The sequence below is a fragment of the Bartonella sp. P0282 genome (genome assembly GCF_048452985.1).
In the GTDB taxonomy this organism is placed as follows: Bacteria; Pseudomonadota; Alphaproteobacteria; order Rhizobiales; family Rhizobiaceae; genus Bartonella; species Bartonella choladocola.
This window is the reverse complement of sequence record NZ_WTFO01000002.1, coordinates 1-57,671: the sequence shown is the minus strand read 5'-3', so window position 1 is coordinate 57,671 and position 57,671 is coordinate 1. Positions and strand designations below refer to the sequence as shown.

General features: G+C 46.2%; 54 protein-coding genes. 21 read left to right on the top strand and 33 right to left on the bottom strand.

What is annotated here, in order from left to right; genetic code table 11:
• Positions 1-363: 363 nt before the first annotated feature.
• The 6 genes from mltG to GQS64_RS05575 all read right to left on the bottom strand — a co-directional run bounded on the left by mltG (position 364) and on the right by GQS64_RS05575 (position 6,278).
• The gene (gene mltG, locus GQS64_RS05600) at positions 364-1,596 is read right to left on the bottom strand and encodes an endolytic transglycosylase MltG (protein WP_418656717.1); all 1,233 of its coding nucleotides are present in this window, start codon (positions 1,594-1,596) and stop codon (positions 364-366) included.
• 351 nt (positions 1,597-1,947) lie between these two features.
• The gene (fabF, locus tag GQS64_RS05595) at positions 1,948-3,210 is read right to left on the bottom strand and encodes a beta-ketoacyl-ACP synthase II (protein WP_077991721.1); all 1,263 of its coding nucleotides are present in this window, start codon (positions 3,208-3,210) and stop codon (positions 1,948-1,950) included.
• Positions 3,211-3,329: 119 nt separating this feature from the next.
• Positions 3,330-3,566: an acyl carrier protein gene (locus tag GQS64_RS05590; protein WP_077991719.1), complete on the bottom strand. Its 237-nt coding sequence runs from the start codon at positions 3,564-3,566 to the stop codon at positions 3,330-3,332.
• Positions 3,567-3,912: 346 nt separating this feature from the next.
• Positions 3,913-4,650: a 3-oxoacyl-[acyl-carrier-protein] reductase gene (gene fabG / locus GQS64_RS05585; protein WP_198230938.1), complete on the bottom strand. Its 738-nt coding sequence runs from the start codon at positions 4,648-4,650 to the stop codon at positions 3,913-3,915.
• Between the two features lie 15 nt (positions 4,651-4,665).
• Positions 4,666-5,610 carry an ACP S-malonyltransferase gene (fabD, locus tag GQS64_RS05580; protein ID WP_198230937.1) on the bottom strand — a complete coding sequence of 315 codons (945 nt, stop codon included), beginning with the start codon at positions 5,608-5,610 and terminating at the stop codon, positions 4,666-4,668.
• Positions 5,611-5,693: 83 nt separating this feature from the next.
• Positions 5,694-6,278 carry an undecaprenyl-diphosphatase gene (locus GQS64_RS05575; RefSeq protein ID WP_198230936.1) on the bottom strand — a complete coding sequence of 195 codons (585 nt, stop codon included), beginning with the start codon at positions 6,276-6,278 and terminating at the stop codon, positions 5,694-5,696.
• A 337-nt stretch (positions 6,279-6,615) separates the two neighbouring features.
• Between GQS64_RS05575 and rpsF the strand changes: the two genes are divergently transcribed.
• From rpsF to GQS64_RS05525, 10 genes are all read left to right on the top strand, one after another.
• Positions 6,616-7,026: a 30S ribosomal protein S6 gene (gene rpsF / locus GQS64_RS05570; protein ID WP_077991711.1), complete on the top strand. Its 411-nt coding sequence runs from the start codon at positions 6,616-6,618 to the stop codon at positions 7,024-7,026.
• Positions 7,026-7,274: a 30S ribosomal protein S18 gene (gene rpsR, locus GQS64_RS05565; RefSeq protein ID WP_075870048.1), complete on the top strand. Its 249-nt coding sequence runs from the start codon at positions 7,026-7,028 to the stop codon at positions 7,272-7,274. Before rpsF ends, rpsR begins: the two co-directional genes overlap by 1 nt.
• A gap of 117 nt (positions 7,275-7,391) precedes the next feature.
• Entirely contained in the window at positions 7,392-8,372 is a 981-nt protein-coding gene (locus GQS64_RS05560; RefSeq protein WP_077991709.1) for a hypothetical protein, read from the top strand.
• Between the two features lie 22 nt (positions 8,373-8,394).
• Complete coding sequence (rplI, locus tag GQS64_RS05555; RefSeq protein ID WP_077991708.1) at positions 8,395-9,003, top strand: 50S ribosomal protein L9; 609 nt, start codon at positions 8,395-8,397, stop codon at positions 9,001-9,003.
• A 243-nt stretch (positions 9,004-9,246) separates the two neighbouring features.
• Positions 9,247-10,512 (top strand): SAM-dependent methyltransferase, encoded by a 1,266-nt coding sequence (locus GQS64_RS05550; RefSeq protein ID WP_198230935.1) that lies wholly within the window; start codon positions 9,247-9,249, stop codon positions 10,510-10,512.
• Between the two features lie 487 nt (positions 10,513-10,999).
• Complete coding sequence (locus tag GQS64_RS05545; RefSeq protein WP_077991705.1) at positions 11,000-12,502, top strand: replicative DNA helicase; 1,503 nt, start codon at positions 11,000-11,002, stop codon at positions 12,500-12,502.
• A gap of 5 nt (positions 12,503-12,507) precedes the next feature.
• Complete coding sequence (gene radA, locus GQS64_RS05540; RefSeq protein WP_198230934.1) at positions 12,508-13,908, top strand: DNA repair protein RadA; 1,401 nt, start codon at positions 12,508-12,510, stop codon at positions 13,906-13,908.
• 139 nt (positions 13,909-14,047) lie between these two features.
• Positions 14,048-14,626, top strand: a complete 579-nt coding sequence (locus tag GQS64_RS05535; RefSeq protein ID WP_198230933.1) for a CvpA family protein — start codon at positions 14,048-14,050, stop codon at positions 14,624-14,626.
• 91 nt (positions 14,627-14,717) lie between these two features.
• Positions 14,718-16,205, top strand: a complete 1,488-nt coding sequence (gene purF, locus GQS64_RS05530) for an amidophosphoribosyltransferase (RefSeq protein ID WP_369805227.1) — start codon at positions 14,718-14,720, stop codon at positions 16,203-16,205.
• Positions 16,206-16,207: 2 nt separating this feature from the next.
• A complete protein-coding gene (locus GQS64_RS05525; protein WP_198230932.1) occupies positions 16,208-16,960 on the top strand; it encodes an SDR family NAD(P)-dependent oxidoreductase in 753 nt (250 codons plus the stop codon).
• A 462-nt stretch (positions 16,961-17,422) separates the two neighbouring features.
• On the opposite strand, the gene pssA is transcribed toward GQS64_RS05525, so the two are convergent.
• From pssA to GQS64_RS05505, 4 genes are all read right to left on the bottom strand, one after another.
• Positions 17,423-18,283: a CDP-diacylglycerol--serine O-phosphatidyltransferase gene (gene pssA / locus GQS64_RS05520; protein ID WP_077991697.1), complete on the bottom strand. Its 861-nt coding sequence runs from the start codon at positions 18,281-18,283 to the stop codon at positions 17,423-17,425.
• A 6-nt stretch (positions 18,284-18,289) separates the two neighbouring features.
• Entirely contained in the window at positions 18,290-18,988 is a 699-nt protein-coding gene (locus GQS64_RS05515; protein ID WP_077991696.1) for a phosphatidylserine decarboxylase, read from the bottom strand.
• 120 nt (positions 18,989-19,108) lie between these two features.
• Positions 19,109-20,989 carry an ABCB family ABC transporter ATP-binding protein/permease gene (locus GQS64_RS05510; RefSeq protein ID WP_198230931.1) on the bottom strand — a complete coding sequence of 627 codons (1,881 nt, stop codon included), beginning with the start codon at positions 20,987-20,989 and terminating at the stop codon, positions 19,109-19,111.
• A complete protein-coding gene (locus tag GQS64_RS05505) occupies positions 20,986-21,993 on the bottom strand; it encodes an Ig-like domain-containing protein (RefSeq protein WP_198230930.1) in 1,008 nt (335 codons plus the stop codon). Before GQS64_RS05505 ends, GQS64_RS05510 begins: the two co-directional genes overlap by 4 nt.
• A 153-nt stretch (positions 21,994-22,146) precedes the next feature.
• Between GQS64_RS05505 and GQS64_RS05500 the strand changes: the two genes are divergently transcribed.
• On the top strand, positions 22,147-22,722 hold the full coding sequence (locus GQS64_RS05500) for a TIGR00730 family Rossman fold protein (protein WP_198230929.1): 576 nt from the start codon (positions 22,147-22,149) through the stop codon (positions 22,720-22,722).
• Positions 22,723-22,829: 107 nt separating this feature from the next.
• Here the strand turns inward: GQS64_RS05500 and rarD are convergent, their stop codons facing one another.
• The 4 genes from rarD to GQS64_RS05480 all read right to left on the bottom strand — a co-directional run bounded on the left by rarD (position 22,830) and on the right by GQS64_RS05480 (position 26,963).
• The gene (gene rarD, locus GQS64_RS05495; protein ID WP_369805226.1) at positions 22,830-23,780 is read right to left on the bottom strand and encodes an EamA family transporter RarD; all 951 of its coding nucleotides are present in this window, start codon (positions 23,778-23,780) and stop codon (positions 22,830-22,832) included.
• Between the two features lie 40 nt (positions 23,781-23,820).
• Complete coding sequence (locus GQS64_RS05490; RefSeq protein WP_198230928.1) at positions 23,821-24,489, bottom strand: DUF421 domain-containing protein; 669 nt, start codon at positions 24,487-24,489, stop codon at positions 23,821-23,823.
• Between the two features lie 45 nt (positions 24,490-24,534).
• Positions 24,535-26,040, bottom strand: a complete 1,506-nt coding sequence (gene cysS, locus GQS64_RS05485) for a cysteine--tRNA ligase (protein ID WP_198230927.1) — start codon at positions 26,038-26,040, stop codon at positions 24,535-24,537.
• 101 nt (positions 26,041-26,141) lie between these two features.
• On the bottom strand, positions 26,142-26,963 hold the full coding sequence (locus GQS64_RS05480) for an SOS response-associated peptidase (protein ID WP_198230926.1): 822 nt from the start codon (positions 26,961-26,963) through the stop codon (positions 26,142-26,144).
• Positions 26,964-27,316: 353 nt separating this feature from the next.
• Here GQS64_RS05480 and GQS64_RS05475 point away from each other — a divergent pair, with 353 nt between their 5' ends.
• The 3 genes from GQS64_RS05475 (at position 27,317) to GQS64_RS05465 (ending at position 28,712) form a co-directional block, all read left to right on the top strand.
• Positions 27,317-27,688 (top strand): TIGR02301 family protein, encoded by a 372-nt coding sequence (locus GQS64_RS05475; protein WP_198230925.1) that lies wholly within the window; start codon positions 27,317-27,319, stop codon positions 27,686-27,688.
• Positions 27,689-27,771: 83 nt separating this feature from the next.
• Positions 27,772-28,029, top strand: coding sequence for a hypothetical protein (locus GQS64_RS05470; protein ID WP_077991680.1), 258 nt, complete (start codon positions 27,772-27,774; stop codon positions 28,027-28,029).
• A 14-nt stretch (positions 28,030-28,043) separates the two neighbouring features.
• Positions 28,044-28,712, top strand: coding sequence for a hypothetical protein (locus GQS64_RS05465; RefSeq protein ID WP_246798513.1), 669 nt, complete (start codon positions 28,044-28,046; stop codon positions 28,710-28,712).
• Positions 28,713-28,847: 135 nt separating this feature from the next.
• On the opposite strand, the gene GQS64_RS05460 is transcribed toward GQS64_RS05465, so the two are convergent.
• Together GQS64_RS05460 and GQS64_RS05455 are read right to left on the bottom strand one after the other, a co-directional pair.
• Positions 28,848-29,564, bottom strand: coding sequence for an HAD family hydrolase (locus GQS64_RS05460; RefSeq protein WP_198230924.1), 717 nt, complete (start codon positions 29,562-29,564; stop codon positions 28,848-28,850).
• 6 nt (positions 29,565-29,570) lie between these two features.
• Positions 29,571-30,908, bottom strand: a complete 1,338-nt coding sequence (locus tag GQS64_RS05455; RefSeq protein ID WP_198230923.1) for a dihydroorotase — start codon at positions 30,906-30,908, stop codon at positions 29,571-29,573.
• A gap of 65 nt (positions 30,909-30,973) precedes the next feature.
• Between GQS64_RS05455 and GQS64_RS05450 the strand changes: the two genes are divergently transcribed.
• The 3 genes from GQS64_RS05450 to GQS64_RS05440 are packed head-to-tail and all read left to right on the top strand — an operon-like array spanning position 30,974 to position 32,994.
• Positions 30,974-31,849 (top strand): YgfZ/GcvT domain-containing protein, encoded by an 876-nt coding sequence (locus tag GQS64_RS05450; protein ID WP_198230922.1) that lies wholly within the window; start codon positions 30,974-30,976, stop codon positions 31,847-31,849.
• Positions 31,850-32,470 (top strand): YfbR-like 5'-deoxynucleotidase, encoded by a 621-nt coding sequence (locus GQS64_RS05445; protein ID WP_198230921.1) that lies wholly within the window; start codon positions 31,850-31,852, stop codon positions 32,468-32,470.
• Positions 32,467-32,994, top strand: a complete 528-nt coding sequence (locus GQS64_RS05440) for a tyrosine phosphatase family protein (RefSeq protein ID WP_335617820.1) — start codon at positions 32,467-32,469, stop codon at positions 32,992-32,994. The genes GQS64_RS05445 and GQS64_RS05440 overlap by 4 nt, the downstream gene beginning before the upstream one ends.
• A 57-nt stretch (positions 32,995-33,051) precedes the next feature.
• On the opposite strand, the gene panB is transcribed toward GQS64_RS05440, so the two are convergent.
• From panB to GQS64_RS05395, 9 genes are all read right to left on the bottom strand, one after another.
• On the bottom strand, positions 33,052-33,873 hold the full coding sequence (gene panB / locus GQS64_RS05435; RefSeq protein ID WP_077991671.1) for a 3-methyl-2-oxobutanoate hydroxymethyltransferase: 822 nt from the start codon (positions 33,871-33,873) through the stop codon (positions 33,052-33,054).
• Positions 33,870-34,730, bottom strand: a complete 861-nt coding sequence (panC, locus tag GQS64_RS05430) for a pantoate--beta-alanine ligase (RefSeq protein ID WP_198230920.1) — start codon at positions 34,728-34,730, stop codon at positions 33,870-33,872. The genes panB and panC overlap by 4 nt, the downstream gene beginning before the upstream one ends.
• A gap of 60 nt (positions 34,731-34,790) precedes the next feature.
• Positions 34,791-35,279: a GlcG/HbpS family heme-binding protein gene (locus tag GQS64_RS05425; RefSeq protein WP_077991666.1), complete on the bottom strand. Its 489-nt coding sequence runs from the start codon at positions 35,277-35,279 to the stop codon at positions 34,791-34,793.
• Between the two features lie 647 nt (positions 35,280-35,926).
• On the bottom strand, positions 35,927-36,661 hold the full coding sequence (recO, locus tag GQS64_RS05420; RefSeq protein WP_077991662.1) for a DNA repair protein RecO: 735 nt from the start codon (positions 36,659-36,661) through the stop codon (positions 35,927-35,929).
• Between the two features lie 2 nt (positions 36,662-36,663).
• Positions 36,664-37,569 (bottom strand): GTPase Era, encoded by a 906-nt coding sequence (gene era, locus GQS64_RS05415; protein ID WP_198231328.1) that lies wholly within the window; start codon positions 37,567-37,569, stop codon positions 36,664-36,666.
• Positions 37,562-38,269 (bottom strand): ribonuclease III, encoded by a 708-nt coding sequence (rnc, locus tag GQS64_RS05410; RefSeq protein ID WP_077991657.1) that lies wholly within the window; start codon positions 38,267-38,269, stop codon positions 37,562-37,564. The genes era and rnc overlap by 8 nt, the downstream gene beginning before the upstream one ends.
• Before the next feature lie 8 nt (positions 38,270-38,277).
• On the bottom strand, positions 38,278-39,069 hold the full coding sequence (gene lepB / locus GQS64_RS05405; protein ID WP_198230919.1) for a signal peptidase I: 792 nt from the start codon (positions 39,067-39,069) through the stop codon (positions 38,278-38,280).
• A 67-nt stretch (positions 39,070-39,136) separates the two neighbouring features.
• Positions 39,137-39,547 carry a holo-ACP synthase gene (acpS, locus tag GQS64_RS05400; protein WP_198230918.1) on the bottom strand — a complete coding sequence of 137 codons (411 nt, stop codon included), beginning with the start codon at positions 39,545-39,547 and terminating at the stop codon, positions 39,137-39,139.
• Between the two features lie 2 nt (positions 39,548-39,549).
• Complete coding sequence (locus GQS64_RS05395) at positions 39,550-40,155, bottom strand: DUF2062 domain-containing protein (RefSeq protein WP_077991653.1); 606 nt, start codon at positions 40,153-40,155, stop codon at positions 39,550-39,552.
• Between the two features lie 174 nt (positions 40,156-40,329).
• Here GQS64_RS05395 and GQS64_RS05390 point away from each other — a divergent pair, with 174 nt between their 5' ends.
• Entirely contained in the window at positions 40,330-41,526 is a 1,197-nt protein-coding gene (locus GQS64_RS05390; RefSeq protein WP_198230917.1) for an MFS transporter, read from the top strand.
• Between the two features lie 76 nt (positions 41,527-41,602).
• Here the strand turns inward: GQS64_RS05390 and hemN are convergent, their stop codons facing one another.
• From hemN to rpoZ, 5 genes are all read right to left on the bottom strand, one after another.
• A complete protein-coding gene (gene hemN, locus GQS64_RS05385) occupies positions 41,603-42,937 on the bottom strand; it encodes an oxygen-independent coproporphyrinogen III oxidase (protein WP_198230916.1) in 1,335 nt (444 codons plus the stop codon).
• Between the two features lie 72 nt (positions 42,938-43,009).
• Positions 43,010-43,762, bottom strand: a complete 753-nt coding sequence (locus GQS64_RS05380) for a helix-turn-helix domain-containing protein (RefSeq protein ID WP_198230915.1) — start codon at positions 43,760-43,762, stop codon at positions 43,010-43,012.
• A 90-nt stretch (positions 43,763-43,852) separates the two neighbouring features.
• Positions 43,853-44,431, bottom strand: coding sequence for an orotate phosphoribosyltransferase (gene pyrE / locus GQS64_RS05375; protein WP_077991645.1), 579 nt, complete (start codon positions 44,429-44,431; stop codon positions 43,853-43,855).
• Between the two features lie 119 nt (positions 44,432-44,550).
• Positions 44,551-46,779 (bottom strand): RelA/SpoT family protein, encoded by a 2,229-nt coding sequence (locus GQS64_RS05370; RefSeq protein ID WP_198230914.1) that lies wholly within the window; start codon positions 46,777-46,779, stop codon positions 44,551-44,553.
• Positions 46,780-46,932: 153 nt separating this feature from the next.
• Positions 46,933-47,337 (bottom strand): DNA-directed RNA polymerase subunit omega, encoded by a 405-nt coding sequence (rpoZ, locus tag GQS64_RS05365; RefSeq protein ID WP_198230913.1) that lies wholly within the window; start codon positions 47,335-47,337, stop codon positions 46,933-46,935.
• Between the two features lie 196 nt (positions 47,338-47,533).
• Here rpoZ and GQS64_RS05360 point away from each other — a divergent pair, with 196 nt between their 5' ends.
• Together GQS64_RS05360 and GQS64_RS05355 are read left to right on the top strand one after the other, a co-directional pair.
• Entirely contained in the window at positions 47,534-48,127 is a 594-nt protein-coding gene (locus GQS64_RS05360) for an NYN domain-containing protein (RefSeq protein ID WP_077991639.1), read from the top strand.
• Positions 48,127-48,807 (top strand): uracil-DNA glycosylase, encoded by a 681-nt coding sequence (locus tag GQS64_RS05355; protein WP_198230912.1) that lies wholly within the window; start codon positions 48,127-48,129, stop codon positions 48,805-48,807. The genes GQS64_RS05360 and GQS64_RS05355 overlap by 1 nt, the downstream gene beginning before the upstream one ends.
• 585 nt (positions 48,808-49,392) lie before the next feature.
• Here the strand turns inward: GQS64_RS05355 and smpB are convergent.
• Positions 49,393-49,869, bottom strand: a complete 477-nt coding sequence (gene smpB / locus GQS64_RS05350; protein ID WP_198230911.1) for an SsrA-binding protein SmpB — start codon at positions 49,867-49,869, stop codon at positions 49,393-49,395.
• Positions 49,870-49,922: 53 nt separating this feature from the next.
• Positions 49,923-50,807, bottom strand: a complete 885-nt coding sequence (gene dapA / locus GQS64_RS05345) for a 4-hydroxy-tetrahydrodipicolinate synthase (protein WP_077991636.1) — start codon at positions 50,805-50,807, stop codon at positions 49,923-49,925.
• Positions 50,808-51,092: 285 nt separating this feature from the next.
• On the opposite strand from dapA, the gene GQS64_RS05340 reads away from it, so the two are divergent.
• The gene (locus GQS64_RS05340; protein WP_198230910.1) at positions 51,093-53,195 is read left to right on the top strand and encodes a transglycosylase SLT domain-containing protein; all 2,103 of its coding nucleotides are present in this window, start codon (positions 51,093-51,095) and stop codon (positions 53,193-53,195) included.
• 263 nt (positions 53,196-53,458) lie between these two features.
• Here the strand turns inward: GQS64_RS05340 and GQS64_RS05335 are convergent, their stop codons facing one another.
• A complete protein-coding gene (locus GQS64_RS05335) occupies positions 53,459-57,643 on the bottom strand; it encodes an invasin domain 3-containing protein (protein ID WP_210329440.1) in 4,185 nt (1,394 codons plus the stop codon).
• Positions 57,644-57,671 lie beyond the last annotated feature (28 nt).

Sequence of the window (57,671 nt, the reverse complement as noted above, 5' to 3'; positions counted from 1 at the left end):
ATTCTCTATTGGTTCAGCGTCCATAATTTTTCAAAACAGCGTGAGACGAACTAATCATTCCCACTTTTATATTATCAGTTAAATCGAGGCAATCGAATTGCATGCAAGAAAAAGGGTCATTTGAATAGTTCATCCGACAATCATGAACCTACTTTATTTGAGAAAAATGTTTAAAACGCCGTGCTATTTAAAAAGCCGGATTTGATAACGTCTTTCAACTTGAATGCTCGTAAAATGCCGGTAACGAATAATTCGACATCATAGATGCTCTTTATTCGGCAAATCGCAATGTCGACGCAATCCGGTGCGGGTGACCGCCTGATCGACCGGAGTTTAATAGATTATTTTTCTTGCCGGATTAAGTTACTCGTCTTTTTGCAAAGCACGCCATTTGCGCACATTTGCATTATGCTCATCCAATGTTTTTGAAAAAACATGTCCGCCCGTACCATCAGCAACAAAATAAAGTGCATCCGTTTTAGGTGGATTGGCTACGGCTTCTAACGCGTCTTTTCCTGGGTTTGCAATCGGTGTAGGCGGAAGTCCGTTTATTTTATAAGTGTTATAGGGAGTTTCTTTATCAAGATCGGATTGATAGATCGGCCGGTCGGATGGTTTACCCTTCCCCCCGAACAAACCATAAATGACCGTCGGGTCGGATTGCAGCCGCATATTTTTTTCAAGCCGGTTATAAAAAACCGCTGCCACCTGAGGTCTTTCGGACGGGATGCCGGTTTCTTTTTCGACGATTGAAGCAAGTGTCACAAAATCATTGATATTTTTTATAGGCAAATCGGCTCTGCGCTTTGCCCAGATGTCGGCAACCAGTTTCTGCTGGCCTTCCCGTAATCGTTTCACAATCTGTTCACGCGTCGTCCCGCGGGTAAAGTTAACGGTATTTGCCATAAGGCTTCCCTCAGGCGGCAAAACTTTCGGTAAATCGCCGACCAGAATATCATTGGCGGCAAGACGGTCGAAAACTTGCGCCACAGTCAGCCCTTCCGGCACGGTAAACGAATGTTCTATCGATTTTCCATTCACCAGAATGTCCATAATATCTTTCATGGAAGCATGTGCCGGTATGGCATATTCGCCGGCTTTTAAAAGCCGCGCTTTATCCTGATAGCCGACGCCGTAAACAAAAATATCTGCCGACCTTATCAAGCCCTGTTTTTCAAGTATGGAAGCAATTTCCCTGATTCCGGAACCCTGACTGATGAGAACCACTTGTTCGGATTCCTGCGGTCCTGCTGCAAGAAACATGTTTTTTCCGACATATATCGGTATCGTGACTGCCAGAATCACCACCAGAACCAGCATCAGGAAGAAATTTCCGAGTATTATAAACGGATTTCGCGCAACTTTGGACCGGCTCGGCTTGGCTTTTATTTTTGCGCCACCATTTTTTTCCGAAGTCGTACCTTTCTCGTTCGGAATGTTGCCGGAATTGTCATTTCCGGACGGCGTGGGGTCCACCCCTTCGTTTTGATGTTGATCGCTACCGCCAATTTGCAAGCGCGATGAATGCGCTTCCTTAGGCTCTTCCGTCGGCTTTTGCGATAAATCCGCTTCCTCAGGTTCTTCTTCAGGCTCTATCGAAGATTGCTGTAAAGTCGGCAGACTGTTTTGATCTTTTTCGACCTCTCCCTCGGCAACTGGTGCGCTAGCTTGTCCGGAAGGCTGCGTAGCCGGTTCCGCTTGCGAAGGAGTTTGTTTTAATGACGATGCACCGGATTCCGAGGCGAATTGATCCTGTTCCGGTTGTTGCGATTCTTTTTCTGATAAGGATGACCGGGGAAAATTATGGTCGGATGTCATCTTCTTTTCTTCATCAGACATAAGCACACATCCTGTTTGCTACAAATTTCCCGTCATCACCGGTTATCTCAAGATTGCGGCAAAATTTCAAGAATGTAGCGAAAAAGCGAAATATTCCGGAATTTTCATCTATTTTGAAAAACGGCGCATAATCAACGATGCATTGGTTCCGCCAAATCCGAACGAGTTCGATAAAATAGTGTCGATCTTGCGTTCACGCGGTTTATGGGGAACGAGATCTATCTTCGTTTCGACAGACGGATGATCGAGATTGATTGTTGCGGGTGCAATATTGTCGCGGATGGCCAACACACTGAATATAGCTTCGGCAGCACCGGCAGCCCCCAACAGATGGCCTATTGATGATTTTGTAGAAGACATCGAGACTTTCGAAGCATGTGCGCCCATGACACGTTCAACGGCTGCCAGTTCGATTGTATCGGCCATAGTCGATGTTCCGTGTGCATTGATATAATCAATTTCCGAAGGATCGATTCCGGCGCGCTTGATAGCCGCACGCATGCACCGCTCTGCTCCATCACCACTTTCGGAAGGAGCTGTTATATGATAGGCGTCGCCGGACAAACCGTAGCCGATCACTTCTGCATAAATTTTGGCGCCGCGCTTTTTAGCGTGTTCCAATTCCTCAAGCACAACAACGGCAGAGCCTTCCCCCATAACAAACCCGTCACGGTCTTTATCGTAAGGACGTGAAGCATGTTCGGGGTCATTGTTACGACCGGTTGACAGCGCTTTACAAGCAGCAAATCCGGCCAGAGAAATGCGGTTCACCGGTGATTCAGTGCCGCCGGCAAGCATAACATCAGCATCATCAAGTGCAATCAGTCTTGATGCGTCACCAATCGCGTGCGAGCCTGTCGAGCATGCAGTAACAACAGCGTGGTTAGGGCCGCGCAAGTGGTGTTTGATCGAAACATAACCCGATGCGAGATTGATAAGTCGTCCGGGAATGAAAAATGGTGAAATACGCCTTGGACCTTTGTCCCGCAAAGTATATCCGGCTTCGACTATTCCTTCGACACCGCCAATACCCGAACCAATCATAACTCCGGTACGAATCTGGTCTTCGTCATTCGACGGGTGCCAGCCGGCATCATCTAGTGCTTCGTCCGCCGCTCCCATTGCGTAAAGAATAAACGGATCAACCTTGCGCTGTTCCTTCGGCTCCATATGAAGATCGGCATTGAACGTTCCATCAGTACCGTCACCGAGTGGTATACGGCCGGCAATCTGGCACGGAAGATCATCGACCTCGAACTCGGTTACACGGCGAACGCCGCTTTTACCTTCAAGAAGCCGTTTCCAGCTATGTTCCACGTCGCCGGCCAGTGGAGAAACCAGCCCCAAACCGGTAATGACGACACGTCTCATACTTTCAAATCCCAATCTTAAAAATTAAACCGGATTACTCGTTTATTGGCGAGCAAATATTGGCGAGCAAAAAAGAACAGGAGACAAAAACCGACAAAGGTTTTTGCCTCCTTAAGCAATCAGGCCGAAGCCTTGTCGATAAATTTGACGGCATCGCCAACGGTCAAAATCGTTTCGGCTGCGTCGTCAGGAATTTCTACGTTGAATTCTTCCTCAAAAGCCATGACCAATTCTACGGTGTCAAGACTATCGGCACCAAGATCGTCAATGAAACTTGCGTTTTCGGTTACTTTATCTGCATCAACACCAAGATGTTCGATGACGATTTTCTTGACGCGTTCTGCTGTATCACTCATGTCGGATCCTCGACTTTTGTTGTTTCCCTGCCTTGGTTAGCGGCACGGGCTCATCTAATCAAGCAATAGATGCATTTAACCCTATCATTTTTAGGTTTTCAAATACATCCTGTGGATATCCCCTCAAGGGATCAACCGGCTTTACCCGCCGGCCTTAAAGGCGCCAGTTACCATACTCGGCGCCAAGGCGCAAAGATATTTTAGCAAATTTTGCGTCTTTCTCTTCATTTTGTGCCAGAATTATGTCTTTTTGCTCAAGCAAAAACTATAAAAACACAGCATCCGGCACAAAATATTGCACTTTTAAAATTGGTGAATACTCATTCGAGTCTTTCACAATCAATCGTCAAATCATCGCCATTCCGCCATTGACGTGCAATGTCTGGCCGGTGACAAAGGAAGCCTCGTCACTTGCAAGATAGATCGCGGCAGCCGCCACATCGTCGCTTGTTCCTATTTTCTTCATAGGAATAGCCGAAATAATTGTTTCCTTTTGCTTGTCGTTAAGTTTGTTGGTCATTGCCGACTCAATAAACCCCGGAGCAATACAATTGACTGTCACATTGCGGCTTGCAATTTCCTGAGCGAGAGATTTCGAGAAACCGATAACTCCGGCTTTGGTTGCACAATAATTGGTTTGACCGGGATTACCGGTAACACCGACAATAGACGAAATATTGATAATGCGCCCATAGCGGCGGCGCATCATCGGGTGGGTCAATGCACGTGTCAAAAGAAATACCGCTGTCAGATTGACGGCCAACACATCATCCCAGTCACGGTCGCTCATACGCACGAAAAGTCCGTCACGTGTTATGCCGGCATTATTGACCAGAATATCGATGCCATCCATTTCGCTTTCGGCTTTTTCTGCCAATTTTGCAATTTCTTCACGATCGGAAAGATTGGCAGGAAAAACGAAACAATTATCACCCAGCTCTTCGGCAAGAGCTTTCAGCTTTTCCTCGCGTGTGCCATGAAGTCCGACAATAGCGCCCCGTTCATGCAACCGACGTGCAATCGCTTCGCCGATACCACCGCTCGCTCCGGTTACAAGTGCCTTACGCCCTTTAAATTCAAACATCGCCAAATTCCTTAATCATACACCAAGCGCTTTCAGCGCATTGTCAATCTCTTCGGCTGTCCCTACGGTCATGCCGTGCAAATTCCGGTCGATTCGTCTTGCAAGTCCGGTTAAAACTTTGCCGCTACCGACTTCAAAAAGTGTATCGACCTGATGAGCTGCCAACCATTCCACTGTTTCGCGCCATCTCACGCGGCCTGTGACCTGACGAACGAGCAATTCTATGATTTTTTCCGGATTTGTTTCCGGCTCGACAGAAACATTGGGAATAACCGGCACACTTGGTGCAAGTTTATTCACGTCGAGAAGAGCATCATGCATGGCTTCAGCAGCAGGCTGCATCAAACTGGAATGGAACGGTGCCGAAACAGAAAGTAAAATTGCCCGCTTTGCACCCTTTTCTGTTGCAAGTTTGACTGCTTCGTTAACAGCTTTTGTCGCGCCCGAAATAACAAGTTGCCCGCCGCCATTATCATTGGCAATTTCGCAAACGCCTTCCCCCAGAACCGAACTGCAAATCTCTGCAACAACGTTTTCTTCAAGGCCGATAATTGCTGCCATGGCCCCCTCGCCTACTGCAACCGCTTCCTGCATGGCATTTCCACGAATTCTCAAAAGGCGCGCAGTATCGGCAAGGCTGAACGTTCCGGCAGCACATAATGCCGAATATTCGCCAAGAGAATGCCCTGCTACGAATGAAACCTTGTTCTTGAGATCAAGGCCATTTTTTTCGAGCACTCTGATGACAGCCATAGAAACTGCCATCAAAGCCGGTTGTGCATTAGCGGTCAATGTCAAAACATCTTCCGGCCCTTCAAACATAACCGAGGAAAGTTTTTCACCCAAAGCATCATCGACTTCTTCAAATACTGCACGCGCTTCGGAAAATTGTTCCGACAGGGCTTTGCCCATACCAACTGTCTGACTTCCCTGACCGGGAAAGGTAAATGCACAAACCATTAGAGTGTACTCCCTGGCTTAAAAACAAAGATTATCAGGTCTTGGCCTATAAAAGCGCTAAAAGTCAAGCCGGACTTAACGGATCAGGCCTGTAAATCTGTTCCTCTTCCTTTTGGTGAATATGGCAATTCATAAATAAATTTGGGAACAAACGGCATAAGAAATCGCGCTACTATCACAGAAATTACAAGCCCCAGAACGATACCGCCGAAAATATCGGAAGGATAATGGACGCCTGTAAAGACACGCCCCCAACAAGTCAGCAAACCGAGGACAAGACCAATTCTGGCCACCTGTTTATAACGATACCAATATAATGAAAAAACATAGATTGTGAAAATCAAGGCATGATTACTCGGAAAGGAAGCATTTTCCTTGTGTTCGATAAGAGCTTTGACGATTCCTGCCACAAAGGGACGCGGTCGATAGCAAAGTTGTCCGATAATAAAACTGAGGAGAAGCGCCACCGCCACTGAAATCACGATAGAAAGGGCTGCTTGCCTTTCCCCTCGCCCGCCAAGAAACCATAATATAATCAGGTGGAATGGAATGAAATAGATAAGGAATTTCGCACAAACAATGCCCAAATAAGCAATGAGTGTCGGGGTTTGCGGTGTTGCGGCGAAAAAATTGAAAATGAAAATATCGATATTTTCCAGAAAAGCCATTTTGCCTGAACTCCGAAAATTGGCTGTTTAAATTTCAATCACTCATATATCGACAATACCATTCTTCCAACCCGAAAACGGTTTTTGTTGTCTTCCTGCTTGCTATTTTTCCAAATACACTGTAAAGACCGCGCGTTCATTGTCGGCATTTGGCCGGGGGTTGAACGGAGGGTCGCCTAACAAGCGACAGGAAACGTTAATGTTTCAAGCCTCCCGTGTCTCCGCTCTCGAATGTCTCGAAACACGCGTCCTTTCTTCTTCGGCTTTAGCCGGAAAGGCAAGTCGCAGAGGCTCTGCGCCGGAAGTCGACAAAGATTAACAGAAGAAAGGCAAAACAATGGCTCTTTATGAACATGTGTTCCTTGCCCGACAGGATATTGCACCGCAACAGGTTGACCAGCTTGTAGAACTCTACAAGGGTGTTATCGAGGCCAATGGCGGCAAAGTCGGGCGTATTGAAAATTGGGGTTTGCGTACGCTGACCTATCGCATTCGCAAGAATCGCAAAGCCTATTACACTTTGATGAATATCGATGCTCCGGCTGCTGCCATTGCAGAAGTCGAACGGCAGATGCGCATCAATGAAGACATTCTCCGTTACATGACCGTTCGCGTTCACGAGCTTGAGGAAGGCCAATCCGCGATGCTTTCCCGTCGCGATCGTGATGAACGTTATGGCAAGGATGACGACCGTCCGCGCCGCTCGCGTCGTTCACGTGATGATGATAACAATGAAGGAGATGAATAATGGTTGATATTAGTCAGATCCCGACCCGTCGTCCTTTCCATCGTCGTCGCAAGACCTGCCCGTTTTCAGGTCCGAACGCACCGAAAATCGACTATAAGGATGTGAAACTTCTTCAGCGCTATATTTCCGAGCGCGGCAAGATCGTTCCTTCACGCATTACTGCAGTGAGCCAGAAGAAGCAGCGCGAATTGGCTAAAGCTATCAAGCGCGCCCGTTTCCTTGGCCTTCTGCCTTATGTCGTCAAGTAAGCAATTCCGGCAGCCGGTTTGACCGGCTGCTTCCCCTGCTTTCGGTGCAGGTTTAAATAAAACCGGAGTTGGAGCAATCATCTTGGCCCCTAACTGCAAAGGCAGGACAGCGAATCAATGTTGCAAAAAAAATCCTATACATTTCCGGCGGGTATTTTGGGCGGGCTGTTTGCTGCCGTCCTTGCAACAGCTATTATGAGCTTTTTTCTGGTCTTTCCGCCACTTGCATTGTTACTCGGCTGCTTTATGTCGCTACCGATTTTCATAGTGGCCTTTGGTTGGGGCACGGCTGCCAGCGTCATTTCTCTTGTTACAGCAACAGTCGTTCTGATATTTGCACAAAATTTCTATATCGGGCTTGGCTTTACATTGCTGTTTTTCCTTCCCGCCGTCTATGCATCCTGGCTGTTAGGGCTTGCCGAAATGGACGAGGATGGACATGCCATCAAATGGTATCCGCTTTCTTCTGTCATCTTTTTGTTGACCGGCTTTATCTCGATTATTTGTGTTTTCATCGGCACAATACTCTACAACAACCCGACCACGCCGATCATTGCCGGTGAAATTGCCAGTTTTATCGCAAACTCCTTGCGTGAGACCAATTCGGCAAGCGAAGCCGACATCGTCACCTTCCACGACTTTCTGGTAACCAATATCGTTCCGTTATTATCGAGTAGTCTGTCCACTTACGGCGTGCTCTTTCTCACCGGAAATCTGTATTTTGCGCTTGTCGGTGCGCAACGCATGAAACGACTCGCCCGCCCGCGCGATGACTGGCCGAAAAAATTCCGTCTGCCATTGCCCGCACTTATCATTTTTATTGTCGCCTTCGGGGCCACATTTTTCCAACTGGGGACATTTCTTAATCTATGCGCGTCGGTCTTCAACACGACTTTTACATTGGCAATTTCAATGACCGGACTTGCCTATCTACATAATCTGACGCGCGGCATTAATGGGCGGATTTTTATATTGGGATTCGTCTATGTTTCGCTTTTCACGTTCATATTCACTGTTCCGGTATCCCTCATTCTTCTTTTGATGGGGATATGGACAACCATTCAAGACAGCCGTCAACACGGCAAAATCAAACAATAAATTCAGCTGAAAGGAATTTAAAATGGATGTTATACTTCTCGAACGCATTGCCCGCCTCGGCCAAATGGGTGATACCGTCTCTGTGAAAGACGGCTTCGCACGCAATTTTCTTTTTCCCCAAGGAAAAGCCTTGCGCGCCAATGAAGCAAACAAAAAGAAATTCGAGAACGAAAGAGCCCAATTGGAAGCCCGCAATCTCGAACGCAAGAGCGAGGCCCAGCAAGTTGCCGACAAACTCGATGGCAAGACATTTGTCGTCATTCGCTCTGCCGGTGAAACCGGACAACTCTACGGTTCCGTTTCGACCCGCGACATTGCCGATATTATTACGGCTGAAGGCTTCACAATTATTCGCACGCAGGTAGAACTTAATCACCCAATCAAAACAATCGGCCTGCATAATGTCGCTGTCAATCTTCACCCTGAAGTCCAGGTCAATGTCACCATCAATATTGCCCGTTCTGCTGAAGAAGCCGAACGTCAGGCTGCCGGTGAAGATCTGACTTCGATTGAAGCTATCTACGGCATCGAGGAACAACCGCTCTCGGAAGAAATTTTCGACGAGGAAGGTGCCGAACACGAAGCCGAAAAGAAGGCCGAAGAAAAGACGGAAGAAACCAAAGCCGAATAAGCTTTGAGTTGCCGTTTACGATAACATTGTGTTGAGTGCGACACACCGTCCTAGTGTTTTGGTACAGTTGTTTCTTGACATGTCAAAAAAAAATGAACACACCCGACCCGATGGTCGGGTGTTTTTTTTAAAAATCAGCATTATAAACAGCGCATCGCTTGAAATAGATTTTTAATAGCAATTTAAACGCTTGTTTATGCATAAAAGCGGCCAATTTATTAAATGGAAGATGGGACTCGATAGATGTTTGCTTTATTGAAGACGGCTGCCAGCCACATTATTACTAAAGGTAATTTGACAATTACCGATTCACGTGGGGTCACACACCAGTTCGGCGACCAGACGGGCAAGCCAATTCAAATACGCTTTACATCGGCAAAATGGGAACGTGAAGTTGCCCTCGACCCTGCTTTGAAACTGGGCGAAGCCTATATGGAAGGCGGGTTTATATTTGTTAAAGGCGATATTTACACGCTGCTCGAAACAATTTTTGAAAGCACAGGCCCAATTGCTGAAAATCAACTATGGATGAAAGCATTTTCGTTCATTCGCACTGCTACAAAACGATTCGCGCAGATGAACACATTGCGCCGCTCGGCAAAAAACGTTGAGCATCATTACGATTTATCAGGCAAACTCTATGAATTGTTTCTTGATCCCGATCGCCAGTATTCATGTGGTTATTTTGAAAATCCGCATGTCAGCCTTGCCGAGGCGCAATTAGCCAAGAAGCGCCATCTGGCAGCCAAGTTGCAAGTCAAACAGGGTGAAAAACTTCTTGATATCGGCTGTGGCTGGGGTGGACTGGGTCTCTATTTTGCACGTGTTCTCGGTGCAAATGTTACAGGTGTTACGCTTTCCCATGAACAGCATGGCATTGCCAACCAGCGTGCCAAAGATATGGGACTTTCGGATAAAGCCAAATTTTTGCTTCTTGACTATCGCAAGCTTGATGACAGCTTTGACAAAATTGTTTCAGTGGGAATGTTCGAGCATGTCGGCATCGGCCATTACAAAGAATATTTCGACCATGTCAAAAGATTGATGAAACCCGACGGGCGCTTTGTCCTTCATTCTATCGGCCGTTCAGGCGAACCGGGTGCTACCAATCCATGGATTGCCAAATATATTTTTCCGGGTGGTTATATTCCCTCATTGTCGGAAGTCATTCCGGTTATTGAAAAAAGCGGACTTATCATTACCGACATAGAAATATTGCGTCTGCATTATGCCGAAACATTGAAAGCTTGGAGGGAAGCTTTCCTTGCTCATTGGGATGAAGCCAAAGCATTATACGACGAACGTTTCTGTCGCATGTGGGAATTCTATCTTGCCGCATCGGAAAGTGCTTTCCGCTGGCAAGGCATGATGGTTTTCCAGATCCAGCTAGCCCACAAGCAGGATGCAGTTCCTTTAACGCGCGATTATATTACCGAGGAAGAAGCGCGTCTTGAAAAAATTGACGCCGATCCGAATTTGAAAGTGGCAAAAAACAAAAAAAGCAACTGAGGCAATAGAAAAATAGGACAACGTTAAAGCGCCGGTTTCGCTGAAAATGCCCTGTAAAAATCCGGTCTCTTGAAATGAAATTCCGTGAATCAACTAAAACGACAAGTTCGTGGAAATGCGGATGTTTCAACATTCAAAGTGATTGTCATTCCGGTTGTCGAAACAATTTCTTTTTGAAGAAAAATGCCATATATGGCCGGATGTGTGGCATTTTTAAAAAATACAAAATTTGTATTTTCTCTTCCGGAATGTGAATCCATTTCCGGCAGACGGGATTTTAATATTTAAGACGGGATTTTAATATTTAAAACGCACGGAAATCCGGTTCATTTGCCATTTCTTTTTCCGGCTGGTAATAGATTGAGAAATCTGGCAATCGGGTAAAACCTTGTTAATGGAGAAAAAAAAGTGGCAGTCCCTCCCCACAATGGAGTACAGTAACAGGGTTTTCCAATTAAACAAAATTCAGGCGAGCAGCAATAGACTCATGTCAGAAGCAAAAGTTCTCAATATCGGGCAAACCAATGGTGATGAGACACTCCCGTTCAGGCAGATTCCGCATAATATCGAAGCTGAACAGGCTCTTCTTGGGGCAATTCTCATCAATAATGATGCACTTGACCGTGTGTCCGATTTTTTAAAGCCTGAACATTTTTTCGAGCCATTACATCAAACGATTTTTGCCGTTTTGAGCGAATTTATTAAAAACGGCAAGCATGCCGATCCCGTTACAATCAAACCGTTTATTCCGGCTAATGAAAAAATCGGCGACATGACGGTCTTTAGTTACGTTGTCCGCATGGCAACAGAAGCCGTCACCATTATCAATGCGGAAGATTATGGCCGCGCCATATACGATCTTTATACACGGCGCTCTTTGATTGATCTGGGAAATGAGATCGTCAATACCGCATATGATGCGCCGATTGACCTTACTCCTTCAAAACAAATCGAAAATGTCGAGCAAAAACTGTTCACACTGGCCGAAACCGGTAAATATGGCGGCGGCTTTGAAAGTTTCGATGATGCTGTAAAAAAAGCGATCGATATGGCGGGAGCAGCAAAAAAGCGCACTTCCCGACTGTCTGGCATTCCCACACAGCTCAAAAAACTCGACGAGCAAATGGGTGGTTTGCAACGTTCCGACCTTATCATCCTTGCCGGTCGTCCGGGCATGGGTAAAACGTCACTTGCCACCAATATCGCCTTCAACATTGCCAATGCCTTTATCAAAGCGAAAGAAAACAAACTTCCGGAAGAAGAAAATGAAGGCGGAATCGTCGGTTTTTTCTCGCTCGAAATGTCATCGGAACAATTGGCAACGCGTATTATTTCCGAACAGGCGGAAGTCTCTTCTTCCAAAATCCGCCGTGGCGATATTACCGAAGACCAGTTTGCAAAACTGCTTCATTCGATGACAAGATTGCAGAAAGCGCCACTTTATATCGACCAGACAGGTGGCATTTCCATTGCACAACTTTCAGCCCGCGCGCGGCGGCTTAAACGCCAGCATGGGCTTGATGTTCTGGTTATTGACTATGTGCAATTGATGACCGGCGTCTCGAAACGCGCGTCAGAAAACCGCGTGCAGGAAATTACCGAAATTACGACCGGTTTGAAGGCTCTTGCCAAAGAATTGAATATCCCGATCATTGCATTGTCGCAGCTTTCCCGTCAGGTTGAAGCGCGTGATGACAAACACCCGCAACTTTCCGATCTTCGTGAATCGGGATCTATCGAACAGGATGCCGATGTCGTGCTGTTTGTTTATCGTGACGAATATTATATCAGAAACAAAGAGCCGAAACTTGGTAGTGAAGAGCATTTAAAATGGCAAGCCGAGATGGATGAAGTCTTTGGCAAGGCCGAAGTGATTGTGGCGAAACAGCGTCATGGCCCGACAGGAACTGTAAGATTGGCATTTCAGTCCGAATATACGCGCTTTTCCGATCTTGCTGAAAGTGACAAGCTACCAGAGCAATTCGGCTGATCTCTATGGCAAAAACACGCACCCAGTTTGTCTGTCAAAATTGCGGCACGGTCTATTCCCGGTGGGCGGGAAAATGCGAGGCCTGTGGCGAATGGAACACCATTGTCGAAGAAGGAACGAGCGGTGGCATTGGCGGCGGGCCTGCCAAAAGCAGCCGTAAAGGGCGCGTCGTTGCCCTCACTTCGCTTTCCGGCTCTATTGAAGACGCACCGCGGATAAAATCGGGAATCGCCGAACTTGATCGTGTGACAGGTGGCGGTTTTGTGAGAGGCTCGGCACTTCTTGTAGGCGGTGATCCGGGAATTGGAAAATCGACACTTTTAACGCAAGCCGCAGCAGCGCTTGCCCGTCAAGGGTGTCATGTTATCTATGTTTCCGGTGAAGAAGCGGTGGCGCAGATACGCTTGCGTGCACAACGTTTGGGCGCTGCCAACACAACTGTGGAGCTTGCTGCCGAAACCAATGTCGAAGATATTCTTGCAACGCTCACAAATGCCAAAAAGCCTGATCTCGTCATCATCGATTCTATACAGACGCTTTGGTCCGAGGCGGTCGATTCTTCTCCGGGAACAGTAACGCAGGTGAGAACCGGTGCACAGGCAATGATACGCTTTGCAAAAAAAACGGGGGCAGCAGTTGTCCTTGTTGGTCATGTCACAAAAGACGGGCAAATAGCGGGTCCGCGCGTTGTCGAACATATGGTTGACGCGGTGCTTTATTTCGAGGGTGAAGGCGGACACCAGTACAGAATTTTAAGAACCGTGAAAAACCGCTTCGGCCCGACTGATGAAATCGGTGTTTTTGAAATGTCGGATCATGGCTTGCGGGAAGTCAATAATCCATCCGAACTATTTCTTGGAGAACGCAACAGCAATGCGCCCGGTGCGGCGGTTTTTGCGGGCATGGAGGGGACAAGGCCTATCCTTGTTGAAATACAGGCTCTGGTTGCGCCAACTTCCCTTGGTACGCCAAGACGCGCAGTTGTTGGATGGGACAGCAACCGGCTTTCCATGATTCTTGCAGTTCTTGAAGCCCATTGCGGTGTCCGTTTCGGGCAACATGATGTTTATCTCAATGTTGCTGGCGGTTACCGCATTTCCGAACCTGCCGCCGATCTTGCAGTTGCGGCAGCTCTTGTTTCTTCTCTTGCCGGAATAGCGCTACCTCAAAACTATGTCTTTTTCGGCGAAGTCAGTTTGTCGGGAGCAGTGCGTGCCGTTTCCCATTCCGGACAAAGATTGAAGGAAGCTGAAAAACTCGGATTTAAAGGCGCAATTTTGCCATCGGGTACGAGCGAGACCATCAAATCGCCGTCTTTCAGGCAGAGAAGCTTTGGCGACTTGCCCGAACTTGTTGCAGCAATTGCTTCCGGAAAAAGGCGTGCCTCGCCCCCGACACAGAATTGACTTTGTGGACAAAAAGCGGGCTTACCACTTTTAAATAAAGGGAAATATTGATATTGGTTTTCCAAACTGGCATTGAAGACGTAATTGACGACACTGTCATTATATTTTGCCGATCGAAGCGAACTTAAGGACAAGCCTGATGTTCATGACAGCCCTTGATGGCCTGGTTATTGCAGTAATCCTGTTTTCAGCCTTTCTGGCCATGGTACGCGGCTTTTCGCGTGAAGTTTTATCTTTGGCATCATGGGTCATTGCTGCCGTTGCGGCGGTGCTTCTTTATAAAAACCTCCTGCCCTTTGTGGAATCTTACCTTTCCAACAAAACAATCGCGCTTATTGCGAGTCTGGCAATCATTTTTGTCGTTGTTTTTATCATTGTTTCCATCATTACAATGAAAATTGCGGATATTATTATAGATAGCCGAATCGGTGCACTGGATCGCACCGTAGGATTTATTTTCGGCGTTGTTCGCGGGCTTTTCATTATGGTCATCGCCATGTTGCTCATTAACCAGCTTATCAAACCGGAAGATCAGGCACCTTGGCTGAAAGATGCTAAAACCAAGCCCATGCTTGATTCTTTGAGTAACCAGATTTGGGATTTATTACCGAAGGATCCGGACTGGATTTTCGACAAGGCTTCAACTGTGTTGAAAAAAGATGAACCGTCAAATACCGACAATAGCGTCGGAGAAAATCCGGCACAACCGGGTGATTGAATTAAAATGGGTGGCCTATATGCCGCCCATTTTTGCCTATATTACATGTTTTAATAGCTAATATTATTTAATTCTCTACGGGATGGTGAAAATGGCAAAAGAGGTCTTTTGTGAACCCGATTTTTCTTTCGATGACGATAGTTTGCATGAAGAATGCGGCGTTTTCGGAATTCTCGGACATAATGATGCGGCAACATTGACAGCTCTGGGCCTCCACGCCTTGCAACATCGTGGTCAGGAAGCTGCCGGTATCGTTTCTTATGATGGAACCGTATTTCATCAGGAAAAACATATGGGACTTGTCGGGGACCATTACACCAACCCGAAAACATTGGCGAACCTTCCCGGAGACCGCGCAATCGGCCATACACGCTATTCAACGACAGGTGAAACAGCATTGCGCAACGTCCAGCCGCTCTTTGCCGAACTTGAGGTGGGCGGCATTGCCATTGCCCATAATGGCAACCTTACCAATGGGCTCACAATCCGCCGTCAACTCATTGCATCGGGAGCTATCTGCCAGTCGACATCCGATTCGGAAGTGGTCCTTCACCTCATCGCCCGCTCGCGTCACGCAAAATCATCCGAACGTTTCGTCGACGCTATACGCCAGATCGAGGGTGGTTTTGCCATGATCGCCTTGACCCGCTCGAAGCTCATTGCCGCCCGTGATCCCGTTGGCATTCGACCGCTTGTTATGGGTGAACTCGATGGCAAGCCGATTTTCTGTTCGGAAACCTGTGCTCTCGATATTATCGGGGCAAAATATATTCGTGATGTCGAGAACGGCGAAGTGATTATTTGCCAGTTGCAAAAAAATGGCGAAATCACAATTAACACAATCAAACCGAAAGATCGTAAACCGGAAAAACTTTGCCTGTTTGAATATGTCTATTTTGCCCGTCCGGATTCAATTATTGGTGGACGCAGCGTTTATAATGCCCGCAAGAATATGGGCATTTATCTTGCCAAAGAAGCCCCGTGTGAGGGTGATGTGGTTGTTCCGGTTCCCGATGGCGGCACACCGGCTGCAATCGGTTATGCGCAACAAAGCGGCATTCCTTTCGAGCTTGGTATTATTCGTAACCACTATGTAGGCCGGACTTTTATTGAACCCACACAACAAATCCGCGCTTTCGGTGTAAAACTCAAACACTCGGCCAACCGCCCTGTTATTGAAGGAAAACGCGTTGTGCTGATTGATGACTCAATCGTACGCGGCACAACATCCATTAAAATTGTGCAAATGCTGCGCGAGGCGGGAGCTAAAGAAGTGCACATACGCGTCGCAAGCCCGATGATCTTTTATCCTGATTTTTACGGTATTGATACGCCGGAAGCTGCAAAACTCCTTGCCAACCAATATCCCGATCTTAAATCCATGTGTGAATTTATCGGCGCCGATTCATTACAATTTTTGTCGCTTGACGGGCTTTATATGGCGGTAGGCGGTGAAGTCAGAAACAATGCCGATCCGCAATTTACCGACCATTATTTTACCGGCGATTACCCGACCCGCCTTGTCGATCAGGAAAATGCCGATAATGTTCATAAGCTTTCTGTTTTGAATTGTGGATGATAATGGAAAAAAATCAATCATTCGACCTTAAAGGGCGTGTTGCTCTTGTAACCGGTGCTTCACGCGGTATCGGTTACCATCTCGCTTTGGAACTTGCAAAACGCGGTGCCCATATCATTGCCGTTGCGCGAACTGTTGGTGGCTTGGAAGAACTTGATGACCAAATCAGGAAGGCCGGTTCTTCTACAACATTGGTACCTCTTGATCTTCATGATATGGCAGCGATCGACCGGTTGGGAAACGAGATTAACGAACGTTGGCATAAACTTGATGTGCTGGTTGCCAATGCCGGTGTTTTGGGATCTATTTCACCGGTTGCACATGTCGAAGCCAAAACATTTGAAGACGTATTTGAAATCAATGTTATCAGCCAATGGCGCTTGATCCGCGCCGTAGAGCCGCTGTTGAGAAAGTCGGATTGCGCCCGTGCAATTCTATTTTCCTCCGGTGTCGTTCATAAACCACGGGCTTTTTGGGGGCCTTATGCCGCTTCCAAGGCTGCCTTCGAGGTGTTAGGGCGCTGTTGGGCCGATGAATTGAAAAACACATTCGTAAAGGTGAATATTGCAAGTCCGGGAGCCACACGTACCGCTATGCGTGCACAGGCTATGCCAGGCGAAGACCCGAACACATTGCCTTCAGCCGAAGAAATTGCAGCCAAAATTGTTCAACTGGCTTCCCCTGATCTGGAAGAGACCGGACAGTTTTTCGATGCCCGTAAAAATCGTTTTCTAACCTATCACGTTCCTGATTAGGAAAAACCGGATAAACGGCAGGAAAAGTCCGTACGATTTTTCAATAATTGTCTTTTACCGCTCTATCTGCGTTTGTGAATGACGCAGATTGCGCAATGCATTTTTCTCCGGCAGAAAGAACTTTACGAAAAAATGGGGGTTATCTTTATTACCCATGCACTTTATAACTCCCGCAATTGCGGCCGTTGAGACCGCGCACCATTGCCAGAACATTTTGTGACAATCGCCAAAATTCCGGCCGGTAACAATCCGGTCATATGAATTTTAACAGCCGGAAGATTCCGCGCAAGTTCCGAAAAATGTCTAAAAACGCCAATAAAGCTTTTCAAGACTGAAAGTCGGTTTTTCCAGATTTCGGATTTGTGAGCTTGTTCTATAGGAACACCAATTCAATCGGAACAGCAAGCCGCAAGAATTCACTATGCGAATACCCACCCAAAGACCGGAGTTCCAATCGGAGATTTAATCTTTGTCTTCCGATTCTTTTTCATCGGCTGCTGCAACGCCGTCTTTTATTTTTTGAGCTTCACGAACCGAACGTTTTTGATAGGCCATCAAGCTGAATGGCAAAAACACCATGTAACCGATTGCGGTAACAAGAAGCACCTGCCAGGTGTAAGTGGCAAGAAAACCGACATAGATCACGACAACCAGCATACCGGGTATGACCACGTCGCGACGCAATTGCTGACCGACTGTTTTCCCGTTCCAGACCGGCAGACGGCTGATAAGCAGAAAAGCGATAACAACTGTATAAAGGCTGAAAACCAAAGCCCAGCCCGCACCCGGTTCGAGGCCAAGACATCCGAGATAAATTGGCAGCAATACCAATAACGCACCCGCCGGTGCCGGAACACCTACAAAATATTCCCGCTGCCAGCGTGGAATGTGTTTGTTATCAATCATCACGTTGAAACGGGCAAGCCGCAAACAACAGGCAATACAGTAAACGAGCGCGGCTATCCAGCCAACCTGATGAGCCTGATTGAGAAGAAAAGAATAGACAATCAAAGCCGGAGCAACACCGAAGTTCACAACATCGGCCAAGGAATCCATTTGCGCACCGAATGAAGAACCACCGCCCATGAGGCGCGCCAACCGCCCGTCGACACCATCGAGGACAGCGGCAAGCAAAACCATTAAAATAGCCGTTTCAAAACGGTGTTCAAAAGCGAGCCTGATACTGCTCACGCCCGCACATATTGCCAGAATGGTAATGACATTGGGAAGGACAAAGCGTATCGAAATTGACCGACGCGGCTTCGCATCATCATTTTTGTGTCCCTCCGGATCGAACGAAGAAAAAGGCGAAGAACTCTCCATTAAAATCTAATCCAGTCTAAAGTCTGTTATGGTCGCGCTCTTATCAAACGAAGCGAAAACAGTTTCACCGGCGATAGCCTTCTGGCCGATCGCCACCCGCAATTTTACATGAGCAGGCAGATAAACATCAAGTCTTGAACCGAAGCGGATAAGGCCGAACCGTTTGCCTGCGACCACAGGTTCATTTTCCTTCGACCAGCATACTATGCGGCGGGCAACAAGACCAGCCACTTGTACGACACCGATTTCACCATGAGCTGTTTCAATGACGAGACTGTTTCTCTCATTATGGTCGCTTGCCTTGTCTAGCTCTGCATTGCCGAATTTTCCCGGCCGGTACACAATGGATTTTACCACACCATCCATCGGTATGCGATTGATATGACATGAAAATATATCCATGAACACCGAAACGCGCATCATTTCATTGTTGCCTAGACCAAGTTCCCTAGGCGGAACAAACAAACCGACAAATGAAATGCGACCGTCAGCTGGACTCATAACAAGGTTCATATCAATCGGCGTAACACGCTCCGGATCACGGAAAAAATAGATACACCAAATAGTGAGAACCAGCCCGAACCAGAAAAGTGGATCCCATATCCACCCCAGAACGAGCGACAAAATGAAAAAACCGACGATAAACGGGTACCCTTCCTTATGGATGGGTGCAAAACCGTTACGAACCGATCTTACAATGCTCATACGTGTATTCCCCATTTATCTTACACCGCACCTGCCCGTTCGACACGAAGCCGGTTCCTGTTTATCCAATCAACGTGAAAAAAGCGATAGTTTGTTTCATCTTCATCTGCAAGATAGTTGTCAATGATGGGAGATAATGCCCAACTCATCTTCCTCGCGAATTTTGCGCAATTGCTCTTCTGCCTTGGAAGCTTCAAGCTGTTTGTGCCACATTGAAGCATAAAGGCCATCTTTGGCGAGCAATTCTTCATGTTTGCCGCGTTCAATAATCCGCCCGCCTTTTAACACCAGAATTTCGTCGGCTCCGATAATTGTCGAAAGTCTGTGAGCCACCACCAAAGTTGTACGCCCACGACTTACAACATCAAGCGCGTGCTGGATTTCGAGTTCCGTAGCTGTATCAAGAGCCGAGGTTGCCTCATCAAGAATGAGGATAGGTGGAGCTTTCAAAATTGTGCGGGCAATCGCAACACGCTGTTTTTCACCACCTGAAAGCTTCAGCCCGCGTTCGCCGACCATTGACTGGTAACCATCTGGCAATTGCGCGATAAAATCGCCGATTTGCGCCATATCGGCCGCTTTTTTCACTTCCTCGTCAGAAGCGTCCGGACGGCCGTAACGGATATTATAGGCAATCGTATCATTAAAAAGCACTGTGTCTTGTGGTACCATGCCAATCGCTTGACGCAAACTTTTTTGCGTTACAGAACGTATATCCTGCCCGTCAATCGTAATCGAGCCTTTTTGAACGTCGTAAAAACGGAATAACAGCCTTGAAATCGTCGATTTTCCTGCCCCCGAAGGGCCGACTATGGCAACAGTTTTTCCCGCCGGTACAGAAAAATCTATATCTTTAAGAATTTGCCGGTTTGTATCGTAAGAAAATTCGACATGGTTGAAGCGGATTTCGCCTTCTTTAACAATAAGCGGTTTGGCATCGGGAGCGTCGGTAACTTCCTGTTTGACATCCAGAAGATCGAACATGGCTTCAATATCTGTCAAACCTTGGCGAACTTCCCGATAAATCGAACCGATGAAATTAAGCGGTATCGAAAGTTGCATGAGCAGCGCATTGATGAAAACAAAATCGCCGAGCGTGTGTGTGCCATGCATCACTTCATATGCCGACATCAGCATCATCACCGCCATACCTGCACCGAATATGACGGCCTGACCGAAATTGAGCCACCCCAGTGAAATCCACGTTTTGATAGCAGCCTTTTCATAACCGGCCATGGAGCTATCAAAACGTTTTGCCTCAAGGTCTTCATTGCCGAAATATTTCACCGTCTCGTAATTCAAAAGCGAATCGATTGCCCTTGTATTTGCTTCGGTATCGGATTCGTTCATCTCACGGCGAATTGAAATGCGCCAATTGCTAGCCTTGATTGTAAACCACGTATAAAGCCCGACAGTTACAGCAACGACGCTCATATAATGCCAGCCATAACTGATATAGACCACCAGCGCAGTGAGCGCGAATTCAAGTACGGTCGGTGCTGTATTCAATATGGAAAAGCGGACAATTGCTTCTATGCCTTTCGTGCCGCGTTCTATCACTCGTGATAGCCCGCCGGTTCGCCTTTCAAGATGAAATCTTAAAGACAATTCATGCATATGAACGAAAGTCTGATAGGCAAGTCTTCTGACAGCATGTTGGCCGACTGTGGCAAACAAAGCGTCGCGTAACTGGTTTAGTCCGGCCTGTAAAATTCGTGCCACATTATAGGCAAGAACCATCATGAAAGGTGCGGCAAAGATAGCCGGAAGCCAGGAAGGTGGTGTATAATCAACATTCAGAGCATTTGTGGCATATTTGAAAAAATACGGAACCGAGATCAGAACCAGTTTTGACAATACGAGATATAGGACTGCCCATAACACACGCAGCTTCAAGTCCGGCCGATCGGATGGCCACATATAAGGCCAAAGATTGAGGATCGTACGAAACGTATTTCCTGAATCGGCCGAAACAGTTTTTGCTCTATTAGGTTCTGTCATTTTTCTTTCAAATCGGTTTGGCTACTTGAAGCATCGGTTTTTTGCACGTCGGCTATTTCGGGCAAAACCAATTCCTGACCGGTTGTGATATAGTCACGATTTTTCAAAATATCGGAATTTGCCGAATATATCGCGTCGCTATAACGGCTTGAACCATATGCTTTTTCGGCAATAGACGATAAACTGTCACCTTTTTCAACAATAATGGTTCTCACAGGTTTTCCGTGACGGTAGACCTGATTAACGGGCCGGTAACGTTCGCCGATACGAAAAGGTGTAACGAGTGAGCCGACAATTTCACCTCCCTCATTGAAGAGGTCGACACGAAAAACATGGTCACCGGCAAATAGTGTCACAAAACGGGGAATAGAAAAATTTCCGGCTTCGTCGGTTTTGCCACTCCCTAGCCGCATATTCCCCAGCGTTGCAATAACCTGCATTTGTTTTCCGGCGTGCCCGCTAATTGTCAAAATACTATTTTTGTAGGTGATTCTTGTTATGTCGAAATTTTTATCGTTATTTTTTCCGAGTTCGATAATTGCGGGAGTATTGGAAATAAATCGCGAAGAACCGGCAGGGTCGTTCATAAAAGCCGTCAATCCGTCTGCACCTTTATGTGAAACAATAACCGTGACCGTTTCAACCGATGTGAATGATTTTCCCGATTTGTCTGTTGCCCTCAAAACAAAATGATATTGGCCTTTACCCAGATTTTTTTGCAATGTCAGCGTGAAAGTGCCTTTTTCATCCGCATTTGTTTCGCCAAGTTTTCGTGCGCCGTCTATAAGTTCGACCACCGAATTTGCGGGTGCTTTGCCAAGGATGACTGCGTAATTATCGTCATTCAACATGAAACTCTCGAAACTCGGACTTTCAAGCTGGTCTGATCGCATATCGTTTTTTTCTTCTTGCGCGGATGCAATGCCGACAAACAACATAAACGCCCCCATCAATGAGAGCGTCAAAGTTACGGCAATTTTTTTTATCGACAAAAAGAATGCCATCAACAATCCTGTTTCTCGAGCACTTGACCAATCGTTTTTCTGTCCTATTCCATTTGTAACCCAAACGGAATACCAAACTCGTCCGGACGATCTTTTTCCTGTGGTGTGCGTAACCACTTGACGGAATTTTTTTTAAACGGCAAAACACTGTTTATGACAAAAATCAATTCTATCTGCGTTTATTGTGGTTCTTCATCGGGCAACAATCCCGATTATGTCGACGCCGCAAGCAAACTTGGCAAACTTATGGCTCAAGCGGGCATTACACTGGTATATGGCGGTGGCACAACCGGCATTATGGGCACAATTGCACAATCAGTAAAAAGCAATGGTGGAAAAGTGGTCGGAATCATTCCGGATTTTCTCATCAGAAAAGAAGCCCGCAATAAAAATGATAACCTCTTTGACGAGTTCATTGTCACTGAAACAATGCATCAGCGCAAACAATTGATGTTCGATCGCTCGGATGCTTTTCTTGCTCTACCCGGTGGCATTGGAACACTGGAAGAAATTGTCGAGATCATGACGTGGGCGCAGCTTGGCCGACATATGAAGCCGATCGCTTTTGCCAATATAGATGGCTTTTATAACCCGATGATTGCTCTTCTCGACCATATGGCAAGACAAGGCTTCATCCATTCCGACCATAGATTGAAGCCTCTTGTTATTGACAATATCGAAAAAATTATCACTGCTCTTTCAAAAAATCAGGGTCTTAGCGTATTGTAAGTCATTGAAAGCTTTCGATATTCTTCCCGCAATGACAAGAATTTCACCTTTAACTTCCCGAAATCTGTCGCCTTGATATGTTTCGGGGTGATCTCTTGTTTTTCAGATTATTTTTTAAGTTCGATAATCGTTTCTTTTGTCTTTTTATGTTTGATCGCTGACAGACTGGATACAGTATAAATCGCCAGTCCCAGCCAGATTATTGAAAAGGCAACCAATTGCACTGACGAGAACGGTTCGTGAAAAACAAAAATGGCTATCAAAAAAAGAAATGTCGGGGTCATGTATTGCATCAAGCCCAGTGTGGTTAAATTCAGCGTCTTGGCTCCGACTGCAAACAGGATAAACGGAATTGCCGTAAAGGGGCCGGCCAATACGAGAAGCCCGACATCCTTCCATGAACCGTGGAAAAAATAATCCTCTCCCGTTGCAATAAAATAAAAGCAACCGATCAATGCGGGGATCGTCATAATCAATGTTTCAAGTGCAAAACCTTCTGTCGGTCCGATAGGTAGAGATTTTCTGAAAAAAGCATAAAAACCGAAAGTGAGCGGTAACAAAATCGCAATCCACGGTAGACCACCGGCGTTTATTGTCAAAATGGAAACCGCAATAAAGGCAAGCGCAATAGCAACCCACTGCCAACGACTGAGGTGTTCCCGCAAGAAAATAAGCGCCAGTATGACATTTACCAAAGGGTTTATGTAATAGCCCAGCGCAGCGTCAACGGCATGATTATTGCCAATTGCCCAAATGTAAATGCTCCAATTGGCAGTCATAAGCGCAGACGTCAGAAAAGCCATAGCCATCATTCCCGGCTTCTTCAATGCTTCCCAAAGGGCGCGCGTATGCCCGATGACAATGATAATGCCAAGCGCAATAGGTAGCGACCACAACACCCGATAAACAACGACTTCCATGACCGGAATATGGGCGACAGCTTTCATATAAAGCGGAAAAATACCCCAAATAGCATATGCGCCGAGTGCCGCCAAAAAGCCTGAAATATTGGCCGGAAAGACCTTATTATCATTTAAAACAAGCTTTTTCATAAACATTTGTCAAATAATCCCGCTTTTTATTAATTGTTCAATAAAATTATCTGGTCGTACCTTTTACAATAAAAAGTCCCGTGCGTGTTCTGCCATTCCGGCTTTTTTCCTCATACCACTCGGCTGCGTAAATATCATCAAGAGATACTTTCTTCTTCTTTAACTGCTCTTCAAGCCAGGCTTCATCTTTACCGATTTCATCAAGGCTGCCATCAACGATACTTCCATTTTTTACAACAAGTGTCGCGTTTTTTCCCTCTTCCTTGCGGATAACCGAAAGACTGCCATTGGACTCAAGGCGGGCAAAGGCTACTTCATGAAGTGCACAGCCTTTTATTCTAAGCATTGTTGCAAAATCGTTCACATCAATGTTGAGCCGTTTGATCTCATCCATCTGGAATTTGCCGTCAAGCACGAGTGCAACATCACCACCTGCCACAAGATTATGGAAAAACACCGAATGGCGACGCAAATAATTCAATCCTATAACCAATAATTGCCAGATAATCAAAACAATTAATAACTGGATAACTGTGATTTTCGGATTATAGATAACACCGCCGATAATACCGCCCATCACGAAATTGCTAATCAAATCCGTCGGCGTCATCTGACTGAGACTTCCCCTACCGCTTGTACGCAGCACCAGAAGAAATACAGCAAGACCTATGAAAAGCTTGAGCGCCACATAGCCATAACCAAAAAGGTAATCCATACGTTAGACCTTCTTTATCATTGCCAGTGGCGAATTCTGGCGGGATTAATGTTTGATTTCCCAATGTGTCACGCGTTCGCCTGTCTGCGGATTTTTTTCGTCCCTCAGCACTATATCTTTCTTGAGAAGCTCGTCTCTGATGCGGTCAGCTTCTGCCCAATTTTTGTCTTTTATAAACGACAAGCGTTTGGCAATTTGGCTCTCGACAAATTGGCTATCTATTTCGCTTTGTCTGTTAAAGAGCAGGCAATCTTTGTCATTAAGCCATGTTTCATTCAACAAGCCCAAAAGCTCCATGCCGGATTTGAGAGCTGCAACATTTTGCGATTTATAATATTGACGCAAAAAGGTAATGGCGCTCCAGCAATTGAGATCTTCGCCCAAAGCTTCGACAAGCTCGTCGCTTGCCGGTACACCATCTCCGGAACGAACGTTTTGCTGGCGCAATAATTCATACCAGCGATAAAGTTCGCTGCTTGATTCGGCAAGGCGCTGTGCTGTCCAGTTTAAAGGTTCGCGATAATGGGTTTGTAACATGGAAAGGCGCGCACTGAGGCCCACCCACTGGTGGCGCAGTTTTTCGTCAACTTGTGGCGATACTTCATTAAGTGCGGTTTCCAACACATCATGAATCGTGATGAAATTGCCCAGACTTTTGGACATTTTTTGCCCTTCAACCTGTAGAAAGCCGTTATGCATCCACAGATTTGCCATGCGCTCTGTTCCAAAGGCCGAGCAACTTTGTGCAATTTCGTTTTCATGATGGGGAAAAACCAGATCTATGCCGCCGCCGTGAATATCGAAAACATTGTTTTGCGGATTATCACATGTGAGGCCGCCTCCAAAAGGAACCAATAATTTTGCCATCGACATAGCCGAACATTCTATGTGCCATCCCGGACGCCCTCTGGTTTTGATACCCGCAGGAGAAGGCCAACCCGGTTCCCCCTCTTTCGACGGTTTCCACAAAACAAAATCCATTTCGTCACGCTTATAGGCGGCAACATCGACACGGGCTCCCGCTATCATTTCATCAAGCGACCGGCGTGCAAGAGCACCATAACGGGGATGATCTCCCATGCTGGATACAGAAAACAACACATGATCTTCAGCAACATAGGCATGACCACGTTCAATCAGACGTTCGATCATCGCACGCATATTATCAAGATTATCGGTTGCACGTGGCTGGGTTGTCGGAGGAAGACAGCCAAGAGCCGCCACATCCTGCTGAAACTGGTTATTGGTTTTTTCTGTTAGAATACGGATGGCTTCGTTTAACGGAAGTTCGGGATAATCACGGGCGGCACGTGCATTGATCTTATCGTCGACATCGGTAATGTTACGGGCATAGATGACATGTTCTTTTCCGTAGACATGGCGCAGCAAACGAAATAACACGTCAAAAACTACAACCGGACGTGCATTGCCGATATGGGCATAGTCATAAACCGTAGGCCCGCAGACATAAAGGCGCACTTTGTCAGCGTCGATCGGATGGAATTCCTCTTTCGTTCTTGTGAGCGTGTTGTAGAAATGCAAACTGGTCATCTATAATCTTTCATCTGTCAGGTAATACCAGATCCGTGGCAAGCCACAAAAAAATGGTCAAGGCATTTACCCTTATAATGTTAAATATCTCAGTGAAGCATTTAGAAAAGATCAAGCTGGTCTTTATTCTTTAAAGTTTTCCCCTGTTTTCGATCGTCCGGTTTTTCATTTTGCTGTTTTTCAGCCTTATGATTAAGCCGGTCACCGGTGTCGTTGTTCTCGTCGACAATGCTTATCCTGTCTTTTACGTCGCGATAGTGATAATTCGCATTATTGATTTTATCGGATACAGGGAAGACATGAAGTTCTTCGGCAGGCGTGTTTTTTAGAATATCCATAATGTCGGCGGGACGATAATTCCGGCAATCAAGCCATCTTTCTATATCCTTCTTGCGGACGATAACCGGCATACGATGGTGAATTTCCGCTAAAGGTGCTTTTGCTTCGGTTGTCAAAATAGCCGCGGTATCAATTTGCGAACCTTCACGACCACTCCACGTTTCCATAAGCCCTGCAAAACCGATAATGGCGTTATCATTGAAAGCCACATGATAGGGTTGTGACTTGCCATGGGGCTGTTTTTTCCATTCATAAAAGCCGGTTGCCGGAATAATCACACGATGATGTCGCAATGCGTTGGTAAAAGACTTTTTCACCGCAACTGTTTCAGAGCGTATATTGAATGTCAGCGGCCATTGATCGGGATTTTTTGTCCAGGAAGGAATAAAACCCCAGCGCACCAGAACAGCATCATGTTCAGGCTTGTTCGAGAAACGATCACGATAGGCTTCCGGCGCTTTGACAACCAGAATTGGTTGGGTTGGCGCAATATTGTAGCGCTTGGGAAAATCTTCTTCTATCCAGACATCAAAAGCATTGGCAACCTCGTTTTTCGAGGCTGCAAGCTCGTAGCGACCACACATGGCAATCCTTCTTTATTCACCAGTTCCAAAATAGTCTTCACACAAGAAAGGGGAGCTTTCATCATGTGAAAAATAACGGTTCGCGTCAGGCGACAGTCGAGGTAACAACAAAATATGCCGCCGAATCAAAAGACCAAGGCCTATCCGATAGATTTTTCATATCCGATTTATAATATCGGGCAAAAAAGCCGGAGACAATAAAACGAAAACCGATAAACGGCCATTTTTCAAAGCATTTTCCAATTCCGCTATAAAGTGACGTTTTGACATTGCCCGAAAACCGCAAAAAGCCCTATAAAGATCATCGCAATCGGATTTAACTTCAATCCTGCTAACAAAAAGAGTCCGGAAAAATGAACAAGTATTTGAAACACCTTGTTATTTTTGCTTTTCTTTTGTCTATCATTCCGGCTCATGCCGAACCGGTTCCCCAATATGATGCCAAAATGTTGCGGCTTGCCGAAATCCTTGGCTCGCTCCATTATTTGCGCAATTTGTGTGGTGAAAAGACGCCTCTGTGGCGCGACAAGATGGAAGAGCTTATCAAAGCCGAAGACCCGACGCCGACACGCCGTGCACGCCTTTATGCGGCTTTCAACAATGCCTATCGTGCTTTTTCCGACAATTATCATACATGCACAAAAGCTGCTGTTGCTGCTGATCGGCGCTATATCAAGGAAGGAACAGCCATTTCGCACGAACTTTTGAACCGTTATGGCAATTAACCCTTTTTGACTATTAAGACTGACAGACAAAGATTTTATGGTAATGTAAGCTCCTGAACAGCACAGATATAACGAGTTCACCGATGAGCCAATCGAATACTGACCTTCCGGCCATTATTGCCGAAGAGCAAAAACATGTAGCCCACGAGTTTCAATCAGAAGCGTGGGTGGGCGGTATTTCCAACGGAATTGAACCGGAAATTCTCGCAGAAGCTGCATTTGATACCGCGCTCAAATATCTGCTTCAGGCGCGTAGTGAAAAACAGGTACTGAAATTATTGTCCCGTATGCATGACAAAGTCATAAGGGGTGAATTAAGCGATCATAAAACGATTCAATAAAAGGTCTTACATCATTGAAGAAATTTGTTTTTTGCGTGTTCCTGGGTGGTGTTTTATTTTGCTCGCCGGTTGCAAATTCACTTGAACTCGCCTCGACCGATTTGACCGACGAGAGTGTGAAAGTAAAAACAGATATTCCGAAAGTCGATGATTCTGCCAATCCCATTCCTTTGCCGGAAGCCAAAAAAAGCAAAGCGGTAAAAAGCACGGATACACCGCCCAAGGTTGAATATGACATCGAGAAATTGCCCGCCCCTGTCAAACTGACGCGGCAGAAAATTATTGATGCGGCAAAAAGCGGTGATGTCAACAACCTTAAACCGTTACTGGGTACAAGTAGTGATCCCACCCAGCTTTCGGTTTCCGACAATGTGAAAGATCCGATTGCTTATATAAAACAGCTTTCCGGCGATGGTGATGGCCTTGAAACCATGGCTATCATGATTGATCTCTTGAACTCCGGTTATGTTCATCTTGACGAAGAAGATGACGAGGAAATTTATGTCTGGCCCTATTTTGTAGCCTTGCCGATTGACAAGCTGTCAAAGCCACAGCTCGTTGAACTATTCCAGATTATGACTGCCGGTGATCTTGAAGAGATGAAGGAAATCGGAACTTACTCATTTTTCCGGATCGGCATAACACCGGACGGTACGTGGCGTTTTTTTGTCACCGGTGATTAGGCAATTTTGTTGACCGCCCGCCTATTTCGCCCTCCCAATTTAGCTTGACGATTTCTCCTGAGAATTTCGCGTGATAATTTCCTGTATGAACCTGATAATTGCCTGTGTCACACAGGCGAAGGTAAACTTTCAACGTTACGCGAAGCCGTTATTTTGTGAGCTTATGGCCTGAATGAGAGGAGGAAGAAGAGCGATTTTTTCAACTTTGAAATATCCCTCATGATTATAGGGCTCATCTGCCATTTCATGAACCCAGGTAATTTCATAAGGGATATAGACGGCGAAGGTACTCGCCGCGAGTGCCGGTAAAATATCCGATTTCAATGAATTTCCTATCATTACGAAGTTTTTGGCGTTGAGTCCATTGCGTTTCAACAATTCCTCGTAAACAGCTTTGTCTTTGTGGCTGACAATTTCAATTCTGTCAAAATAATCACCCAATCCCGATTTTGCCAACTTGCGGGCTTGTTCGACAAGATCTCCCTTGCTTACGAGCAGCAAGCGGTAATTTTTATGGAGCGTTTCGAGAGTTTCGACAACATTATCAATGAGCTTCACCGGCTGTTCCATCATCCCCCGGCCAAGCGAGAGAATTTCTTTTATCAAATGTGAGGGAATAGTTCGTTTGCAAATGAGGTTTGCGGCCTCGATCATTGAAAGTGTGAATGGTTTAAAACCGTAGCCGTAGAGACCGATATTACGCGAAATTGTAGAAAAAAGGACGTTTTCAATTGTTTCTTTATCGGCACAATTTTCAAGAAGCTGAACAAAGTGTTGTTCAGCCTCCCGAAACGATTTTTCATTGTGCCAAAGTGTATCATCGCCATCAAGGCCGATAGTGGTGATCGTCATTACCGTTTAGTTTGTATGGTGCAAACATTCCAGAAACTCGATCGGTTCGCCGGTCGATGGCGTAACAATTTCGCCCTGCCACATGACAGTTTTTCCGCGAATAATGGTTCCCACCGGCCACCCCTTGACCTTCTTGCCGTCATAGGGTGTCCAACCGGCTTTCGAGCCGATCTGTTCATTGCGAATAACTTCTTCACGTTTCAAATCGACAATTGTCAGATCTGCATCATAACCGGCGGCAATGCGCCCTTTGCGGCTGATACCGAAAATACGATTGGGGCCATGCGAGGTGAGGTCAACAAAACGTTCAAGCGAAAGTCTGCCGGCATTGACGTGATCGAGCATAATGGCTGCTGTGGTCTGAACGCCTGTCATGCCCGAAGGTGATGCCGGATAGGTTTTGTGCTTCTCTTCCAATGTGTGTGGCGCATGGTCGGAACCGAGAACATCAATGATGCCTTGTCTGACACCATACCATATACCGGCACGATGGCGGCTTTCACGGATTGGCGGGTTCATCTGGATAAGTGTCCCCAAACGCGCATAATCATCTGCTGTCAAAGTCAAATGGTGCTGTGTTGCTTCTAGAGTGGCAACATCTTTATGATTTTTGAGAAACTCGATTTCCTCGGCCGTCGAGACATGGAGAACATGAATGCGTGCTCCGGTTTCATGTGCAATTTTGACCAGACGCTTCGTGCAATGAAGGGCTGCTTCCACGTCGCGCCAGACCGGATGGGATGAAGGGTCACCTTCGACACGCAAATGTTTGCGTTCATTAAGCCGTGCTTCGTCTTCGGAATGGAATGCTGCGCGACGGCGGGTATGTTTGAGTATTTCTTTCACTCCCGCATCGTCGGCAACAAGCAGATTACCTGTTGATGACCCCATGAAAACCTTTATACCGGCAGCACCGGGCAAACGTTCGAGTTCACCGACATCGCGGGCATTTTCATGCGTTCCACCGACCCAGAAAGCAAAGTCGCAATGCATGCGGTGGTAGCCACGTTTCACTTTGTCGGCGAGAGCTGCTTCACTGGTTGTCAAAGGATTGGTATTGGGCATTTCAAAGACTGCTGTCACACCGCCCAATACGGCTGACCGTGAACCGGTTTCAAGATCTTCTTTATATTCGCCACCGGGTTCACGAAAATGCACTTGGCTATCAATCATTCCGGGCAAAATATGAAGCCCCGTGCAATCAACCGTTTCACCAGCCGAACAAGCCGACAAATCGCCAATTTCGGCGATGCGCCCATCAACAATGCCAATGTCCCTTTGGCCGATTCCGTCATGATTGACAACTGTTCCGCCTTTAAAAATCCTATCAAATGTTCTCGACATTACTTTTGCTCCTTGCAGCCCATAACTATACCGATTACGTAAATGCGAGAAGAAAGGCAAGGAAAATGCTTGAAAGTCACTGCTCTCTTACCCTCGAAAACCACCGTCTATTGACGATTACAGGCGATGATAGGACGCATTTTTTGGAACGTCTGATAACCACCGATGTCGAAAAAATCGGCGTTGGCGAACTATTGCCCGGCGCCTTACTGTCACCACAAGGTAAAGTGCTTTTCGATTTTCTGATTGGCCGGTCCGACGATGCTTATCTCATTGATATTTCTGCGAGCCTTGCCGACAATTTTATGAAACGGTTGAACCTTTATCGAATGCGTTCCAAAGTGGAAATTAGTGAATCTCCTGAATCGGTTATCAGAATTTTTTGGCAAAAAGATTCAGCTACTTCGGAAAGTGATTCAAGTTTTGTCGATAAACGCTTTCCGCCACAAGAAAAAGCTATCCGCACTTATGGAAAAGACCTGCCCGCCCTCCCCTTTTCGCAAACAGCATCCGATCAATGGGATCTTCTGCGAATAAAATATGGAATTGCCGAAAGCGGAAAAGATTTTAATGTCGGCGATGTTTTCCCGCATGACATCAATTTTGACGAGACCGGCGCCATTTCTTATAAAAAAGGATGTTATATAGGACAGGAAGTGGTGTCGCGCATGCACCATAGAGGCACTATCCGTCGCCGGATGTTGGTGGTCGAAGGGAAAGACAATCTTCCGAATGCGGGTTCTATTGAATGTGACGGCAAAATGATTGGCAATCTTGGCACAGTCATTGGTAACCATGCCTCGGCAATTGTGCGGATTGACAAGGTGAAGGCCGGCATTGATAAACACATTCCTTTTTTCGTGGAAAATGTGCCCGTAACTCTGACAATAGCACCCAATATGAATTACAGTTTCCCCGATGAAGTGTCGGAAGGTGAATGAATGGCTGATGCCGAAATAACCCGTAATGGAGAAGCCCGTGCCTGGCAACGCATGTTGTCAGGGCGCAGACTGGATCTCATCAATCCATCTCCTCTTGATGTCGAGATTAGCGATATTGCTCACGGTCTTGCACGTGTTGCGCGCTGGAATGGACAGACAAAAGGCGAATATGCCTATTCTGTTGCCCAACATTCGTTATTGGTCGAACAGATTTACCGGCGCCTTAATCACTCGGCAACGGCCGAAGAAAAGCAACTCGCGCTTCTCCATGATGCACCTGAATATGTCATTGGCGATATGATTTCGCCCTTTAAAGCGGTTATGGGCGGGAGTTACGAAATCATCGAAAAAAGGCTTGAAGACGCAATCCGTATCCGTTTCGGCCTTCCCACCGAACTCACCAAAAAAATCATAAAACAATTAAAACACGCCGATCGCATCGCTGCATTTTTTGAAGCAACAAGGCTTGCCGGCTTCAGCAAGGAAGAAGCAATCCGTTATTTTGGCGAACCTGATGCGATCAAACCCGAAGGGCTTGATCTGGTACCACGACCAACCCCGCAAATAGAGGGCGCGTTTCTCGCCCGTTTCAACGCTATTGAACAAGAAAGCAAGCAATGATGGCCTATCTTGTCGTATCACCGCTTTCAAAATTGGCTGAAACCGCCCTTCGGCACTCTCCCCGCGAACTTGTTACCTTGATGAATAAAGGCACAGCAATGGAACGCCCCGCAATGATTGCGGAAAATTGCCATTATTACCTTGAATTCAATGATATTAATGAACCGCAAGATGGTCTTGTTGCACCCACTGAAACCGAAATTTACAAGCTTCTTGATATTGCCGGTAACTGGAACCGTTCCCATCCGCTGCTGATAAATTGCTTTTTGGGAATATCACGCTCAACGGCAGCTGCATTTCTGATGGCCTGTGCACTCCAGCCGCAAAAAAGCGAAGCCGACATTGCCAAACTTCTACGTCAAAATTCGGCCACTGCCACGCCTAACAAACTCATGGTCGCACTTGCTGATAAAATACTCGGCCGCGGCGGGCGCATGAGTGCCGCTATTGCGGATATTGGACGCGGTGCAGAAGCTTTTGAAGGAACACCTTTTATTCTGCCTATCGAAAATCAGGCCGGATGAGGTAAAATAGTCCAGCCTGTTTTTAAAGCGGGAATTTTCGTTTACGAAAAAAATATATTATTCGTCGAGCTTTGCATAAGTCTCGTTCGGGCCAGGGAAGGTGCGGGCTTTCACGTCATCAGCATAATGTTTGATCGCCTCGCCATATTGCTGTTCAAGATTGGAATAACGGCGGACAAATTTTGCAACAGAGTCACCAAATCCGAGCATGTCTTCCATAACCAGAATTTGACCATCACATTGGTTGGAAGCTCCGATACCGATTGTCGGAATAAATAAATCATGTGTTATTTTTGCCGCCAAGGGTTCAACAATACCTTCGAGAACCAAAGCAAAAGCTCCTGCTTCAGCAATTGCAGCGGCATCACTTTCGATGCGAGGCCAGTCACTTTGACGGCGCCCCTGCGTTTTAAATCCGCCGAAGCTGTTGACGTATTGTGGCATCAGGCCGATATGCCCCATCACCGGTATTCCCCGACGAGCCAGAAAGCGCACAGTTTTCGCCATTTCGGCGCCACCCTCCAGTTTGACTGCGCCACAACCGGTCTCGGACATCATGCGGGAAGCATTTGAAAAAGCCTGTTCGGGACTCTTTTCATAGGAGCCGAACGGCATATCAACGACAACCAGCGCATGTTTTGAACCGCGAACCACCGCCTGCCCGTGCAGAATCATCATATCGACAGTAACGGGCAAAGTTGAATCATAGCCGTGAACCACCATGCCGACACTATCGCCGACAAGCAGAAAGTCGCAATAAGAATCGGCAATCCGCGCGCTATAGGCCGAATAGGCTGTCAGCGAAACAATCGGCTCGCCGCCTTTTCTTGCCCTGATTTCCGGTACTGTTACACGTTTGATGCCATTCTGTGCGCTCACTCTCTGTCACCCTCTTTGAATAGATATTGGTCTATCAACCTGACAGAACCAAAACGCACCGTCAACAAGAGTACGACCGGTTTTACAATCCTGTCTTCGACTTCTTCCAGTGTCGCCGCATCACGAAAATCTATTGCTTCCGGTTTCGCTCGTGGTTCACTATTCAAAACCTCTGAAATTCTTTGACGAAGAGTGGCTATTTTTTGCTCCCCTTCGCGAAAAAGCCGGGCTGCGACTGTCAAGCTTCGAGGAATAACGATTGCGGCTTTGCGATCTTCCGGCGTCAGTAATGCATTGCGCGAAGAGCTTGCAACGCCGTCTTCATCTCGCAGAATAGGCACACTTTCTATTTTTACCGGAAAGCACAAATCTTTTACCATTTGGCGGATGATAACAAGCTGCTGATAATCTTTCTCGCCGAAAAACGCGAAATCGGGTTGTGCGATATTGAAAAGCTTGGCGACAACTGTGGTGACGCCCCGAAAGTGCCCGGGACGCAATTTGCCAATCAGGATGTCGGATAATCCTTCGACTTCGACACTCGTCGCGTTTCCTTCCGGCCACATCTCTTCTACTGAAGGCGCAAACACATAATCAACACCGGCTTTTTCAAGCAAGGCGCAATCCCCCGCCAGATCGCGAGGATAAGCGCTGAAATCTTCATCCGGTCCGAACTGTTTGGGATTAACAAAAATCGAAACAACGGTTTTTTGGCACATTGACCGAGATTTCGACACAAGTGACAAATGACCGTTATGAAGTGCCCCCATGGTCGGAACGAGACCTATCGTCCGGCCATCTTTTCTATCTTCTGCCAATTGCTGGCGAAGGTCGTCAATTCTATTGAAGATTTTCATGTCCATGCATTCCGCTAAAGCGATGAGACCACCAAAAATCGACAACTATGTCGAATGGAATTATTTTGCCGGTATGACACCGTAGCCGGCAACCATTGCTTCGGCAATTTTTACTTCCATTGCATTGGTTGCGCCGCTCACACCGACTGCGCCGACAACAATGTCGTTATTTGTTACCGGCACACCACCACCAAGAGGAACCATATGCGGAGTGCTGGCAATAGCGGGTTCGTCTCCGTTGACGCGTTGCATATTGACCGAAGTTTTCACTCTGAACAAAGCCGCCGATTTGGCTTTGGCAATGGCTGCATCAACACAACCATATGGTGCGCGATCCATCCGGTCAAATGCAATAAGGCTACCACTCGGATCGACAACAGCCATACAAACATTGACTTTTAATGTATCCGCTGACGTATGTCCCTTGGCAATCAATCCACGTGCGTCATCAAGCGATAAGACCGATGTCATATATTCAGCCATTGCTGTAGACGACAGGACAGACGCGACAAATGCCAAACAAATTATTTTCTTGAACGGTTTTTTCATTGGTTTTTCCATTACAGTGATGTTTTCAATTTATATAGTCGCGAGGCGGTTCCATCCGACAATAGGCCGATATTGCACAACTTCTATAATCAAAATTCCGAGATTTCCGAGTTTGCTTGGTAGCGATATTTGACCGGATGAAGATGTCGACAAAAGTGCCAGGAACACGATTTTTTGTTTTAAAAGAGCCGGACATTTTCAAAGCCATATGCAATCTTCAAGACCGTATATCCAGATGAAACAACAATAATACAGCCGGACGGTTCAGTTTGCCAGTTTTGCAAACTTGTCATTAAAAAAACAGAGATTCGTAAAAGAAATACTAAATATAGTGTTTTTCCAATGCAATCCGCGACAAAGCGTAAATGTAAAACGGGAATGAACAGTGATCGGTCTTACCGACTGTTTTATGGCCGATAACTATGCCCATTTCCAGGAACGAAAAATAGCTTTTTACACGTTATAACCCCGAACTGTTCTGCTCTTTTCAAAAACCTTCTGCGTTCCGGTTCAGTCAAAAAGAACAGTTTTCTGCTAAAATATATCTGCTTTGGTTATCGGCAATAATCGTGGCAAGATTATTATCCTTACAAATTTCATTGTTAATTTCGCCAAATATGATCTGCCCGCAATGAACAGAACCTCAATCAATCGCCTTCAAAAACACGCGAAAGCATTTCAATAAAACGATCGCGAACCTTCGGCGGTTCAATGCCGCGCGCGTTCCAGACATTACGCATTAAAAAATAACCGGTTAACAGAAAGCCGTTTTTTATGTCTTCAACCCCTTCCGGTCGCCCCGATTTTTTTAACAGAAATTCGGGAAGAGGTAACAGTTTGTCTTTCCATGGCGCTCCCGCTTCTGCACAAATGGCCCGTGCTGTTTTTGGCGAGACATATTTCAAATTTTCGCGTGTTCCGGTTGCTCCGCATTTTGACAGATCAAGCCCGAAACCCATGGCCTCCAGCAACCGCATCTCGAATCTCACCATCAATTCACCGACGATAAGCTCGCTATCGCTATTTTCGATCAACAGTTCAAATATATCGTAGAGTGCCGGATAAGGATCGCGTTCCGGCAGAAGCCTGATATGGGCGGCAGCCAATTGCAAAGCGTATAAAGCGTGTGGCTCCAGCATCATACGGGATGCATTGAAATCAACCGGTTCGAGTTTAAAAATACCGAGATGTTCATCAAGCCTTGCCCACCAATCGGCAATAACTTTGTTTCCCGGCTGGAGAACAGCACTCATCTTGCGCGATCTCCCGCCCTTGACCAGCCCCAGATGCCGACCGTGAGAACGGGTTAACACTTCAACAATGGCGCTCGTTTCACCATGCTGCCTCGTGCCAAGAATAAAAGCCTGTTCTTTCCATTGCATCGCTAGTTTGAATAATCCAATCCCATTTCGCGATAGCGTTCCGGATCATCACTCCAATGGTCACGCACTTTGACAAAGAGGAACAGATGCACTTTTTGCTCGAGAATGTCCATCAGTTCCTTTCGGGCTGCCTGCCCTATTGCCTTGATCGCTTCACCTTTGGTACCCAAAACAATCTTTTTCTGCCCCTCGCGCTCGACATAGATGATCTGGTTGATCTTGACCGATCCATCGGGTCTTTCTTCCCAGCTCTCGGTTTCTACCGTGGAAGCATAAGGCAACTCGTTATGTAAACGCATATAAAGCTTTTCACGCGTAATTTCTGCTGCGAGTTGCCGCATCGGCATATCGGATATCTGATCTTCCGGATAATACCATGGGCCTTCCGGCAGCTTTTTTGCCAGACAATCAAGCAAATCGTCACAACCGGTGCCCTTCAATGCGGAAATCATGAAGGTTTCGGAAAACTGTTGGTCTTCATTCAACTTTTGTGCAAGTTCAAGGAGCGATGGACGAGGCACAGCATCAACTTTATTGATAACCAGTATTTTTTCCTGTTTTATTCTGGAAAGTGACGTAAACACCTCTTCTGTTTCTTCGTCCAGGCCTTTGGTCGCGTCAACCAGAACAAGGACAATATCGGCGTCTTTTGCACCGCTCCAGGCGGTTGTGACCATCGCCCGGTCAAGACGTCGTTTAGGGAGAAAAATTCCCGGTGTGTCAACAAGCACAATTTGTGCATTGTCGTGAATGATAATGCCTTTAACAAGCGCACGCGTCGTTTGAACTTTATGCGTAACGATCGATACTTTTGTTCCCACCAGACGGTTGACAAGTGTTGATTTACCGACGTTGGAAGCGCCGATCAAAGCAACAAAACCGGAACGGGTCTTTTGATTATCATTCATCTTTTTGACTTTCGGTTTCTTTCCAGACACCTTCGCGTACCAGAAGTTTTTCTGCTGCGTTCCGTTCGGCTTCCCGCTTCGACCGTCCACGCCCCGTTTCCGGAGCAAATCCGGAAACCCGAACCTCTATATCGAAAATCGGGTCATGATCCGGCCCATGCCGTTTAAGCACCCTATATTGCGGTTGCGCTCCATTTTGCGTATGCGCCCATTCCTGCAATTCGGTTTTGGCATCTCTGCGGGCAGCACCCGATTGACGGGCACGCTCTTCCCAGTATCGACGAATAAAGGGGCGCACCGCATCAAGCCCCCCGTCAAGATACATCGCCGCAATCAAAGCCTCGACAACATCGGCGTGCATATTTGCCAATCTTCGTTCATCAAGATTTTTCATTTCGGCGCCCACATAGACAATATCGGGCAAACCGATTTCTTGTGCAATTTCGGCACAAGTCACCGCATTGACAAGCCCGTTCAAGCGAACAGAAAGTTCGCCTTCACTGGCACGCGGGTAGAACCTGAAAAGCATTTCGGAGACAAGCAGTCCCAGCACCCTATCGCCTAAAAATTCCAGCCTTTCATAATTGCCATGTGTTTGATCCTGAACGCTCGAATGTGTCAGAGCACGTCTTAGACGTTCTTCGTTCAAAAATTTGTGGCCTGTCGATTTTTCCAGTTTTTCGACTTTTTGGTGATCCATTTTCATACCTATTTATCAGGCGGAAAATATTTGATTGTGTTCACCGACGAAAACAATCTGCTCCACCTTATATCTACTGGCCAGCGCCAGATTTTCCATGCACTTGCACCGTTTCCTATCGAAAAGAAAATAAGATTGGCGCGGCCGACCAAATTCTCATATGGGACATAGCCGACATTCATGCGGCTGTCGTCCGAGCGGTCACGATTATCCCCCATCATAAAATAATAGCCTTCGGGAACCTCGAACACTTTTGTATCGTCGAGTTCGGGATAAAATTCCATATCGAGTGTATTATAGGTCACGCCGTTCGGCATGGTTTCGCGGTAAACATCGACAGGTCTTGAAACTTCGGTCACATCGGCATTGGTAATTTGTCCGACGAGTTTACGCGGTACTGCTTCATCGTTAATATAAAGCGTACCGTTGCGAACCTGTATCCTGTCGCCGGGGAGGCCTACAAGTCTCTTGATGTAATAATCGTTTATTCTGTTCGGCGGGCGGAACACAATAATATCGCCCCTTTTCGGTTCACTGCCGAAAATACGTCCCGAAAACAGATCGGGCGAGAACGGTATAGAATAACGTGAATAACCATAAGCATATTTGGAAACAAAAAGATAATCGCCGACAAGCAATGTCGGGCGCATCGACCCCGAAGGTATTGTGAAGGGCTGGAAAAGAACGGTTTGAAACAGAACAGCAATAATGAGCGCCTGTATGACAATAGAGATAAATTCGCCAGCTCCCCCGCTTTTTTTGTCTTTGGGAGAAAGAGGGGTGTTTTCCATTTCGTTCATTTCCATTTTGCCTTTTATAATAAAGCTCACTCTATTGTTTATGGATTTCGGTTATTGGTATAACGTTTCAAGCAATATCTCCAAGAGAGATTGCCTCGATAATGACGAAAGCTTGAGCCCAAGGAAAATCGTCTGTAATTGTCAAGTGGATCACAGCTTTATGTCCTTCAGGTGTCATTTTATCAAGAAATATTTTCGCGTTATTGGTGAGCATTATTGTGGGTTTGCCACCCGGCAAATTGACAACCCCCATATCTTTCCACCAGACACCGCGCGAAATTCCGGTACCAAGTGCCTTGGCACAGGCTTCTTTGGCGGCAAACCGCTTCGCATATGACGCAACCCGATTCTTCCGCCCTTCCGATCTTTTCTGTTCGATCGGCGTAAAAATACGATCAATAAAACGTGTTCCATGGCGCGCAAGTGTCTTTTCAACCCTGCGAATATCGATCATATCATTGCCGATGCCTATAATCACTATCAAGCACCCTGTTTCTGGTCTTTTTTCAACCGCATACGAACCTTTTCAGCCATTTTCTCCTGCCGGTGCTTCTGGAAGCGTGCTGTTGCCCGATAAGCACAAATATAGGCCAGACTCCCCAAAAACAATCCGAGTATAAGTCCGCCAAACAGAATGGGTTTCATCACCGTATCCCATGCTTCAAGAAGTATGACCCAGGCTTGCGAGACAGACAGCCCCTCGAACATTGCTCTGATTTCGGTGAGAGGTATTCCGTCAACATTGCCAAAAAGTGCAAAACAGAAATGTCCGAGTTTATAGTCGAGCATGACTATCGGCAAGAATGTCAACGGGTTGGAAAGCATTGTTCCGAGAATAGCAGCAGCCACATTGCCGCGCAAAAGCCATGTTACAATACCGGCCAGAATAATGTGAAAGCCGAATAATGGCGAGCTTGCCGCCAATACACCGATTGCTAACCCCAACGCCACTTGATGCGGTGTAGCAGAGATGCGTAGCAGGCGTTTTCCATAATATTTCAAAGAACGCGAAAACGAACGCCGTGGCCAAAGCCACAAACGTACGCGTTCCAGGAAACTTACAGGTTTTCTTCGGCGAAAAAGCATTTTTTTGTCATAAACGCCCTGAAAGCCGGAAACAATGTTTAATATTCAAATTATTGCCCTCACTTAAAAAATTCACTTCTATACAAAAACACAATCACTTTACCCGACAGTTTTTATCTTGCCGACTATTTTTTTTAAAGTTAAAAAATATCCTTCCACGGGAGTGAGGAAGCCATGAGCATAATAAACAGCAATGCTGATCGACAAGTGGAAACCACATTCATTTCAATCATCCTGGCCGTCAGTTGTGGACATTTTCTCAATGATGTCATGCAATCCATGCTTCCGGCAATTTATCCGATCTTACGCGAAAACTATGGCCTCACCTTTCTCCAGATAGGTATTATTACGGCTGTTTATCAAATGACCGGTTCGGTTTTACAACCGGTTATCGGCTTTTATACAGATAAAAAACCCAGTCCCTATTCACTGCCTTTTGCTTCCGCGTCAACCATGGTCGGGCTTCTTCTGCTCGCTAATGCACATCATTATTACATATTATTGATCGGTTCGGCCTTTGTGGGGCTAGGTTCTTCCATTTTTCATCCCGAAGCTTCGCGCGTTGCGCGTCTGGCATCCGGCGGGAAATATGGTGTGGCACAATCAATTTTTCAGGTTGGCGGCAATTGCGGTTCGGCAATCGGGCCGGTCATTGCAGCGGTTTTCATAAGCCAGCAACAACGCATCGGCTGGCTTTCCATTCTTGCCTTTTTCGGTATCATCATTCTGACTTTTGTAAGCCACTGGTATGCCAATAACCTCAAAAGACGTTTGACAAAAAAAGTATCTGCCGATCGACATCACCTGCCCAAAGCGCAGGTTCGTAACGCCCTGTTCGTTCTTGTCGGTTTGATGTTTGCCAAATATGTATACATGGCCAGCATGCAGAATTATTATATGTTTTACACAATGGAGAAATTCGGCGTCAGTCTTCATCAGGCGCAACTTCTGTTATTTCTTTACCTTGGCGGAATCGCGATAGGCACAATATTCGGTGGCCCCATTGGCGATCGAATCGGCGCAAGAACAGTCATCTGGGTATCAATTCTGGGCGTATTTCCTTTTACTGTCATTCTGCCCTATGTGAACTTGCCTTTCACAGCGATTCTTACCGTGATTATCGGAATGATTCTGGCTTCGGCATTTCCGGCAATCGTGGTTTTTGCACAGGAACTGATGCCTGGAAAAGTCGGAACTGTCGCAGGGCTGTTCTTTGGTCTTTCCTTTGGAATAGGAGCTTTATCGGCTGCCGCACTTGGTCGTGTGATGGATATTGTGGGGGCACAAACCATGTTTGAAATTTGCTCTTATATGCCGGCTTTGGGACTTATTGCGGTTTTTCTTCCCAAAATACGCACAGGCCATGCTTGACGTAAAACACCACCCCGACGACAAGAAAATATCACCAGCCTGATATTGCCTTGATATTGCGCAACCCGATTGATTGTTACACAGCAGCACTGAACTGTGCGATATTTTGCTGTCTATAGGCATCAAACAGGCTGGCAACTGCGCGAACAAAGGGGCGACCTTCGTCTGTCATCTCGATAAGGCCGTTGTGTTCGAGCGCCAATCCGTCAGCAATGATCGGTTTAAGTCGTTCAAGAGCATCGGCAAATTTTTCTTTGCCACCGAATTTCGAGAGATCCAGTTTGAAGTTGCACATAAGTTCGGCAATCATCGCACTGCGTAGCCGATCATCATCATTTATTGCAATACCGCGAACTGTTGCCATTTCATTTGCATCAATTGTGCGCCGATATTGCGCGATACCGGCAACTGTCTGGGCAAAGCCGTCGTGGAACTCGGAGATGGAAGAACAACCGAATCCGATCAAAACCGGACAATCATCGTCGGTATAGCCTTGAAAATTTCGATGCAAATTATGTTCTTTGGCAGCAATTGCCAAATTATCATCAGGTAGAGCAAAATGATCTATGCCTATCGGCATATATCCCGACGCGACGAGATTTTTTTCAACTGCCTCGGCCTGATAGAAACGCTCAAGCGGACCAGGTAACAATGCGGCATCAATAAGCCGCTGGTTGGCACGTCTTTTCGGCAAATGTGCATAACCATAACAGGCTATGCGGTTCGGACGATAGTCGCCGATTGTCCGGCATGTCTCGTTGAGTGTTTCGATTGTTTGAAGCGGCAGACCATAGATCAAATCGAAATTGATATGTTCAATTCCTGCCTCGCGCAGATAATCGACAGACCGTTTAACCACCGCCGCCGGTTGTATACGCCCGATTGCTTTTTGAACTTGCGGGTTTACATCCTGCACACCAAGACTTGCCCGATTGACACCCATTTCCAACAAGGTATTGACAAGGTCACGGGTAACCGTGCGCGGATCAAGCTCGATGGCATGTTCGGCCTTTTCATCAAATACGAAAAATTCGTATAACGTTTCCATAATTGCCTGAAAAGATTGACGCGGCAAAATCGAAGGCGTCCCGCCGCCCCAATGCAAATGCACGACGCGCGGTTTACCCTGCAAATGCTGTGCCTGTAGCCTTATATCTTTTACAAGACTATCCGCATAACCGGCAATTGCATCATCCTTCCTTGTTGCCTTCGCATGGCAACCGCAATAGTAGCAAAGCTGCCTGCAATAGGGCACGTGAATATAGAGTGAAACAGCTTCATCAGGCTTGATTTTACCAAGCCATGTTGCCCGCTGTTCATCGCTGACAGTTACAAAATCTGCAGCGGTCGGATAGGAGGTATAACGCGGGACCGCCAATGTCGCGTAATGCAACAGTGTTTCCGTTTTCATGTTATATCCTTCCCTGTTGGCTGAAGAGATCCGTTAATTCACATTCCCTACAAAATAGTCATCGACAAGGTGTTATTCAACCTCGCCGGTAATTGCCGCTGTCTGTTTCAGCATCATCTTGTCAAGAATTTCTACCTGATTGGCAGAAATCAATTTTATTATCCCCTGCACTTTCAGTTTGGAAAAACAGCGGCTCACAGTCTCGATTGTTAAACCGAGGTGGTCGGCAATATCTGTTCTGTTCATCGCCAGAGTGAGAGGTGACGCCTTCAACCGGTTATCTTCCATACGCCCGATGAGATCATAAAGAAAACGCGCTACTTTCTCGACCGGCGACAACCTGCTTAATATAAGCTGGTTCTCATATGAGCGTTGCAACGCATTTTTTGCCATATCAAGCACACGATCCCGAACCTCGGAATGTTCGCGAAGATAGGCTTCGATCATTTTCCGATCAAACGAACAGACATGAACCGGCGTAACGGCTTCGGCGGTCAAAATATGATTGCCGCTTTCAATAAATCCCAGAAAATCACCGGCAAAAGCAAATCCGGTAATGCAACGTCGGCCATCATTCAAGGTTTTCACCAGTCGCACCGCGCCGGAAACAATTGTATATATTTTTTCTCGTGGGCAACCTTCCTGAAAAATAGTATCCCCTGTTGAAAAGCTCTCGCGCGTTTTAAGATGTTCAAGTTCGAGCAAGTCTTCATCGTGCAGCGGCGCACACACTGCCAAATCGTGCACCATACATGATTGGCAACGCCCCGCATCCTTGATGTTCCCCGAACAATCCGGACAATATTCGTCAGTCCTAGAAGTCAAATTTGCTACCCATCAATGATATTGTTGAATACCCGCAGACTTTTTCTCAACTCAGCATAAATGAGATAAGATGAAAGTTAAAGAAAACAATTATATATTTCTGCTGCCAGGCTTGACAGCCGGTATTTTTGCCAATTCTTCCGGTATTTGGTCGGCCGGATAGGAAGGAACAGCATATTCTGCTAGCGGAATAAGAGGCACTCCGACATCAACTTTTCCTGCCGAGCGGTCAACAATACAAGCGGCGGCGACAACATCAGCACCCGCTTCACGCATAGCTTCAATGGTTTCGCGTATGGAAAGGCCCGTTGTCACAATATCTTCCACAATAACCACACGTGAACCTTCAGGAATATCGAACCGGCGGAGGCGAAATTTTCCGTTTTCGCGTTCAACCCAAATGGAAGGCACTCCAAGATGCCGCGATGTTTCATAAGACGGGATCAATCCGCCGATTGCCGGACCTACAACATAATCAATCTTACCCGCAACATTTGCACGTATTTTTTCGGCAAGCGCACGGCATAGTTTTTCAGTCATATCGGCATGCATGAAAACTTTCGCTTTCTGCATATAGATTGCGCTATGCCGACCGGAGGTCAAAATGAAATGGCCTTCCAATATGGCACCCGCTTTTTTAAAAATATCCAGCACATCTTGCGTATTCATGAATAAACCTCAGTCATTTTCGCGGTGTAATCCGCCACTTCATTTTTCAATTGTTTTCAGTTCCAAAAATAGGGCCGAACCTTTTTCCTGCCCGACCAAATGCCCGACAGACAAATATGTTAACCATTGACACGTTCGGCCGTGCTTACCGATGCCGCTTCTTTTAGTTGAGTTAGAATTCTGTTCAAGTGTTTTAAATCCCATACCTCAAGGTCAATAATCATTTCTGTAAAATCCGGAGCTGTCCGAACCATTGAAAGGTTTTGTATATTGGCATCATTCTTGGCTATTGCTTGCGATACTTCGGCAAGTGAACCCGGCGAATTGATTGCAAGTACCCTGATACGAGCCGGAAAACGTTCGGTCATTGCAGCATCAATATCCCAACGAACATCTATCCAGCGTTCAGGCTGGTCATCAAACGCTTTCAGCGCCGGTGACTGTATAGGGTAAATGACAATACCGGCTCCCGGTTGCATAATGCCGACAATTCTGTCACCCGGAACAGCTCCTTCCGGAGCAAAGCGCACGGGAACATCACCGTGTGTTCCGCGAATTGGCAGCGCATGGTCTTCCTGATAAGACCCTACAGGTTTTGTCTTGTCACCGTCAGGCACTTTGAATAACATTCCTTGCGCATTCTGGATATTAAACCAGCCTTCTTCACGCGGACCGGCCGAAGATTTTTGTTGTGCGCGATTATCCTGATAATCGGGATAGACAGCTTTGACGACATCGGCAGAAGGCAACTCGCCACGTCCAACCGCAGCAAGCACATCCTCGACATCAAGGCGTGCCAGACGCGGTAGAACTTTCTTGAGTTCTTCTTTGGAAAACTGTTTTCCTGCCCGTTCAAACGTTCTTTCAAGAATACGCGTTCCCAAGCCGGAATATTGTTTGCGCACAGCCACACGTGTAGCGCGCCTGATGGCTGCACGTGCTTTGCCGGTCACAACAAGAGATTCCCATGCGGCCGGCGGAACCTGTGCTTTCGAGCGTATAATCTCGACCTCGTCGCCATTGGTAAGGGTTGTCATGAGCGGCATGATACGCCCGTTAATTTTTACACCGACACATGAATCACCGACATCCGTATGGACAGCATAAGCAAAATCAATCGGCGTTGCCCCTTTCGGCAAGGCGATGAGGCGCCCTTTCGGAGTAAAACAAAAAACCTGATCCTGAAACAATTCCAGTTTTGTGTGTTCCAGAAACTCTTCCGGATTATCCCCTTCCGACAATGATTGTATGGTTTGGCGCAACCATGCATAGGCATTGGTTTCATTTTCGAGTTTGCTTGGCGAATTATTCGAGCCGCGATCTTTGTAAATGGAATGTGCGGCTACACCATATTCCGCTACCTCGTCCATCTCCCGTGTTCTGATTTGCAGTTCGACACGTTGTCTTGATGGCCCCACGATTGTTGTATGAAGCGAGCGGTAATCATTTTGTTTGGGAATTGAAATATAGTCTTTGAACCTGCCCGGAACCATCGGCCAGGTTGTGTGGATAATGCCCAGTGCACGATAACAATCGGCAACACTATCAACAATCACACGAAAACCGTAAATATCCGACAATTGCTCGAATGATAGCGCCTTTGTTTCCATTTTACGGAAAACCGAATAAGGCTTTTTTTGCCTGCTTTTGACATAAGCATTGATACCATGTTCGGCAAAAAGCTTGGTCAACTCATTTTCGATGGTCGACAACAGATCGCGGTTTCGTTGCGACAGGTCGGCCAAACGATCTGTCACTGCGCGATAAGCTTCAGGATTAAGATAAAAAAATGCGCGATCTTCAAGTTCTTCACGCATATCCTGCATACCCATGCGTCCGGCAAGCGGCGCATAAATATCCATTGTTTCTTCGGCAATGCGACGGCGTTTTTCTTCCCGCATCACACCAAGAGTGCGCATATTATGCAACCGGTCGGCAAGTTTGACCAACAACACCCTGACATCTTCCGAAATGGCGATAAGAAGTTTTCGTAAATTTTCCGCCTGAATGGCTTTTTTCGACACCAGATCGAGTTTTTTAAGTTTCGTCAGCCCTTCCACCAATTTACCGATTTCAGGTCCGAAAAGCTGGTCGATTTCCGCACGTGTTGCGCTTGTATCTTCGATTGTATCATGAAGAAGTGCAACCGCTATCGTCGCCTCGTCAAGATGCATATCGGTCAGGATCGCTGCAACCTCCAGAGGGTGTGAAAAATAGGGGTCTCCGGACGCGCGTTTCTGCGAGCCATGCTTGCGCATAGCATAAATATAAGCCTTATTAAGCAATGCTTCGTTAACGTCAGGCTTGTAACGTTGGACACGCTCGACAAGCTCGTACTGACGCATCATTGAGGCATACTCCTTTTATTCGATAATAGGCTTAGTTTATAATAACATGCTTATCTTGTACCGGAAAAAAACGATACAATAATCAAAAAGCACAAAAAATATGCGCTACCAACAAGGTAGCGCATATATCATGATTAAAATATGGATTGATAATCAATAATCGTCATTTTTTTCCGGTGCAACCAAACCTTCAATACCGGCCAGCAGTTCATCTTCCGACATATGATCGAACGAAACTTTCTCATCCGACTTTTCGCCATTTGAACCGAACACGTCGTTCGCTTCTTCACTGTGACCGATCAAAGCGGGCTCCGGCTCCGGCTCGTCAACTTCAACATGTTTCTGCAGCGAATGGATGAGATCTTCTTTAAGATCTGCCGGTGACAATGTCTCGTCAGCGATTTCGCGCAGAGCTACAACGGGATTCTTGTCATTGTCTCGATCAACAGTGATTTGAGCGCCTTGTGATATTTGGCGGGCACGATGAGCTGCCAAAAGCACCAGTTCAAAGCGGTTATCAACCTTATCAATACAATCTTCTACCGTAACGCGGGCCATAGATGCCCCTTTCCTAAGAGTTCGTAAATTGATGAAATTGTCTTTGGCATATACAATTTGAAATTAAAAAACAAGAAAAACTGCATTAACTTGATAAATTTTCCCAAAAGCTCTCTTGGCAAGTGCTGTCAGAGCTGACATATCTAACGGTAATAATTAGTGATTTATGCCTTTATGGTAAAATGGATATAGAACGATGTTTGACCCAAGAGAAAAAATAGCTCTTTTTATAGACGGAGCGAACCTTTACGCAACCTCGAAAACGCTTGGCTTTGATATCGATTATCGAAAACTCTTAAAGGCCTTCCAGAAGCGTGGCTATCTCCTCAGGGCCTATTATTACACTGCACTAATTGAAGATCAGGAATATTCATCCATTCGTCCGTTGATCGACTGGCTCGATTATAACGGTTATCGCGTTATCACCAAGAATGCGCGGGAATTTACCGATCCCGCCGGTCGACGCAAAGTGAAGGGTAACATGGACATCGAACTTGCTGTCGATGCCATGGAATTGTCGGATACGGTCGACCATTTCGTGATTTTTTCAGGCGACGGTGATTTTCGTTCACTCGTCGAAGCTTTGCAGCGGCGTGGCCGCAAGGTCAGTGTTGTCTCCACCCTTACCACCCAGCCGGCCATGATTTCCGACGAATTAAGGAGACAGGCCGACCATTTCATAGATCTCACAACGTTAAAGCCGGAAATTGGCCGTGCACCGTCGGATAAACCGCAAAAGGAATATTCTGTCGGCAGCGACGAAGATAATGGCGACGACGAATTATACTGATGCTTCAGCATTTGAATAAAACTGTTGCCGCCGGTTGTCCCGAACCGTCTTATGATTGCGGTTTATGCCCAAGGCTCCATGATTTTCGCGAAGAATGGCGCAAAAAAGAACCGCTTTGGTATAATGGGCCGGTTAAACCGTTTTTTCCGATTGGCGGCGCCAATTCAACTCGGCTTCTTATTGTTGGTCTTGCACCGGGGCTGCGCGGGGCGAACCGCACAGGAAGGCCATTTACCGGTGATTATGCCGGAAATCTTTTATATTCGACGTTAAAAAAATATGGTTTTGCCCGCGGCATATTCGAGGCAAGACCGGACGATAGACTGGAACTTATCGACACGACGATTGTCAATGCAGTGCGGTGCGTGCCGCCGGAAAACAAACCGACGGGAGCCGAAATTAACAAATGTCGGCAATTTTTTGCTCCACTTCTCCATTCTTTGCCAAAGCTCACAGCCGTTGTGACATTGGGTTCGATTGCCCATCAATCAACCATACGTGCCCTAGGTGCCAAATTGGCACTGCACCCTTTTGGACACGGAAAAATAACCGAAATCGGAAATATACGCATATTTCCAAGCTACCACTGTTCGCGCTACAACACCAACACCGGACGATTGACCGAGTTGATGTTTCATGAAATCTTTTCGGCAGTACACGATTATCTTGGTAAAAATTGATTGTCCGGTTGAAAGTCGACTTTTACATTCAGACATTCGGTTGACTGCAAGCGCTATCTTTTTTCAGAGTTACCTTGAACTTTCGTCTTTCAATAAAACGATCATGTAACAAAAGATGTCAGTCGCGATAACTTCAAGTGCAAAGGCTTGAAATAAAGCGGCTAAAAATGAAAAACCGGTGCTGAAATAACAGGCTTTCTATTTCTTTAAATCATCGCAAAAAGCCACCCGTTTTCGTCAAAATCCGGTTACAAGTCATAAAAATATTAAGTCACAAGCTTATGTTACAGGCATAACACATTCACTCTCACGACATTGGGGGTGATTTCTGAAGTCGTCAGCCATTTCCGACTTGCCTTTATTGCGGTAGATATTTCTACATCACCAATATGATGATCGCGGTAATAAACCCCCTCCCCGAAATGTCAGGTTCTTTTGAACACTTTGACAAGTTATGTTTCGTCCCTACCTGCCACACGAATGTTCAATCTATATAGTAGCCTGTTGCGAAACTTTGCCGATAATGTCGGAAAATAAGGGCATGAAACGCCGGACAGATAAACTTGATCGGGATTCAGTGGCATATCAGCCGCGTTCGCGCATGAGACGTGATTTTTCGCGGTTCCAGTCGCGCTTCTTTTCGGTTTGGCGTTTGTCATGAAGCTTTTTGCCGCGTGCAAGGGCTAATTCCAGTTTGACCCGTCCCCGATCGTTGAAATAAAGTTTCAATGGAACAATTGTCAAACCTTCCCGCGCAACCGCATTTGCCCAACGTGACATTTCATGCTTCGAGAGCAAAAGTTTGCGCAGCCGACGCGGATCATGATTAAAGCGATTGCCTTGCGTATATTCGGGAATGTAAGAATTAATCAGCCAGAATTCGCCATTTTCAAAACCTGCATAACTTTCGGCTATGTTTCCGTGATGTGAGCGCAACGATTTGACCTCGGTTCCCTGCAGAACCACTCCGGCCTCCAATGTGTTCAGAATTTCATAATTGAAACGTGCCTTACGATTGTCCGCAACAACCTTATAGGCCGGAGAAGCATTTTTTTTATTCATAGATACCCGGATAGCCAGTAATTATTCCCGTCGCCAGTCATTATTCCCGATGATTATTCGTCAAGAAGACCGGCATGTTTTAATGCTGCATCTATTATTTTTCTTGTTTCCTCTTCGATAGGCACAATCGGCGAACGTACAACACTGGTACAGATACCAAGTTTTTCGGCTGCATATTTGACACCGGCAGGGCTTGGTTCAATAAATAGCGCGCGGTTGAGCGGCATCAAGCGATCATTAAGCTCAAGTGCCTTGGCAAAATTGTTTTCGCGGCAAGCCTGAAACAATTCTGCGCATTGTTTCGGCGCAATATTGGACGTAACCGAAATGCACCCGACCCCGCCCTGTGCGTTGAAGCCCAAAGCCGTGCTGTCATCGCCGGAAAGCTGCACAAAATCAGTGCCGCATTTTTGCCGTTGCTCGCTGACGCGTTCGATCTTGCCGGTTGCATCTTTGACACCGATGATGTTTTTGCAGTCATGATGCAGTTTTGCCATTGTATCAGCCGTCATATCAATGACCGACCGGCCAGGAATGTTATAAATGATAAGCGGAATAGAAATGGCTTTGGCGACCGTCGAGAAGTGTTGATACATTCCTCTCTGGTTCGGTTTGTTATAATATGGAGTAACCACCAGAACCGCGTCTGCACCGGCTTTTTCGGCAAATTCGGCAAGCTCGACCGCTTCTTTGGTGCTGTTTGATCCTGCACCGGCAATAACCGGAACGCGTTTTGCAACCTGTCGAACGCAAAGCTCGATCACACGTTTGTGTTCCTGATAGCTCAGTGTTGGCGATTCACCGGTTGTTCCGACGGGGACAAGGCCGTTAATGCCCTGTTTGACCTGCCATTCGACAAGATCACACAATGTTTTCTCTGCAACGCTGCCATTATTGTCGAAAGGTGTAATGAGTGCGGTCAGTGCTCCCTTGAGCATGGTAAACTCCCTGATTATATATTCAGCATTAAGGCAATTGCCCCTTCAATTAGCCTTTAAGACCATAGTATCGCCATACGAATGACGCAAGTTGATTTTGTTCTATTCGCATGTTCCGGATGGCAGAAATATGCAACACTTTGAAGAAAGGATATTTGCCAACAGATTTGTTGCGCGAATTTTTGTCATTCACAAAATAAAAGAGGTAAAAAGCGTTAACGCCTCTTTCACAGTTGCAGCTTATGTTACGCTAAAAAATTGAGGAAATGGGTCTTTATAAGTACGATGCATAAATACTCATCAGGTGTTTTGGCAAAAACGGCGTTTTCATTCTTTTTGGCAAGCAGTATGCTTGCCACAACTGTAAGCTATGCAAGCTCGGTGAAAAACAATCCACCCGTGCCATCCACCCGCCCGTTTGCTTCAACACAGAAAGCGCCAACCCCGTTCAAGTCCGATGCAATTGTGACAAGTGGCATTCCAAGGACGAATGGCGACGTGGCAAGCGGAAGCCTGAAATCCGGCCTTGATGCGCTTTATAACAAACAGGCGTCAAGCGCCATTGCTATCCGCAACGCTATGCCGAAGAACAGCCTTGACCGGCATATCCTCACTTGGGCGATCGGTGTATCCGGCGTATCAGGAGTTCCAAGTTCGGAAATATTCAATGCGGCACAGGAACTGCATGATTGGCCCGGCATGACAGCAATGCGCAAAAATTCCGAGCGTGCCCTTGCCAGTGAAATGAATTCACCGCAAGCAATTATCAATGGCTTTGGAAATTATATTCCGGTAACAGCCCAAGGCATGACAGCCCTTGGCGGTGCTCTGATCGAAACCGGTCAGTCGGCACGAGCCAGACAAATTATTGCACCTTGGTGGTATAAAGCAAAGCTGAGTGCTGCGGAAGAGCAACTCGTTTTGAAAAAGGCTGGTGCTGCCTTGCTACCTGCCGACCATCTCCAACGCATGCGCGCTATGCTTTATGCCAATCGTATTTCTTCAGCCGAACGGGTTGCTGTACTGGCAAATGCCCGGTCTCTCTATGCCGGTTTTGCAGCTGTCGCCAATAATGACTCGAATGCCCGCCAGAAACTTGCAGATGTTGATAAAAGTTTCCGTAAGGATTCACTTTATCTTTTTGCCCAAATTCAATATTTGCGCCGTTCCGGCCAATGCGATGACGCGGCAAAACTTATGTTAAAAGCACCGAAAGATGCCCTTACGCTTGTTGATCCCGATGCCTGGTGGATCGAACGGCGTGTTTTGTCACGCGAAATGCTTGATGAAAACAAGCCGAAAATCGCCTATCAACTGGCAGCAGCCCATTCGGCCGAAAGCCCGACCTTGGCAGCCGACGCAGAATTTCATGCCGGCTGGTATGCTCTCCGGTTTCTGGGCGATAATAAAACCGCAATGCAACACTTTTCCCGTATTGTGCAAATTTCCTCACGACCGGTTGCAGCCTCGCGTGGTTACTACTGGATGGGCAGGACTGCCGAAGCACAGGGGAATCGTAACAACGCCATACAATATTTTCGCCGTGCTGCCCATTATGGTACTACCTTTTACGGCCAGCTTGCCGCTGCCCGACTTGGAGAACAGAGGCTTGAAATTCCCTATCCGAAGCCGACAGCAAGTGACCGCCAGCGTTTTGAATCACGCGAACCGGTTATGGCAATAAAGAGGCTTGAAGCGATAGGATATTCCGATCGTGCAGGCGTCCTTTATCGTGAACTCGGAGACGAGCTTGATAGCCCCGGTGAACTTGCTATGCTGGCTGTTATGGCAGAGCGTAAAGGCGACCATTATACGAGCCTGAAGATCGGCAAAAGTGCGGTTATCAGGGGGATGGATGTAGGCTCCCTCTCCCACCCTGTCGGAGCAATTCCCGAAACCGCCAATATTTCGGCTTCCGGCAAGGCACTTGCCTATGCCATTGCAAGGCAGGAAAGCGAATTTAAAACAGATGCAGTGTCAGGTGCGGGTGCCAAGGGTATGCTGCAACTTCTACCGACAACGGCAAAAGCGGTTGCAACCAAAAACGCGATAAAATGGCAACCGGAAAAATTGGCGACCGATGCCGGTTATAATGCGACTTTGGGAGCCCATTTTCTGGGTGAGCAACTTGACCGCTTCAACGGTTCCTATATCCTGACATTTATCGGTTATAATGCCGGCTCACGACGCGCCAATGAATGGATCAGCCGCTATGGCGACCCGCGCGGGCAATCGGTCGATTGGGTTGTCGACTGGGTTGAACGTATTCCTTATTCGGAAACGCGCGACTATGTCATGCGTGTTATGGAAAACTATCAGGTTTATAAAGCCCGCCTTACCGGCACTGCCGATATTAATGTCGACCTAACCGCCGGACGTCACGGTTAAAGAGCAAATCTCTTGGCGTCTTGAATTCCGTAAAGTCAGTGCAACAAACATAAATCCGGAGATTTTTGAAAACTATAGTCCGGAATTTAATAAAATAGTCGCGATAGTTTAATTATAAGTTTTTGTACGCGGGCTTACCATATAATATCTGTAATTATGAACCTAAAAATTATACAATAAAAATCAACTATAAATTTATAATTTAATTTTTAAAATATGAATTAAATGCGTAATTTTATTTATAAATACGCAATTTTAATAAACTACTTTATTGTGTAAGGTAAAGATAATTTAGACCAATCATAGTTACCGTTGGGTAATCCCTTACATTGATACCTATATTCTATTAAAAAATTATAATTCGTTACTGCTCTTATTGCTTTAAATGAAGCTGTATATTTACCATCGCTTTCCTGGAGCCATTTCGTCAAACGCTGAAAACCATATCCTCCTCCCACAGCATAACATGGCTCCCAGTCGAAAATACTACCATCATCACCAGCATACGGGTTCCAGGTTGTTATCGGATTGTTTTTGACATCCGCCATCCAAACAGTAACAGTTATGACATCGCCTATTTGCAGCAGATATTTATCAAGAGTTACTGTCGATGCACTTCTATCAATATAGCCTGCTACGATTTTGAATGTTTTAGATGATATTTCACTGGTCCACTCGGGCAATTTCAAGGTAACAGTCAAATTGGAACCTACCTTGTCAACCGCGTAATAACGACAATAAGATTTAGTATCGTTGTTGTTACATAAATTCCAGTCACTATATACTGATATATTTTTCGGTACGACAATATTATTACGTACAGGGTCCAAGTTATCCTTAATAACATTACCTGCTTTGTCCCTTATAGTGACACTGACACTTATCATGGAATAAGAACCAGCCGTAAATGTATTACCGCCTAAATCAATTGATGAATATTCAGCAAGTGCTTCCCCGTGGCCAATTGTATATTTATTCGAAGTCGCCTTGGAATAACTAGTGATAGCTATGTAGGATGAGCGTGACCCGGAGTTCCAAGCCGTATAAGTGCGCGTGTAAGTCCCGTCACCATTATCTATCCACTCAGTATCTTTTATTTTCCCTCCATCAACCATAATCCCTTTGCCACCATAACCACCATTACTCAACCAATTGGTTTGCCCGACCAACAGATAACCATTTTTATTCCTGACCGTTACGGTAACCAACATATCTTCTTCAAATGCGTAACTAGATTTGTCGAGTTTTATAATAGTTTTATCTGTAGCAGGTTGGGGTGCGGTCGTCGCGAGTGTCACCGCAAGCGATCCTATTTGCACACCGTTAAATTTCGGAACTATCGTATATTGCCCTATGGCGGTTGTTGACTTTACAGTTACCGTATAGACATTCCCTGACTTTACCATCTGTCCAAATGATAATTCTTGTTGATTACCACTCGTTACTTCAAACTTGAGTTTATCGGTAATATCGTCAGAAATAGCATTACCAAAAATGTCGACAGCCTTGAATGTCAAGGTCGTACTATCGATGCCATCCGCCTCTATGCTCGTTGGCGTGGCAACAAATGTTGACTGTGGGGTGCCTTTTATATCTTTATCAGCGGGATCACCTGCCGTCCAACGAGGTTCAACCATGAGATAATCATTGCTGTTGTTGTAGGAAGCGACATTGTTTCCTTTATATGTTACATAAATTGTCTGTTTCCCTGCTTTAGTAAATCGAGCCAATGAGGTGTAAGTACCTGGCGTTTCTGTTTCGATAAATTTCTCGATTGTTCCACCAGAGATACCATATTGTGTTTTAACACCAAGTTGGTTTGCAATTCCTGTAAGATCGTTTCCATAACGGTCTTTCGCGACAAATGTCAGCGTTATAAATTCCGTGTCACTTACTGTTCGTGATTGCGGAGTGGCAGTAAGAGTAGAGTTTTGATTGCCTGAAGAATCTGTCTTATATGGTTTGCCTAGCGAAACTTGAATAGTCGCAGAAAGTCCTGAAATAGGGGTACCAAGACGCTGTGGTACGATCGTATAGCTGTCGGGTTTTTTAACGGGGTAAGAAGACGAATAAAAATATATTCTATAAGTACCTTTTGTGGACGTCTCATAAAAATAATTGTTCTCAGTAGCCCCTGAAACTCCAGAATTTCTTCCTGTAAGCAACAAGTTCAGACTATTGTTCGGGATACCGGTAATAACATTGCCGTATTTATCTTTTAAAGTCAGCGTAAAATAAACGCTATCGTCGAATGTGACCGAAGTGCTGTCGGCAACAAAAGTTGAACGAACCTCTCCATTCTCGCCCAGCACAGCCACCGGACCAGGTTGAACCGTCACACTAACGGACATGATATCAGCATTCTTATATTTTACGTAAATACTATATCTACCAGCCGCTGTTGCCCTGAAGGTATTTGTATAGGTATTGCCATTAGCTTCTTTGGTTCCCAAGCTCACCGTAGCTGCATTACCACCGTCCGAAACAAACTTGATATAGAACTCGATATCGTCCCCGATATCATTCACCGGGTTTTTATATTTGTCGATTGCAACAAATGTGAGTTTTGCATTGGTTACACCATCTGCAGGAAGTGTTCCCTGATCGGCAGAGAACTTTGACCTCGCTTCATATGATGGAGAAATATAGGCTACAGGTGCACCGGCTTTGATCGTCAAGTCAACGGATAACCCGGTTAATTCATTGCTGTTTTGCTTAGGCACAATTTTGTATGTGCCTGCAGTTATTCCTAGTATTTTGAATTTATAGATGCCGGGTTGCGGCTCCGTCGTAGACACCAGTGTCCCCGTTGCTAATGCCGGAGTTCCTGCAAGTTGTAGCTGAGTTGCAACTCCTTTTACAATATTTCCGAATTTGTCTTTTGCCTCAAGCGTTATTATTGTGTTCGTGTCTGCTACAATTTCCGATGAATCAATAGTGAACGTGGAGTGGTCCGGATCAATAGTTCCCGCTTTTAGAGAGACTACGACATTCAGATTTCCGACATTATTACCGTCAACTTTTGGCTTTATAACATAAGAATTGGCCACGTGACCACTCAGCTTGGCCGTATAAACTCCGCTTCCCGCAGTTGTTTCCTGAATTTCAGCAAGCTTGACATCACCATCGTTCGGTGCACCGGCGTTTTGAATGGCAATGTCAAATATAAGTCTCGTTCCCAAACCCGAAACCGGATTATTGTACGGGTCTTTGGCTTTAAAAGTGAGCGTTATTGTCTCAACGTCATTTGCTGTAATCGACGAAGCACTCGCCCCGAATGTGGACTTCGTTTTTTCACTCGTGTCGACGTCACCTGCCTTTACAGTTATACTAACAGAAAGCGAACCAACCTGACTGGAATTATATTGTGGGACAATCGTGTAAACACCAAGTGTCGTTCCTTTGAAAGTTGCGCTAAAGGAATTGCCATCCACTTCAATGGTGCCAATTGTATAAGATGATCCGGTGGGAGAAGCTTTTACGACAAATTTAAGCTTGTCCTTTATACCGGTCACAGCATTTCCATAAATATCTTTCGCAATAAAGTTCAGCTTGGCCGTTGTTGTTCCATCTGCAACTATTTCGCCCCGATCGACACCAATCGTTGACCGGAATTCGTTATTCTTGCCTTTTTCAACCGGATCACCAAAAATGACTTTTACGGGTGCCGAACCTGCTGCTAAAATTGTGTCACCCGACTTGGCCACGATCTCATAGTCTCCGGCAATCACGCCGGTTAACGTGGCTTGATACCGCCCCGGCACATTAGCTTTCGATATTTCACCGATCGCTACGCCTGCATCATTCCCGTTTTTGTCGACAAATTTTAGCGTGCTTAAATCATAATCAATCGGATTGCCAAATTTATCTTGCGCTATCAACGTCAGCGTTAATGTTTTATCTGCGATAACCGAAGACGCGCTCGATGTTAAGCTCGACTTGCTTTCATCTATTTCACCGGCTGTTAATGTCACCTGAGTTGTACGTGTGACTGATGCATTGCCCGAAAGGTTAAGTGTTACTGTATAAACTCCGGATGCCGTGCCTTTCAATTTGGCTATATAAGTGCCAGCTTCTGTCTCCCGAACTTCCGACAGATTAACGGTGCTACCATTTGTGACCACCACCGTTCCTCTTTTGATGGTAAAAATAATATCTCCACCTAGTCCGTTAACGGGATTGGAATAAGCATCCCTAGCCTTAAAAATGAGTTTCGATTCTGTGCTTCCATCTGCTGTAATGGATGGCGATTCTGCAAAAAAGTCGAATTTTGTAGCATCGATATTACCGCCGTTTATCGTTACAGTGGCTTCAAGAGTTCCAACAGCAACAGAAGAAATCTTCGGTGTAATTTTATAAGTTCCGGCAAGCGTGCCTTTTAATGTAGCTACATAAATGCCGCTTTGAGCCGGTGTCTCTTGAATGTTCGACAGAACAACCTTGTTCACATCCGGCTTGTTACCACCCCCGTCAACA

Excerpts from the sequence above, each read along its gene's own strand:
- fabF (WP_077991721.1), bottom strand. The coding sequence starts at position 3,210 with ATGAGACGTGTCGTCATTACCGGTTTGGGGCTGGTTTCTCCACTGGCC.
- GQS64_RS05590 (WP_077991719.1), bottom strand. The coding sequence starts at position 3,566 with ATGAGTGATACAGCAGAACGCGTCAAGAAAATCGTCATCGAACATCTT.
- fabG (WP_198230938.1), bottom strand. The coding sequence starts at position 4,650 with ATGTTTGAATTTAAAGGGCGTAAGGCACTTGTAACCGGAGCGAGCGGT.
- fabD (WP_198230937.1), bottom strand. The coding sequence starts at position 5,610 with ATGGTTTGTGCATTTACCTTTCCCGGTCAGGGAAGTCAGACAGTTGGT.
- GQS64_RS05575 (WP_198230936.1), bottom strand. The coding sequence starts at position 6,278 with ATGGCTTTTCTGGAAAATATCGATATTTTCATTTTCAATTTTTTCGCC.
- rpsF (WP_077991711.1), top strand. The coding sequence starts at position 6,616 with ATGGCTCTTTATGAACATGTGTTCCTTGCCCGACAGGATATTGCACCG.
- rpsR (WP_075870048.1), top strand. The coding sequence starts at position 7,026 with ATGGTTGATATTAGTCAGATCCCGACCCGTCGTCCTTTCCATCGTCGT.
- GQS64_RS05560 (WP_077991709.1), top strand. The coding sequence starts at position 7,392 with ATGTTGCAAAAAAAATCCTATACATTTCCGGCGGGTATTTTGGGCGGG.
- rplI (WP_077991708.1), top strand. The coding sequence starts at position 8,395 with ATGGATGTTATACTTCTCGAACGCATTGCCCGCCTCGGCCAAATGGGT.
- GQS64_RS05550 (WP_198230935.1), top strand. The coding sequence starts at position 9,247 with ATGTTTGCTTTATTGAAGACGGCTGCCAGCCACATTATTACTAAAGGT.
- GQS64_RS05545 (WP_077991705.1), top strand. The coding sequence starts at position 11,000 with ATGTCAGAAGCAAAAGTTCTCAATATCGGGCAAACCAATGGTGATGAG.
- radA (WP_198230934.1), top strand. The coding sequence starts at position 12,508 with ATGGCAAAAACACGCACCCAGTTTGTCTGTCAAAATTGCGGCACGGTC.
- GQS64_RS05535 (WP_198230933.1), top strand. The coding sequence starts at position 14,048 with ATGTTCATGACAGCCCTTGATGGCCTGGTTATTGCAGTAATCCTGTTT.
- purF (WP_369805227.1), top strand. The coding sequence starts at position 14,718 with ATGGCAAAAGAGGTCTTTTGTGAACCCGATTTTTCTTTCGATGACGAT.
- GQS64_RS05525 (WP_198230932.1), top strand. The coding sequence starts at position 16,208 with ATGGAAAAAAATCAATCATTCGACCTTAAAGGGCGTGTTGCTCTTGTA.
- pssA (WP_077991697.1), bottom strand. The coding sequence starts at position 18,283 with ATGGAGAGTTCTTCGCCTTTTTCTTCGTTCGATCCGGAGGGACACAAA.
- GQS64_RS05515 (WP_077991696.1), bottom strand. The coding sequence starts at position 18,988 with ATGAGCATTGTAAGATCGGTTCGTAACGGTTTTGCACCCATCCATAAG.
- GQS64_RS05510 (WP_198230931.1), bottom strand. The coding sequence starts at position 20,989 with ATGACAGAACCTAATAGAGCAAAAACTGTTTCGGCCGATTCAGGAAAT.
- GQS64_RS05505 (WP_198230930.1), bottom strand. The coding sequence starts at position 21,993 with ATGGCATTCTTTTTGTCGATAAAAAAAATTGCCGTAACTTTGACGCTC.
- GQS64_RS05500 (WP_198230929.1), top strand. The coding sequence starts at position 22,147 with ATGACAAAAATCAATTCTATCTGCGTTTATTGTGGTTCTTCATCGGGC.
- rarD (WP_369805226.1), bottom strand. The coding sequence starts at position 23,780 with ATGTTTATGAAAAAGCTTGTTTTAAATGATAATAAGGTCTTTCCGGCC.
- GQS64_RS05490 (WP_198230928.1), bottom strand. The coding sequence starts at position 24,489 with ATGGATTACCTTTTTGGTTATGGCTATGTGGCGCTCAAGCTTTTCATA.
- cysS (WP_198230927.1), bottom strand. The coding sequence starts at position 26,040 with ATGACCAGTTTGCATTTCTACAACACGCTCACAAGAACGAAAGAGGAA.
- GQS64_RS05480 (WP_198230926.1), bottom strand. The coding sequence starts at position 26,963 with ATGTGTGGTCGCTACGAGCTTGCAGCCTCGAAAAACGAGGTTGCCAAT.
- GQS64_RS05475 (WP_198230925.1), top strand. The coding sequence starts at position 27,317 with ATGAACAAGTATTTGAAACACCTTGTTATTTTTGCTTTTCTTTTGTCT.
- GQS64_RS05470 (WP_077991680.1), top strand. The coding sequence starts at position 27,772 with ATGAGCCAATCGAATACTGACCTTCCGGCCATTATTGCCGAAGAGCAA.
- GQS64_RS05460 (WP_198230924.1), bottom strand. The coding sequence starts at position 29,564 with ATGACGATCACCACTATCGGCCTTGATGGCGATGATACACTTTGGCAC.
- GQS64_RS05455 (WP_198230923.1), bottom strand. The coding sequence starts at position 30,908 with ATGTCGAGAACATTTGATAGGATTTTTAAAGGCGGAACAGTTGTCAAT.
- GQS64_RS05450 (WP_198230922.1), top strand. The coding sequence starts at position 30,974 with ATGCTTGAAAGTCACTGCTCTCTTACCCTCGAAAACCACCGTCTATTG.
- GQS64_RS05445 (WP_198230921.1), top strand. The coding sequence starts at position 31,850 with ATGGCTGATGCCGAAATAACCCGTAATGGAGAAGCCCGTGCCTGGCAA.
- GQS64_RS05440 (WP_335617820.1), top strand. The coding sequence starts at position 32,467 with ATGATGGCCTATCTTGTCGTATCACCGCTTTCAAAATTGGCTGAAACC.
- panC (WP_198230920.1), bottom strand. The coding sequence starts at position 34,730 with ATGAAAATCTTCAATAGAATTGACGACCTTCGCCAGCAATTGGCAGAA.
- GQS64_RS05425 (WP_077991666.1), bottom strand. The coding sequence starts at position 35,279 with ATGAAAAAACCGTTCAAGAAAATAATTTGTTTGGCATTTGTCGCGTCT.
- recO (WP_077991662.1), bottom strand. The coding sequence starts at position 36,661 with ATGCAATGGAAAGAACAGGCTTTTATTCTTGGCACGAGGCAGCATGGT.
- era (WP_198231328.1), bottom strand. The coding sequence starts at position 37,569 with ATGAATGATAATCAAAAGACCCGTTCCGGTTTTGTTGCTTTGATCGGC.
- rnc (WP_077991657.1), bottom strand. The coding sequence starts at position 38,269 with ATGGATCACCAAAAAGTCGAAAAACTGGAAAAATCGACAGGCCACAAA.
- lepB (WP_198230919.1), bottom strand. The coding sequence starts at position 39,069 with ATGAACGAAATGGAAAACACCCCTCTTTCTCCCAAAGACAAAAAAAGC.
- GQS64_RS05395 (WP_077991653.1), bottom strand. The coding sequence starts at position 40,155 with ATGCTTTTTCGCCGAAGAAAACCTGTAAGTTTCCTGGAACGCGTACGT.
- GQS64_RS05390 (WP_198230917.1), top strand. The coding sequence starts at position 40,330 with ATGAGCATAATAAACAGCAATGCTGATCGACAAGTGGAAACCACATTC.
- hemN (WP_198230916.1), bottom strand. The coding sequence starts at position 42,937 with ATGAAAACGGAAACACTGTTGCATTACGCGACATTGGCGGTCCCGCGT.
- pyrE (WP_077991645.1), bottom strand. The coding sequence starts at position 44,431 with ATGAATACGCAAGATGTGCTGGATATTTTTAAAAAAGCGGGTGCCATA.
- GQS64_RS05370 (WP_198230914.1), bottom strand. The coding sequence starts at position 46,779 with ATGATGCGTCAGTACGAGCTTGTCGAGCGTGTCCAACGTTACAAGCCT.
- rpoZ (WP_198230913.1), bottom strand. The coding sequence starts at position 47,337 with ATGGCCCGCGTTACGGTAGAAGATTGTATTGATAAGGTTGATAACCGC.
- GQS64_RS05360 (WP_077991639.1), top strand. The coding sequence starts at position 47,534 with ATGTTTGACCCAAGAGAAAAAATAGCTCTTTTTATAGACGGAGCGAAC.
- GQS64_RS05355 (WP_198230912.1), top strand. The coding sequence starts at position 48,127 with ATGCTTCAGCATTTGAATAAAACTGTTGCCGCCGGTTGTCCCGAACCG.
- smpB (WP_198230911.1), bottom strand. The coding sequence starts at position 49,869 with ATGAATAAAAAAAATGCTTCTCCGGCCTATAAGGTTGTTGCGGACAAT.
- dapA (WP_077991636.1), bottom strand. The coding sequence starts at position 50,807 with ATGCTCAAGGGAGCACTGACCGCACTCATTACACCTTTCGACAATAAT.
- GQS64_RS05340 (WP_198230910.1), top strand. The coding sequence starts at position 51,093 with ATGCATAAATACTCATCAGGTGTTTTGGCAAAAACGGCGTTTTCATTC.